This is a genomic window from Parabacteroides sp. merdae-related_45_40 (genome assembly GCF_001915675.1).
Genome location: NZ_MNQY01000038.1, coordinates 1 through 43,652, shown reverse-complemented (window position 1 = coordinate 43,652; position 43,652 = coordinate 1). Strand labels below are relative to the sequence as shown.

Below are 43,652 nucleotides of genomic sequence, written 5' to 3'. Positions count from 1 at the left end.
ATTTTAGGATTAAGAAAGGATTGTCTGTTTTTTTACATTTATAGACAACCTATAACAGGATTTTTTTAATACACAGTCAACCAAAATCAGGACGAGACATTCAGAAAACCGGTGATACATAAGTGATAGACAAATATGGCATCTATCACTCCTACGCACCATGATTATCAAAACCCGCATGGTAAAGTGTGATAGAGTGACAGAGGATTCCGCAAAAACAAGTTCTACAACCAAGCCCTGTCCCTCTTATTCTCCTACCTTTATTTCCACGATTGCATCCGGCAGACCTTCCGCCGTAGCTTTCAACCGGATGGTTCCTGCCTTGCCCGTGTTTTGTACGACCGCCATTGCTTTTCCGTAGAAAGCGTGGCGTTCCGGTTTCTTAAGGCTGACGGGATCATTCTGATCTCCGTTATCTGTCCCGGCGATAAAGCCGTCCCCCTCAACCGTAAAACGAAGCAGGTTGTCGGCATCCGGCACCAGGTTTCCGTCTTTGTCCTGTATTTCCACGGTCACGAATGAAAGATCCGTGCCATCGGCGTGCAAGGCGGAACGATCGGGAATCAGCATGATCCGGGCAGGTTCGCCGGCCGTACGGATCTCACGTGTAAGCACTTCCTTGCCGTCCCTACGGGAAACGGCTTTCAACGTACCCGGCGTAAAAGGAACCCGCCAGCAGACATGGAAAGCATCGTCCGGCTTGCTCTTGACACCCAGGCTCTCGCCGTTCAGGAAAAGCTCCACTTCGTCCGCCTGGTTATAGTAGGCCCAGACATCGACAGTCTCTCCCTTTTTCCAGTTCCAGTGCGGGAAAAGGTGAAGAACCGGCGTGTCGGTCCATTCGCTCTGATACATATAATAGATATCTTTCGGAATACCTGCCAAGTCGACAATACCGAAGAAACTGCTACGGCTCGGCCACCAGTAAGGTGTCGGTTCACCCAGATAGTCAAAGCCCGTCCAGATAAACATACCTGAAACATAAGGCAACCGTTTGACTTCCCGCCAAGTCACCTCGTGGGTCGAGCCCCAAGGCACATGGCAGTTGTCATAAGCCGAGCAAAGGTGTTCGGGACGATCGAACCGTTCCCGCCAGGTGTTCGGCCAGACATACATCGAATCGGACGGCATCTGGTAGTAGCCGCGTGTCATCAGGGCGGAAGTAGACTCGCTTACAATTAACGTCTTGCCCGGAAAATTCTGCGGAAACGGCTCGTAATTCTTTTCGTGATAGTTGAATCCCAATACATCCAATGCATTCGAACGGAAGATCAGGTTACCCGGTGTCGCCTCGTTGTTGGCTGCAGTGACAGGGCGCGTCTTATCCAGGCGCTTGACGATCGCCGCCAGCGAATGGGCGATCAATCCCTGTACGCTCATGGCGGTATCGGACAAGATCTTGTCATCCACCGGATGGCCTGCATTGAGGATCAAGTTGGCGGCTTCGAGACTGAGCGTGTCGGCATCGGCATGTTGCCATTGCTCCAGTACTTCGTTTCCAATGCTCCACATAAAGACGGACGGATGGTTACGGTCGCGCAGGACCTGGTCTGTCAAGTCTTTTTCATGCCATTCGTCAAAATATCGGGCATAGTCGTACGGTGATTTCCGTTTCCGCCACATGTCGAAAGCCTCGTCCTGTACCAGCAATCCGATCCGGTCACAGATGTCGAGCAGTTCGGGTGCCGGCGGGTTATGGCTGGTGCGGACGGCATTGGCCCCCATGTCTTTCATCATTTGCAGTTGACGTTCGAGTGCCCTCGGATTGATCGCGCTACCGAGACACCCCAGGTCATGATGCAGGCAGACGCCCAATATTTTGGTCGGTTCTCCGTTCAAGGAGAATCCCGTATGCTCGTCCCAATCGAATTTGCGTATGCCGAATGTGGTTCGATAGCGATCCGTCAGTTTATTGCCGACTCTCACCTCGGTTATGGCGGTGTACAGATAAGGATTCCGGACGCTCCATAGTTCAGGATAGAACATTTCTATCGTGTGTGTAACGGTTTTCTTTCCTCCTACGGCTATCTCGACCGGGGAGGATATCCGGTAGAGGGTCTTTCCTTCCTTGTCTTGTATCAGGGTAGAAACTTCCACGGTCACATCGGATGCCTCGTTTTTCAAAGTCGTTTCAATCTCGACCGTACTCTTGTCCGCATTCATGACCGGAGTAGTGATGTTTGTCCCCCAATTGTCCACATGGACTTGTCCGGTTTTCACCAACCATACATTCCGGTAAATGCCGGACCCTGAATACCAACGGGAATTAGGCTGGTCGCTGTTATCGGCCTGGACAACCAAGACATTCTCCTCCTTTCCATAATTCAGATACGGTGTCAGATCATAACGGAACGAAACATATCCGTTGGGACGAAAACCTAGCAAATGTCCGTTCAGCCAGACTCTACTGTTCTGGTAAACGCCGTCGAAATCAATATAGATCACTTTTCCCTTGTCGCTTTCAGGCAGTTTGAAGTGTTTCCGGTACCACCCCATTCCACCGGGCAGCGCACCGCCTCCGGGAGTTGCCGGGTTATCGAGAGAAAAATCCGCCTCGATGCTCCAGTCGTGAGGCAAGTTCAGGACTCGCCAATTGCTGTCATCCGTATCGGGAGCGGACGCATTGGCTTGTTTTTCAGTCAGGGCAAAGCGCCATTCTTGGTTGAAAGAGATTCTTTCACGCCCTTTTTCCCGTGTGGCACATGCAGTAAGGAACAGACAGACCAAGGCAAATACGGATAGTCTCATACGTGTACAGTTAACTCGTTTATATTATACAAAGGTAATACAAAAGAGACTAAAAAATGAGGGATGAACACACAAAATAAAGGGGTATATCGTTATAATATCATACATTTGTAGGGATGAACCCGGTTTGTTCATCTTCAAAAAAGAAAGATAAAACTATGGCAGCAAAGAAAGACAGAGTGCTTTGGGCAGACGATGAGATAGATTTGTTAAAGCCCCACATCCTTTTCCTGCAGGACAAGGGATATGAAGTGATTCCGGTAATCAGCGGGCAGGACGCCATCGAATGCTGTAAGGAAGAATCGTTCGACATTATTTTTCTGGACGAGAATATGCCGGGGCTTACCGGATTGGAAACATTGGCGCAGATCAAGGCGATCAATCCCGATGTCCCTGTCGTCATGGTGACCAAGAGCGAGGAAGAAAGCATCATGAACCAGGCTATCGGTAACAAGATCGCTGATTACCTGATCAAACCGGTCAATCCGAACCAGCTGCTCTTGTCTATCAAAAAGAATGTCCACAAGAACGTAATCATATCCGAAACAACGACTGTCGGCTATCAGCAGGAGTTCGGGCGTATCGGCATGCAGATCAACGACTCACTGACAACCGATGACTGGATGGAGGTATACAAGAAGCTCGTCTATTGGGAAATCGAATTGGAAAACAGCCAAGTTCCGATGACCGACATGCTGCGCATGCAGAAACAGGAAGCAAACAACGCATTCGGTAAATTTGTCAAAAAGAATTACGTGGACTGGATTCAGCATCCTGAAATCCGTCCGCTGATGAGCCCGGATTTGTTTAAAAAGAAAGTATTCCCGATGCTCGACAACGGGGATAAGGTATTCTTCATCCTGATCGATAATTTCCGTCTCGACCAGTGGCGCGAAGTAAAAGATCTGCTTGCCGAATACTATACGTTCGACGAAAGCCTGTACTACAGCATCCTTCCGACCGCCACACAGTATGCCCGCAACTCGATCTTCTCCGGGCTGATGCCCTTGCAGATCGAAAAGATGTTTCCGGAACTTTGGGTGGACGAGGACAGCGAGGAAGGGAAAAACCTGAATGAAGCACCGCTTATCCAAACGCAGATCGAGCGGTTCCGTAAGAAATATACGTTCTCCTACCATAAGGTACATGATTCGCAGTATAACGACAAATTGCTGAATATCGTCCCTTCCCTCCTTCATAACCAACTGAATGTGGTGGTACTGAACTTTGTCGATATGCTGTCCCACGCCCGTACCGAAAACAAGATGATCCGCGAACTGGCCCAGAGCGAAGCGGCCTATCGCAGCCTGACACGCTCCTGGTTCCAGCATTCGGGCACGCTGGAACTTTTCAAGCGTATCGCCGGAAAAGGGTATAAAGTGATCGTTACGACCGACCACGGTACTATCCGCGTCGATAATCCGGAGAAAGTGATAGGTGATAAGAATACAAATACCAACCTGCGCTATAAGGTGGGCAAGAACTTGAATTATAATCCGAAGGACGTGTTTGACATTCGCTTTCCCGACAAAGCGGGGTTACCTTCCCCAAACCTGAGCAGCAAATATATCTTTGCGATGAACAACGATTTTTTCGCTTATCCGAACAACTATAACTATTACGTTTCTTATTATAAGAATACATTCCAGCACGGTGGTATTTCAATGGAGGAAATGCTGATTCCTTTCATCACGATGACGGTAAAATGATTGACAACTGCAAAATAATTGGCAATTGGCAATTGTTAATTGCCAATTGTTTTAACTTTGCAACCATAAACACCAATTGCCGATTGCCAATTCTCTTTCTCTCTGAATTGTCAATTGTCAATTGCCAATTATCAAAGCTATGCGTACAATTAAAATCGAAAGTTTAGATACGATCCGCCAAGCAGCCAAAGAGTTTATTGCCGGGATGGATGACCGCACTGTTTTCGCATTCCGAGGGAATATGGGAGCAGGGAAAACGACTTTCATCAAGGCTATCTGTGAAGAGTTAGGCGTGGAGGATGTCATCAACAGCCCGACGTTCGCCATTATCAACGAATATCGCAGTAGCGAAACCGGTGAGCTGATCTATCATTTTGACTTCTACCGCATCAACAAACCTAGCGAAGCGGAAGATATAGGCACGGAAGATTATTTCTATAGCGGTGCCCTCTGCTTTATCGAATGGCCGGAAAAGATCGAAGATTTATTGCCGGGTGACGTTGTGGAAGTTGCCATCACAGAGAACCCTGACGGTTCCCGCACCGTAGAAGTGAAATAAGATGGAACCTACCGAATATTTTATCCTGATACTCTTTATCGCATTAGGGATATTCTCGGTTATCGCTGCGATCCTGAATCTCGACTGGTATTTCCAGACCAGCGGAGCCATGACATTCGTCAGGTGGCTAGGACGCAAAGGCGCCCGTATTTTCTATGCTCTTTTGGGATTAGGATTGATTGCTTGTGGAGTGGCAGGACTTATCTTCTGGAATTGATAACGGGCAATTGACCAGTGACAATTAGAAATGTAACGAACCGGCCAAAGGTCGAACAAAATTGTCAATGGTCAATTGTTCAGACCAATGCAAAGTCCAGCTGTTTCCTTTCCAGGTTAGCTTGTGCTACTTTTACAGTGATGGCATCTCCTAACCGGTAAATGCGCTTTGTTCTACGACCGAGCAGACAATAGTTCTTGTCGTCAAACTCGTAATAGTCGTCATCGAGGTCACGGATCGGGACAAGCCCTTCACATTTGTTCTCATTCAGCTCCACATACAATCCCCATTCGGTGACACCGGATACGACACCATCGAACACCTGTCCCAATTTATCTTTCATAAACTCGACCTGCTTGTACTTGATGGACGAACGTTCGGCATTTGAAGCCACCATTTCCATCTCGGAGCAATGTTTACAATACTCTTCATATTTGTTCTTTATCACACTACGGCCACCTGCCAGATAGCGTTCTAGCAAACGGTGCACCATCATATCCGGATAACGGCGAATAGGAGAAGTGAAGTGTGTATAATAATCCATTGCCAACCCGTAGTGACCGATATTATCCGTCGTATAGTGGGCTTTCTGCATGGAACGGATAGCCAAAGTCTCCACCAGATTTTCTTCCGGTTTACCCTGTACACTATCCAACAATTTATTGATCCCTTTGGATATATCCGTTTTCGTCCCTTCCGTACGCATTTTGTAACCGAAACGGCTAATGAATGCGGAAAAATCTCTTAGTTTCTCAGGGTCCGGCTGTTCATGGATACGATAGACAAACGTTTTCTTTGTCTTATTCTTACTCTTTCCAATAAACTCGGCTACCGTACGGTTTGCCAATAACATGAATTCTTCGATCAGTTTATTGGCTTCCTTCGATTCTTTAATGTAAGTTCCCAACGGCTTACCGTTCTCATCTATATCGAATTTGACTTCGTAACGGTCGAAAGCAATTGCTCCGTCCTTGAAGCGGCGGTCGCGCAATTTTTGTGCCAGGCCGTTAAGTGCCAGGATTTCTTCTTTATATTCACCCTCCCCGGTTTCGATGACAGCCTGAGCCTCTTCATAAGTGAAGCGGCGGTCGCTCTTGATAATGGTACGGGTGATATGAGACTGTTGGATTTCGGCATTCTTATTCAGCTCGAAAATCACGGAAAAACAAAGTTTCTCTTCATTCGGGCGGAGCGAACAGATCTGGTTGCACAAGCGTTCCGGCAACATCGGAATGGTACGGTCCACAAGATAAACAGATGTCGCACGGCTGAAAGCTTCCCGGTCTATCAGGCTTTCCGGTTTAACGTAGTAGGTCACGTCGGCGATATGAACGCCAACTTCCCAATTGCCATTATCCAGCTTACGGGCGGAAAGGGCATCATCGAAATCCTTAGCGTCTTTCGGGTCGATCGTGAAAGTCGTGACGCCACGGAAATCCTCACGCTTGGCAATTTCCTCTTCCGGGATTGCATCCGATATCTTTTCTGCCGCCTTCTCAACGTTAGCCGGATATTTATATGGCAGGTCGAACTCAGCCAAGATAGCATTCATCTCCGCATTGTTGTCACCGGCCGTCCCCAGGATATCGACCACCTCACCCAACGGGTTCTTAGCCTCTTCCGGCCATTCGGTGATACGGACGATCGCTTTGTCGCCGGTCTTGCCGCCTTTCAGTTTGTCTTTCGGAATAAAGATGTCGTTTGCAAGCGTCTTGTCTTCCGTAATAAGGAAAGCAAAACCTTTGGTCACCTGTAGTTTACCAGTGATCAAGCGTCGCTGGCTTTCCAGTATCTCGATAACCTCGCCTTCCGGGTCAGCCCCTTTCCTCTTGGCATGAAGTTGTATTTTCACCTTATCACCGTTAAGCGCATGTGCGGAATTTCGCTCTGCCACAAAAATCGGTGTCCCGCCATCTTCGGGGATAAAAGAGTTCTTACCATTCTGACGACGCATAAAGGTTCCGACAGCAGTCGTTCCCCAATCATTGTAACGGTAGCGTCCCCTGTCTATTTCAGAAATGAAGTTGTCGGAAGAAAGATCATACAGGATATCCACTACCTGCAACTTCTGCACTTGATTGGTAACTCCTATCATACTGCTGATTTGCCGATAGTTAAAAGGTTCTTTGGGAGAAGACTTGAAAACGTTGATGATGGCATTGATCATAGCCTCTTTCTTCATCCGTTTGTTTTCGCCTTTGGAGCTGCTTTTCTTCTTCCCCGGTTTATTACTTTTCTTTTCAGATTTATTCTTAGTCATATTTTCTTTTCCTATGTTTTACAAAGTAAACAATAAATTTTAAGAAGCTGTTTACATTTGTGATAAATAATATTCGGGAGATTTATTCTCCGAAACAGTTGGCCCTTATTCCTTTAACCCCCGGTTTACAGCAAAACACACTGCCGCTTAACGGGTATTCCCGGAGCTGCTCTTCGGACAAGCCAGCACGGGCTGTCGTGATGTAAAGCGTATCCATTTTCTTACCACCGAAAGCGCAGGAAGCGACATTCGGCGCCGGGACCTCTACTTTTGCCAGCAATTCTCCCGTGTAGGGATTGTAGCAATAAACGCCATAACCACCCCATTGGGCTACCCAAAGATGGTCGTCGCTATCGATCGCCATACCATCGGGCACTCCCGTTCCACCAGGCAAGGTAACGGCTATACCGTCGAACAGGATATCCCCGTTGTCGGCATCGTAGCGATAACAGGCTATTTTGCCGGTAGGTGTATCGTTGTAATACATGAATTTCTTGTTGGACGACCAGACGATCCCGTTTGAGATCGTGACCTTTTTCAATTTCGTAGTGACGGTTCCGGCAGGCGAAACAGTGTACAAAGTTCCGGCACCTTTAGGCGCACCGAACCCCATCGTTCCGACCCATAAATGTCCGGCCGGATCGCATTTACCGTCATTGCAGCGCACTTTACCGTTTTCGTCAGGTATCGGAGCAACGGAAGTGGTATGTCCGTCATGCAGGTTTACCCGTACAATTTCGTTTTGCAAGGCAATGATGACCGTGCTGTCTGTTTCGGGAACCACCGTCGATACCATACGGTCGAATTTCCAGGAACTGCATTCTTTTGTATCGGGATGATATTCGTATAATGTTTGCCCTTCAATATCCACCCAGAATAAGGTGTGACGTTCGGGGTGCCAGATAGAACCTTCTCCGGTAGTCGCTTCAGCCTGATAAGCTAACTCTGCTGGAATCATTTCGACCTTTGGTGAACAGGATGTCGTCATAATTGAAATTGATAATAAAATAAATGCATTAATAAGAAAATGTTTCATGGTATAAAAAGACTGTTCTTGCCAGTTATGGATAAGTTTTATGCAAACATACTAAATAAATCCGATATTTCTTTTAAATTAGGCCCCGAATTTATATAATCGGCTCTGATTGCCATTAATGAACAGATTTTAAATAAATAGTAAAATGAAAGAGTTGAATGAAAAAACTGCCGGTAAAATGCTGCATCCGGAACGGGTCATCCAGTTCGGAGAAGGCAATTTCCTCCGGGCATTCGTGGATTGGATTATCCAGAAAATGAACGAGAATGTAAATTTTAACAGCAGTGTCGTGGTGGTCCAGCCCATCGACCGGGGAATGGTCGACATGTTGAACGCACAGGATTGCTTGTATCATGTCAATCTTCAAGGGTTGGACAAAGGTGAAAAAGTCAACAGCCTTACCCGGATCGATGTGATAAGCCGCGCATTGAATCCTTATGCGGACTTTTCCGCTTTTATGAAACTGGCAGAACAGCCGGAGATACGTTTCGTCATTTCAAATACGACGGAAGCAGGAATAACATTCGATCCGGCTTGCAAGTTGGAGGACGCGCCTGCCTCTTCCTATCCGGGCAAGCTGACGCAATTGCTTTATCACCGCTACAAGACATTTAACGGAGAAAAAGACAAAGGTTTGATTATCTTTCCGTGCGAGTTGATCTTCCTGAACGGGCATAAACTGAAAGAAACCATATACCAGTACATCGATTTATGGCAATTAGGAGAAGATTTCAAAACCTGGTTTACGGAATGCTGCGGTGTATATGCGACACTGGTCGACCGTATTGTCCCAGGATTTCCACGTAAAGAGATCGATTCAATTAAAGAGGAACTGCAATATAACGACAATCTAGTCGTACAGGCGGAAATATTCCATTTATGGGTAATCGAAGCGCCCGAATCGGTCGCCAAAGAGTTCCCGGCAGACAAAGCAGGCTTGAATGTGCTGTTTGTTCCGAGCGAGGAACCTTACCACCAGCGGAAGGTAACCCTTTTGAACGGCCCTCATACAGTTTTAGCACCTGTCTCTTGGCTTTCCGGAGTGAATATCGTGCGGGATGCCTGCCAGCACGAGGTACTGGAGAAATATATCCACAAGGTAATGTTCGAGGAATTGTTGGAAACGCTGAATCTGCCGAAAGAAGAACTGGTGAAGTTCGGCAATGACGTCATGGAACGTTTTAACAACCCGTTCGTCGACCATTCGGTCGTCTCCATCATGTTGAACTCATTTCCTAAATATGAAACACGCGACCTGCCAGGCTTGAAAGTCTATCTGGAACGGAAAGGCGAGTTGCCCAAAGGACTGGTGTTAGGTCTGGCTGCCATTATTACCTATTATAAGGGATACGTCCGTACCGATGGAACAAAATCCGAACCGAATGATTCCGCCGAAATTCTTCAACTGTTGCAGAATCTTTGGGCTACCGGCTCGACCAGGCAGGTCGCCGAAGGCGTATTAGCGGCAACTTCCATTTGGGGAGAAGACCTGAACCGCATTCCGGGATTGACCAATATGGTAAAAGGTTTCCTGGATGCCATTGAAGAAAAAGGAATGCTTAATGTCGTTAAAGAAATTTGCTGATGCGGACTTATATACAAATAAATCCGGCAGACAACGTCGTGGTCGCCGTAAAGGATTTACAGACCGGCGTATCTTTGGATATCAACGGCAGAACAATCGTTGTCCTGCAGGATATCCCTGCAGGGCACAAAGTAGCCTTACAGGATTTTAAAGAAGGAGACCATGTCATCAAATATGGTGCTCCCATCGGACATGCACGTGAAGTGATAACTACCGGAAGCTGGGTGAATGAAAAAAATATCAAGACCAACCTGGAAGGGTTACGGGAATATGAATTCAATCCGCAACCTATTCCGGAACAGCCATCCGGAAAGTCACTTTCTTTTAAAGGATATCGCCGCAAAAATGGAGAAGTGGGAATCCGGAACGAGATATGGGTGATTCCGACTGTCGGTTGCGTCAACGGCATCACGCATCGGTTGGCAGATCGGTTACGACAGGAGACACAAGGCACCGGAGTCGATGCGATCGTCGCATTCCCTCATAATTACGGCTGTTCCCAACTGGGAGACGACCATGAGAATACCCGGAAGATTTTACGGGACATGGTTCTGCATCCGAATGCCGGTGCAGTTCTCGTCGTCGGGTTAGGCTGCGAAAACAACCAAGTCGGTGCTTTCCGGGAAATGCTTGGCAATTACGATACCGAACGCATCCGCTTTATGGAAACGCAAAAAGTGGATGATGAACTGGAAACGGGAATGGAACTGTTGCGTAAACTCTATGCGATCGCTTCACAGGATAAACGGACGGATATTCCTTTAAGTGAGTTGCGCGTAGGATTGAAATGCGGAGGATCGGATGGATTCTCCGGTATTACGGCCAATCCGCTGTTGGGTGTCTTTTCCGACTTTCTGGTAGCACAGGGAGGAACAACTGTCCTGACGGAAGTCCCGGAGATGTTCGGCGCCGAGACGATCCTGATGAACCGGAGCGAATCGAAGGCTGTCTTTGAAAAGACTGTTCATCTGATAAATGACTTTAAATCCTATTTCATAGAGAACAAACAGCCGATTTACGAAAACCCTTCTCCCGGCAATAAGGCGGGAGGTATTTCCACCCTGGAAGAAAAATCGCTAGGCTGTACGCAAAAAGCCGGAACTTCAGCTGTTCGGGATGTTATGCTTTATGGTGAACGGCTAAAGACAAAGGGACTGAATTTATTGAGTGCCCCCGGAAACGATCTCGTGGCCAGTACGGCTCTTGCTTCCTCCGGCTGTCATCTGGTTTTGTTTACAACCGGAAGAGGGACTCCGTTCGGAACGTTTGTTCCAACAGTCAAAGTTTCGACCAACAGTAATCTAAATGCCCGCAAGCCAAACTGGATTGACTTCAATGCCGGTTCTCTTTTAGAGGGCGAAAGCATGGAGGAACTTCGTGAACGCTTTATACGGTTCATCATTGGTATCGCAAGTGGTAACCCGACAAACAATGAAAAGAATGATTACAGAGAGATTGCAATCTTCAAATCCGGAGTAACACTTTGATTCATGGAGATATCAAAATTCCTTTATCATGATCTTTTAGGCACGGATTTCACGGATTTACACGGATAAATTTATTTTCTTTCCGTGTAATCCGTGCCTAAATTATATCTCTTGCAAGCAGGATTTTGTTTCGACACTCCTTACTATTAAATCTTCTTCTCAATAACCGCCTGTACTACATTCAGTACATAATCGCCTAACTTTTCGGCCTCACCGATGATGTCCATGTAGTAGACACCGTCCTGGTACTGGTATTTCTTGTTGTTGATGTCTTCCACATTATGGATCTTCAACTGATTGCGATAATTGTTTATTTCATTTTCGATATTGTAAGATGGGTTGACATCGTCGCGTACAAGTTCCGATTTCTTCAGTATCTCGATCATGCGATGCAAAGCCTTCTCCGTAAGTGCCAACATCTGGTCCACATTATGGTTCTGCTCGTCTGTGAATATCGATTTAAACTCGTTGCGGCGTTTGATGCTTCGCGCCATATTATTGCAGGAATCTGCTATACTTTCGATCTCCGATACGGCACGCAGCATGATACGGATTTCTTCCTTCCCTTCCGAACTCAAGCGGCCTTCAGCCACGCAAGTCAAATAATTGGCAATCTCGATCTCCATCCGGTCGCTGATACTTTCGTATTTCTCGACACGGCTATATGTTTTCAGGAAAGCATCCTCGTTCTTCTCATAGAACAGAGCTTTCACCATATCCAGCATACGGCCCGTACGCTCGGCAAACAGCGTGATCTCCTTACGTGCTTGCAAGATCGAAAGTTCGGCAGTCGACAGCATCCCCCCCGTAATATAACGTAAACGATATTCCTCATCCTCATCTTTCTTTCCTTTGATAAGGAAGCAAACCGTCTTCTCTATCAACCCGACAAACCAGATCATAACAAATGTATTACTGATATTGAAAGCCGTATGGAAAGCGGCCAGTTTGAAGGATACTGCTACCGAGGGATCGGAAATGCGCATTACATTCGTGACGAACCAAGAAACGGCATTGGTGAACGGATAGAACAAAATCAACACCCAGATCACACCGAATATATTAAAGGCAAGATGTGCCAAAGCCGCCCGTCTGGCTTGCGTATTACCGGTCAAAGCCGCCAGGTTGGCCGTAATCGTTGTTCCTATATTTTCACCCAATACGAGTGCCACACCCAATTGGTAGTCGATCCAGCCGTTGGCACACATAATCAACGTAATGGCCATCGTTGCAGCTGAAGCCTGCACGATCATGGTCAGGATAGCCCCGATAAACAAGAACAGGATGATAGAGAAAAATCCCATATCGGCATAATTCTGCACGAAGGCAAGCATCTCCGGATTGGCTCCGAGATCCGGAGCATTGGCTTTCAGGGCCTGAAGCCCCATAAAAAGGAAAGAGAAACCGAAAATGAACTCCCCGACCGACTTACGTGAGCTTTTGCCGGAAAAGAGGAGTGGAATGCCGAATGCGAGTAGAGGAAGGGAGAAAGCCGCGATGTCGACTTTGAATCCGAGAGCCGAGATCAACCACGCGGTAACGGTCGTACCGATATTGGCTCCCATTATGACACCGATGGATTGGGTAAGAGTGAGCAGACCAGCGTTTACGAAACTGACCACCATGACTGTAGTGGCGGATGATGATTGGATCAGGGCGGTAATTAAAACTCCGGTAAGAACTCCGGTAACCCTGTTGGTCGTCATGGCCGTCAGAATCCTGCGCAAACTGTCCCCCGCAAATTTCTGCAGACCTTCGCTCATGATCTTCATACCGTACAGGAACAAACCCAAGGAACCTATAAGGCGTAGAAAATCAAAAAATGAATAGTCCATTTAAAATACGTTTAAGTGGATGTATATCCGATTAATATTCCTAACTTTAGGGGACAAAAATATAAATAATAACTGAGATACCATGTCTGAAACTATTACAATTTATTGCAAAAATAACAATACTTACAAAGAAGTTCCCATTGGTTCTTCGCTGTTGGACATCTATTCACTGGTTGGTGCTCCCCTCCGGTTACGACCGATGAATGCACAGGTAAATAATAAAACAGAGGGGCTTACCTTCCGTTGTTGGCATCCGAAAGATGTTGAATATGTCGACTATACGCAACTTTCGGGAATGCGGACATATGTCCGTTCCCTCTGTCATATTTTCTCGAAAGCAGTGAACGACGTGCTCCCTTCAGCGACTCTGAACCTGGAGCATCCCATCTCGAAAGGCTATTATTGCGTTATTCACAACGGTAAAGACATAGACGAGGAGACGATCGGCAAGATCAAGAAACGGATGCGTGAAATCATCGACGCAGACCTTCCTTTCCATTTGAAAACGATTCGCACGATCGATGCCGCAGTCTTGTTCCGTGAAAGGGGCATGAACGACAAAGCCCGTCTGATCGAAAGCGCCGGTATGCCTTATACGTCTTATTACGAATTGGATGGCTACATCAATTATTTCTATGGCTGCCTGACTCCTTCCACCGGCTACATCCAGGTTTTTGACCTGGTTCCCTATTTCGACGGCGTGTTGTTGCGTGTGCCTCAAAGGACGAATCCGACGGAATTGGAACCGGTCATCCGCCAAGATAAAATGTTTCAGGTTTATAAGGAGCATCTGACCCTGCAACGCACGGTCGGATTGGACAACGTCGGCGACCTGAACCGGGCGATAGAGAAAGGCATGACATCCGAGGTCGTCATGGTCTCCGAAGCCATGCAGGAAAAGCAGGTAGCCAAGATCGCAGAGGAGATTGCCGCCCGCTACGATAACGGCGTCCGCATCGTGTTGATTTCCGGACCGTCTTCTTCGGGGAAAACGACTTTCTGCAAACGGTTGCAGGTTCAGTTGATTACAAACCTGATCCATCCGGTCGGACTTTCATTGGACGATTATTTCCTGAACCGTGAAGATACGCCGAAGGACGAATCCGGCGAATATGACTTCGAATCGTTGTATGCGCTCGACCTGCCTTATTTCAACAGCGAATTGCAGAAACTCCTTTCAGGTGAAGAGATCGAAGTGCCGAGCTTTAATTTCGAGACAGGTCGCCGCGTTTTCAAAGGAAAGAAACTGAAGATGCAGAAAAACTCCGTCCTGGTGATAGAAGGCATTCACGCCCTGAACCCCGAACTGACTTCCATGATCGAAGACTGCTATAAATACCGGATCTATGTATCCGTGCTGACTTCCATCTCGTTGGACAACCATAACTGGATTCCGACAACGGACAACCGTCTCTTACGCCGCATCATCCGCGATTACCGGTTCCGCGGATATTCCGCCCGTGACACGATCGCACGCTGGCCCAGCGTACGCCGAGGTGAGGACAAATGGATATTCCCGTATCAGGAGAATGCGGATGCGATGTTCAACAGCGCCATGTTATATGAACTGGCCGCCCTGCGCAAGGAAGCCGAACCGATCTTGGGCGAAGTGCGCGAATGCGATCCGGAGAATGCCGAGGCGTACCGTTTGCTCCGTTTCCTCCGTTACTTTAATTACATCCCCGATGTCGGGCTTCCGGGCACTTCCCTTTTGCGTGAGTTCCTCGGAGGCGGCAGTTTCCGATATTGATCTGCAACAACGGAATGCTTTCGTTGGGAGGAATAAAAGTTACATACCTATGAAAATACTGTTTCCCACCTATGAAAATTTATTTTCTCTTGCGGGAAAATAAATTTTCATAGGTGGGAAACAGGTGTCCGCATTCATAGTTACAACCTGGAACCGGTTTGCAATATTACCCTGGCCATGCTCTTTTTCGGCGAAGCGAAAGGGTTGAACCCTGCTTTCCATGCCGGATTAGGGTTGCACCTCCTTTCCGTCCTACGAGAAACGCAGGAAGCTATCCGTTGTAAGGGAGCGTAAACCAGAACCGCGCACCTTCTCCCGGCCTCGAATCGACACCGATTGTCCCATTGAGAGCTTCGATGATGGTTTTGCAGATTGTCAAGCCCAAACCGGTTCCTTGCTTAAACGAGTTGACTTTCACGAAACGGTCGAAGATTGCCTGTTGGTGCTGGGGTGATATTCCGATACCTGTATCGATTACTTCCACCAATACATATTTTTCTACGATACGGTAGGAAAACCTGATGCTTCCCACCTCTGTAAATTTGACCGCGTTCGAGATCAAATTCGAAAGCACCTGCGTGACTCGTTTCGGATCGGTATGAACGAAGATGTCCGGCAGAGCATCGAAGTCACAGATCAAAGAAACCTTTTCAGGCATTTTCATCGCATGTACCTGAAACTGTTCATGGAAGATATCTTTCAGGCTGGTATCGGAAAGCGAGTAATCCAAAACGCCCGATTCTATTTTGGAAAAATCAAGTATATCAGTAATCAAACGAAGGAGCAAATCGCTATTCTTATTGATTATTTTGACAAACTCTTCTTTTTCTTCTTTATCGTCAGTCTCGGCAAGGATATTGGAAAATCCGATTATGGCGTTGAGCGGCGTCCGAATCTCATGGCTCATATTGGCAAGGAAGGCTGATTTCAGTTTGTCCGCCTCACGCACCTTCTGTATCTCCAGTTCCGACTGCCGGGTTTCATATTCCGCATGGTGCAGTTTCTCTTCCAACAGTTTTTCTTCCGTGATGTTAGTAATATGGCAGATCATTTTGTTCTGCCGCTTGCTTCCTTTCGTCTTATAAGCCTGCGCATTGATGCGGATCCAGATCGTTTCGTTTTCAATAGCGGTACGACATTCGAAGCTGCAATGATCCTGCTTCCCTTCTATCACCTGGAAAAGCAGGTTGACATTATCGGCCGAACGAACAATCTGCTGTACACCTCCAATCGTCATGTACTTATTACTTCTCAAGTAGTTGAAGAGCTTGTTATCTTCCGGTGTTTCGTTCAGGAGTGGATTGACAAACAATTCTTTCTTTCCGATATCATATTCGACAATAAGGGAATGACCGGACAAGAGAACTGCTTTTAGGATCGCCAAATTGTTTTGCGTCTGCTCCTCTTTGACCCGTTTTTCTGTCTCGTCGGAGATAATCAGCAAATAGCCGATATGACCGAACTCCCGGTCGTTCAACCCAATTCCTTTCACCATCAGATATTTGGTTTCATCAGAAATGCTGGAATTATAGTAACGGGCATCCCGGATACAATTGAAATCGTATGCAAGTGGAAAACTGAATGCCTTCTTCTTCTTGATCTGATTAAGGATTCTCTCTGGGACAGCCGGATTCTTGAACAGGTTGACTCCCAATAAGTATTCCCGGGAACTGCCAAAGATTCTAGTGTCGGCATCGTTTATATCGATCAGATAACCTTCTGCATCATATAATTCCACCCCGATCGGCAGATTATTGAAAAACTGCTGAAACTTTGTACTCAGCTTGGAGATACGTTTTCTCGATTCTTCCAGGTTGTAATTGGTTTGCCAGCGTTCGATTATTATGGAGAAAATACCAGCAATGATATGCATGTCTTCCACTTCCGAAGCAGTCCAGAAACGGCTCGTCCGGATCGAATCGAAACCGATGAACCCCTGTACTTTATTATGGAAGGTAAGCGGGACGATCAGCATGGACTTCAGCTGTTGTTTAGTCAACAGGATTTTGTCGATATCCGCTTCGGCAGGTAGGCCGGCAATATCTCCCAGCACGATATCGTGTCCGGCTTTAACAGTGTCAATAATCCACGGGATTGTATCGCATGTCAACTTATTCCGATCATCCTTAGGGATCTTTACCCACGAACTCATTACTTCACATGTGAAATTGGCCGAAAAACCGTCTTCTTCAAAGATGGCAACATAGCCCCAATCAGCATTGAAATAGTCCAGTAACAAATTCATTGCTTTTTCGATAGGCTTGTTTTCTTCGTTGAAAAGGATCGCCAAGACTTCAGAAATAATACGTTTGATTGTCGGCGTTTCCGAAGATATATAAATCTCGGCATTGTCAGGTTCATTATCTCTGGCTTCCAGTAATCGTATTAATTCTTCCCGGGTCAACTGATCGTATAGTGATGCTTTAAGAGTCATATAAGATTCTTTATCTGATCGCAAAAGTAGAAAATAGTTTTGATTTTTAATACTTTTCGGCAATAATAATAATTTAATCTATCCTCCTTTAGAACTATTATATTTTGAATGTCGAGATCATTCCGTGTAAAAAGTTATATTTGCATGTTCTAACATTGGACGGTCTGGTGATTGTCCTTTCATTATTGAATTTGATTATGTTGAAGCAACAGTTACAACAAAAGTTACAGCAAAAACTCTCTCCGCAGCAGATTCAGTTGATCCGGCTTCTGGAACTCCCCGCCATAGAGCTGGAAGAACGCATAAAGCATGAACTGGAAGACAATCCCGCTTTGGAAGAAGGAAAGGAAATTGCGGATGACTTTGACCGTACTGACGAAGGTGGTGAGGAGTTGGCAGCTAACGAGATGGAAGGAGAAAGCGAGACAGATACCGACCTTTCACTCGGTGACTACATGAGTGAGGACGACATACCCGATTACAAACTTCGTGAACTGAACGAGCGGGCGGAAAAGAAAGAGGACGTTCCTTTCTCGGTCAGCGAATCCTTGAACGAATATCTGCTCCAACAACTCGGACTGCGGGATCTGCCGGAGAAGCAGGTGAAGATCGCTGAATATATCATCGGAAATATAGATGATGACGGTTATCTACGCCGTGACCTGTCCGCCATAGCCGATGACTTGGTGTTTCAGGCAGGACAGGATGTGACGGAAAAAGAAATAGAGACAGTTCTTGCAATCATACAGGACTTTGATCCGGCAGGAGTCAGTGCCCGTAATCTTCAGGAATGCCTTCTGCTCCAGTTGGCCCGCCGGGAAAAAACATCTGAGACGAGGTTGGCCACCTTGATGTTAACCGATTTTTTTGAAGAGTTCACCCGCAAGCATTACGACAAGATCATAAAAGGACTGGATATCGACGAAACCGCCCTAAAAAGGGCCATCCGTGAAATCACAACCCTCGACCCTAAACCCTGCGCCAGTTGGGGAGGTTCTATGGAAACAGCTTTGAGCCAGATCATTCCCGATTTTGTGGTGGAAGCAGTCAACGGCGAACTGATCCTAAGCATGAACAACCGGGGAATTCCCGACATGCGCATCAACCGTGAATATGCGGAAATGTTTCAGGATTATGCCGGCAACAAAGCGAACCAGACGACCCAGATGAAGGAGGCCGTCCAGTTTGTGAAGCAGAAACTCGATTCCGCCCAATGGTTCATCGATGCCATCAAGCAGCGTCAAGAGACTTTGCAGCGTACGATGGAAACAATCATCCTTTTGCAGCGCGACTTCTTCCTCACCGGTGATGAAGCGACTTTACGGCCTATGATCCTTAAAGATGTAGCGGAACGGGCCGGATATGACATATCGACGATCTCACGTGTGAGCAACAGCAAGTACGTACAGACAAATTTCGGTATTTATCCGCTCAAATACTTCTTCTCCGAATCGATGCAAACCGACAGCGGTGAAGAAATTTCCACCCGAGAGGTGAAAAAGATCATGAAAGAACATATCGACGGCGAAGACAAGCGCAAACCACTTACCGATGAAGAACTGGCCTCCATCCTAAAAGAAAAAGGATATATCATCGCACGCCGTACGGTAGCCAAATACCGCGAACAATTGGGTATTCCGGTTGCACGTCTCAGAAAAGAAATATAAATTTGAAGCGCTATGAGGTTATTTTCAAATATCATATCCGGCATGTTCCATCCGTTGCTGATGGTGACGTATGGAGTTGTGCTGGCTCTCACCTTCACATATCTGGCAATTTATCCGCCAGCAATGAAACTGTTGCTCGCAGGCGGAGCATTCCTGTCTACGGCGGTTATCCCCGGAGCATTTATCTTTATGATGGTAAAAAACGGGGCGGCGGTCGATATGGAGCTATCGGACAGACATGAACGCGTGGTTCCGTATCTGATCTTTATCACATCAATCATGGTCTGCGCTTTCTATATGTATAAAATGATGCTGCCGTTCTGGTTCATCTCCTTGTTACTGGGCGCCTGCGTGGCGTTAATCCTGGCACTACTTATCAACTTTTTCTGGAAGATCAGTGCCCATGCGATCGGGACAGGTGGATTGCTAGGTGGTATTATGGGAGTAGCCCGAATCCATTTGATAAACCCTTACTGGGCCTTTATCATCGTAATCCTAATAGCAGGATTGGTCGGTACTTCGCGTATCTTTCTGAAAAGACATACTCCTATGCAGGTATATGCCGGGTTTTGTCTCGGATTTATATGTACCTTTGTAGCCTCATTCTTGAGTTATATCTATTTATTCATCTAATAAAAACACTAAAATTATGAATTTCCCTGCAGATTTAAAGTACACAAAGGATCACGAATGGATCCGTGTAGATGGCGATGTCGCTTACGTTGGTATTACAGATTATGCTCAGGGCGAACTGGGTGAAATCGTTTTCGTTGACATCACGACAGAAGGCGAAGTTGTTGCCAAAGAAGAAGTTTTTGGTACAATCGAAGCAGTAAAGACCGTTTCAGACCTATTCATGCCGGTAAGTGGTGAAGTGATCGAAGCGAATGCCGAGTTGGATGACAAACCTGAACTGGTGAATGAAGATGTATATGGCAACGGATGGTTAATCAAGATATCTGTTTCAGATCCCTCTGAACTGGATGAACTGATGTCTGCCGCCGAATACGAACAAATGATTGCGAAATGACACCTGTAGTCAGTATTATCATGGGCAGTACTTCGGATCTGCCCGTAATGGAAAAAGCGGCCAAACTGCTTGACGAAATGGAGATTCCATTCGAAATGCATGCCCTGTCTGCCCATCGTACACCAGCCGAAGTGGAAGCATTCGCCAAAGGAGCCAAAGGGCGCGGTATCAAAGTGATTATTGCGGCTGCCGGCATGGCTGCCCATCTGTGTGGAGTGATCGCTTCAATGACAACAGTCCCTGTGATTGGAGTGCCTATCAATTCGACGCTCGACGGTATGGATGCCTTGCTAGCCATCGTACAGATGCCTCCGGGAATCCCGGTTGCCACCGTCGGTATCAACGGTGCTTTGAATGCCGGTATACTGGCAGTCCAAATGCTCGCCGTCGGAGACGAACAACTCCAGGATAAGCTTGCCGCTTATAAGGAAGACCTTAAAAAGAAAATCGTAAAAGCGAATGAAGAACTGGCTAAGGTTTCTTTCAAATATAAAATGAATTAGTTGAAAGGTGAGAGTTGAAAGTCAACAAAAATGCAAAGTATTCGATACCGCTTGCCTCCCTTGTTGACTCTCACCTTTCAACTCTCACCTTTCAACTTTCACCTTTCAACTAAAAAAGATGGAAGATTTTTTTAACTATCGTCGTCGCAAATCGTCTATTGTCAACATAGGAAATACTCCGTTAGGGGGCGATAATCCGATTCGCATCCAGTCGATGGCAAACGTCTCCACTATGGATACTGATGCGGCTGTCTGCCAGGCGATCCGAATGATCGAAGCCGGTGCAGAATATGTACGTTTCACCGCCCAAGGAGAACGTGAAGCCCGTAATTTAGGTGTAATCCGTAAACAACTTAGCGAAGCCGGATATACGACTCCGTTAGTCGCCGACATCCATTTTAACCCACGCGCGGCCGATGCTGCTGCCGAAGAGGTGGAAAAAGTACGTATCAACCCCGGAAATTATGTGGACAAGGTAAAGACGTTCGATCTGCAGGAATACACCGACGAGGAATATGCCGCAGAGTTACAGAAGATACGCGACCGCTTCATACCATTCCTTAACATCTGCAAAGCACACGGAACCGCCATTCGTATTGGCGTAAACCACGGTTCGCTGTCCGACCGAATTATGAGCCGGTACGGCGACACTCCAGAAGGCATGGTTGCCTCATGCATGGAATTCCTGCGTATTTGCCGGGATGAGAATTTTCCCGACGTCGTAATCTCCATTAAAGCCTCGAACACGGTTGTAATGGTGAAAACCGTCCGCCTATTAGTCCGAACAATGGAAGCCGAAGATATGTACTACCCGTTGCATCTCGGTGTGACGGAAGCTGGCGATGGCGAAGATGGACGCATCAAAAGCGCTGTCGGAATCGGGGCCCTATTGTCCGATGGCATCGGCGACACGATCCGCGTCTCTTTGAGCGAAGATCCGGAAGCTGAAATCCCTGTTGCCCGTAAGCTGGTTGACTACATACTCGAACGCGAAGGACATGAACCTGTAGAGGCCTCACCTGCCCCCGGTTATGATCCGGTTACAGCCGATCGTCGTCACAGCCGGGTGGCGGAAAGAATCGGGGGAAATTTCCCGCCGGTTGTCATTTCTGATCGTAGCAACGGTGATTTTGAGTTTGATCATGCGTCACAGCCGGACTATATATACATAGGCAAGGAAGATCCGGAGAACCTGCCGGACAACTTTCGTCTTTTGGTAGACGCCCACTTCTGGAAAGAACGTCCGAACGCCTATCCTTTTTTTATCGCATCGGAAATAGACGAGTTAAAAGACTATTCCGTTCCCTTGAAATTTATCCGCCTTACCTACCGAGATCTGACCGACCGCGTGATCGAAGTGCTGAAGCAGGATAAGTCCGTAATTGTCATCCTGAGCACACATCACCGGAACGGTATCGCTGCCGAACGTGCCGCCATGCATCACTTGCTGGCAGCCGGTTGTGATGTGCCGGTCATCCTGCATCGCGACTATAGAGAGACAGATATTGAAGCGTTGCAACTGAAAGCGGCCGTCGACTTCGGAACTTTGCTGTTAGATGGCTTCGGCGACGGGATCATGCTGCACAACGAAGGGTGCGAAACGATGGTAACGGACAGTTGTATGTTCGGCATCCTGCAAGCAACCCGTACCCGCATCAGCAAGACGGAATATATCTCCTGCCCAAGTTGCGGACGTACCTTATACGACTTGCAAACAACAATCGCCCGTATCAAGAAAGCCACTTCTCATCTGAAAGGCTTGAAAATAGGTATCATGGGGTGTATCGTGAACGGTCCCGGCGAAATGGCAGATGCTGATTATGGCTATGTCGGCGCCGGAAAGAACCGGATCAGCCTATATAAAGGTAAAGAATGCGTCCTGAAAAATATCCCCGAAGAAGAAGCTGTAGAACGATTAGTCCAGTTGATAAAGGAAAGTGGAGATTGGACGGATCATTGAGTATAATTGAAAAGGAGTGTGTCAGATACAAATTACATTGAAATCAATATGTCCGTATCTTACACACCCCTTAATCCTTTTTTAATCTTGCCTATACGTTTTTATTCCTCAGACCTTATATCTTTCTCCTCATCAAACCCTCCGTCGAACCGGTTATCCTTGATCTCGACATTAACAACGCGCTGGAAGAAGAAACGATGGTTGTTCCAATGGAAAGCCGGATAATCATGATTTTGTCTAATCACATTATTGCGGAAGACTAGGCCGTCCACAGATTTTGCATACAGGATCGGCATATCAAAGGTTTCGAACTCGTTGTCCTCGATCACGATTCCGCTATGAAAATATCTCTTCTGACTTTTCAAATCAGGTATCTCCGGATATATAGAAATAACGGCGTTCGTAAATTGGAACTGATTTGTCAAAGCATTGATAAACTTGTTATTCCGGATCTGTACGTCATGGCAGGCACCCGTCTCGAACCACCCGTTGCAGTCGCCGCACAGTAGGATTGCCGTACCGGATGTGTGATCAAAAACGTTCTTCTCGACCACAGTCTTCTTCGGAGTACTGAACAGGGAACCACGGGCACGGTTATTACGGATCACATTATCGGCAAAATAAACCTCCGGCGTCCATTCCAGATTCTCGATACCGTAAGTACCAACCTCACTAATGGCGGGATCGACAGGTTTCTCAAACGTAATGCGGAACTGTTTTACACCATGGCCGTCAGGCTTGTCGGCTGTTTCAATCGCAGCCACCTTGTTCTGTTCACCTAAAACCTCCATCGTTTTGGACTCGATGAACTGGACGGCATCGCCCGGACGCCCCCATTCGAAACCGTAGGACTGCCCGTGCATATATTCGCCAACCAACGTCTTGTCGTCTATTCGCTTTTGCACCTTCAGATAGGTTCCATGCACATTGATGGCATCATCCATCATACCTTCATACAGACCACCGACCGAACGGATCAATCCCTTACAGCCGGAGAAATGAGTCGCATCGGCCTGTGTCGTGAAATAACGTGGATCGTCCTTGCCACGCAGGCAGACCGAGAATTTATCCAACGTGATATTTTCACTCATCTGGGCCAGCAGCCCCATTCCTTCAGCATAATGAACCTGTATATTTTCGAGTGTCGTATTCGTATCATGATACATAAATACACCCGGAGTCGGACGACCGTATCCACGGAACACAACGACCGTTCCCGGTATCAGTTTCTTGTTCTTCCAAGGCGCAAGAATCTTGCGGGAAGCAATCTCTGCGACATGCTTGCTGCCCACACTAATATCGCTGGTGGTATAGACCAGTCGCTTTGTATCTCCTTCAAAAGCGATGCCCCAGGCAGGGACATGTTCCCAACCTTCCCCTTTAGCGACAAAGTTGCTATCGCGTATTTCGTACTCCACCCAGGGAGCGACCTCGTAGGTGATCAAGCCTCCGACCGTGTCGTTCTCCAACACTTTCACTTGGCTGATATGTGGATTCGCAAAATCGATACTAAAGTTCTTCAATGTACAGTTCTCCGAACCGACCAAAGAAACCGGAAGCATCCGCCCATGGAAAACAAGTTCGGAACCTTGTCCGTCAAATATCACATTCTTCATATTTTCAAAAGCCAGTCCCACCAGTTTCGGATTATCCTGGTCATGGTTGGAAATGAAGTATTCACGTTTGGAAGCACCTTCGGGATAGAAATCATAACGTCCCTTCGGCAACAGTATCCGGACCGTATCGAAGTTCACTTCCGCCGCAATCTCTTGAAGAGCTTTCGCAATCAACGGAGAAGCATTTTCCCCGGTATCCGGTTTCAGACCATATCCGGACAGGTCATACGCGCCGCCTTTACATGCCGTAAACAAAGCGATAAATAAAAGTGTCAAAACAGAATTTAGTTTCATGGCTTACATCTTTCGTTGATTATATTTTCAATTATTTAGGGGCAAACTTACTCAAAATTATCCGATTTTATTGTAAGTTTGCCCCTCTTAAATATAAATAGATATGGAACATCCAATAAGCATTTATAACACACTCACAAGAAAAAAGGAACAGTTCATCCCACTGCACGAACCGCATGTGGGTATGTACGTTTGCGGTCCTACGGTTTACGGTGACGCCCACCTGGGCCACGCACGGCCGGCTATCACTTTCGACCTGCTGTTCCGTTATTTGACTCATATAGGATACAAGGTACGCTATGTACGCAACATAACAGATGTCGGCCACCTGGAACATGATGCTGACGATGGTGAAGACAAGATTGCCAAGAAAGCCCGTCTCGAACAACTCGAGCCGATGGAAGTGGTGCAGTATTACCTGAACCGTTACCATCACGCTATGGAAGCGCTCAACGTTCTACCGCCCAGCATCGAACCGCATGCGTCCGGCCATATCATCGAGCAGATCGAACTGGTAAAGAAAATACTGGATAACGGATATGCTTACGAAAGCGAAGGTTCCGTTTACTTCGACGTGGAGAAATACAACAAGGATCATAATTACGGTGTTCTTTCCGGACGCAACATCGACGATATGCTGAATACTACCCGCGCACTGGACGGACAGGATGAAAAACGTAATCCGATCGACTTCGCTCTCTGGAAATGCGCGCAACCGGAACATATCATGCGCTGGCCTTCTCCGTGGAGCGACGGTTTCCCCGGATGGCACTGCGAATGTACGGCTATGGGTAAAAAGTATCTGGGCGAACATTTCGATATCCACGGTGGCGGCATGGATCTGATCTTCCCACATCACGAATGCGAGATTGCACAGGCTGTTGCTTCACAGGGAGAAGATATGGTTCACTACTGGATGCACAACAATATGATTACCATTAACGGGCAGAAGATGGGCAAGTCATTGGGCAACTTCATCACGCTGGAGGAATTTTTTACTGGTGACAACAAGGTGCTGAGCCAGGCATATTCGCCTATGACCATCCGCTTCTTCATCCTCCAAGCTCACTACCGCAGCACGGTAGACTTCAGCAACGAAGCCCTGCAAGCAGCTGAAAAGGGGTTGGAACGTCTGATGGACGCTTATAATCATTTGATGAAGCTGAAAGCCTCCGACGTTTCAACTGTAGATGTGAAGGATTTGCGCCGCAAATGCTACGATGCGATGAACGACGACCTGAACTCGCCGATTGTAATCGCCCATCTGTTTGACGCAGCCCGCGCGATCAACTCCGTAAAGGATGGCAAGGCTACGATCTCGGCCGAAGACCTGAAAGAGCTACAGGATGTATTCCATACCTTCGTTTTCGATATTCTCGGAATAAAAGATGAAGCAGCTTCGGGCGGAAGCAACAACAACGAGGCATTCGGCAAAGCAATGGATTTGCTGCTGACCATCCGCCAACAGGCAAAAGCCAATAAAGACTGGGCTACATCGGACAAGATCCGAAACGAACTGACAGCCATCGGCTTCGATATCAAAGATACGAAAGACGGAGCCGAATGGAAGTTAAGCAAGTAAGACGAGCGTTCGATATTTGACAGAAAGGAAGCATAAATGATGATTTACTGCTTCACTCATTCTTATCATTGGCACATTATTTTTTATAATCATGACAATAAACGAATTTCTTCAAGGCGACAAGTTCGCCTTATTGGCTGGTGTCGAACTTTTGGAAACGGGCAACGGTTATGCCAAAGCCCGTATGGAAATAAAGCCGGAACACCTCAACGGCGGTGGCGTATGCCAAGGCGGCGCTATCTTCACTTTAGCTGATCTGGCTTTTGCAGCAGCAACAAACAGTCATGCACGCCTGACACTTTCTATTACATCCAGCATTAACTTCTTCAAAGCCGAAAGCAAAGGGTTCCTTTATGCCGAAGCTCGTGAAGCATTCAGCCACAAGCGGCTCGCCAACTGTGAAGTGCGGATCACCAATGAAACCGGCGACCTGATCGCCACCTTCAACGGAACAGGCTACAGAAAAGATACGGAACTGCCGTTTGCCCCAATAGAATGATTTATCTAAACCTATCGAACAACCGCTGCAGATTTTGTCCACGGCCCCAAAGTAAAGCTACTTTGATGCAATTGTCCTTGATATAATAATAAATTAAATGTACGCTATCGCCGTCAGATGAGTAAATAGCGTACATTTGTATTTTATTCGTAACGCAAAGACCGGGCCGGTTTGCTAAAGATGGTTTTGGCGGTTTGCCAACCGATGGTCAGCAAGGAGATCACACACAATAAAACGACCGGAACGAGGAAGAACCACGCTTTCCAGTCCGTGCGGAACGAATAATGATTCAGCCAATCCCCCATGATCCAGCCCGAAAGCGGAAGGGCGATGACAACAGCAATAGCAATCAACAGGAAGAACTCTCGCCCCAATTCAAAGAAAAGCTGCCTCCGGGAAGCTCCCAGAACCTTCCGGATTCCCATCTCCCGGATACGAGTCGAACAAGAAAACATAACCAGAACAGCCAATCCCATACAAGAGATAAAGATCGCCAATATCGCAAAAAGCGCCACAATCAACCCAAACACTTCATCCTGTCGGTATTGCTGATCAAAAAACTGGTCGAGAAAGAAATAATCATAGCTGGAATCCGGGAAATAACGTTCCCACGCTCCTTCGACCTGTTTCACGAGATCACGCGGGTTACCGTTCTCCATAACGACAGAGATATAACGTTGTTTCATCCAGCTCAATTTCTCATGCAGGGCAAACAAGATCGGCGTAAAATCTTTGTTAAGCGATTGTTGATGATAATCCTTCACGACCCCGATAATCTGCATCGGCTGATCGACGGTTTCGACAGACAAGCGTTGCCCCAAAGCGGCATCGGACGATTCGAATCCCAACGTACGGACAGCCGATTCGTTCAGGACGATCTTATAAACATCTCCCCCGTAATCTTCGGAAAAACCACGGCCGGAAACGAACTTCAGATCATAAGCTTCCAGAAAAAACTCATCGCAGTTCAACATCTCCAACAGGCGCGTCTGCTTCGTCACATCACTTTCGCGGACGATGGACAGGAAATCGGTTACCTCCGTTCCGGGAACTGCACCAGAAACCGTCACCGCCCTGACGGAGGGCAATAACGCCACCTCTTTCTTAAATGCCTCCAACTTCATAGCCAGTTCCTCGCATTGCGCCGGGAACTTAAGAACCAGCGTCTGGTCCACCCGTACCCCCAAAGAAGCATTCCGCATATATTGAAGTTGCGCATACACGATCAACGTCCCGCAAAGCAACACCAGAGAAGCCGTGTATTGCAACACCACCAAAACCTTGCGGGTGACCGTCGCCCCATGCGTATGGGTAAACTTTCCTTTCAACATCCGGATCGGCTTGATGCCGGACAAAACCGTCGCCGGGTAAAAGCCGGACAGAAACACACCGACAGCAAAGATCAGCAACAGATACCACCCCAGTGAAGTCGTAAACCAGACGGAAAAACTCAGATCCCGTCCCGTCTGGTTATTGAAAGAAGGCATCAACGCCTCCATCAGCCCGATAGCCAGGATAAAAGCAATACTATTCGTCACCAACGATTCGAAAAGGAACTGTGAAATAACCTGCCTCCGGCTTGCCCCCGAAGCCCGACGTATACCGATCTCTTTGGCTCGTTCCATCGAACGGGCTACCGTCATATTGATATAATTGATCCAAGCAATACAAAGGATAGCAAGTGCCGTACAGATCAACACCCAGATAGAAGAACGATTCCCCTTCACCTCCGGCTCATAAGCTTTCTGCGGATTCAGATGGATATCGCGGAGGTTCGTCAACTGGATCGCCCAAGTTTTATTCTTCAATGCCTCTTCCGTCTTATACTTCTCCGCCATTACTGGAAAATCCTCTTCCACCTGCGTTTTCAGGTTCGCCGACTTCAGCAAGACATACGAATAGACTTCGTGGCGATACCAATATTCATCCATCCACTTCGGGAGCGTCTTGTAGGAGATCAGCAGATTATAGCGAATATGCGTATTGATCGGCATATCTTCCATTATACCCGTCACTTCGCAAGCTTCCTCTCCTATATTGCTTCGGAAGATCAGGATTTTCCCGATCGGGTCCGCTCCCTTGAAATATTTCCGGGCAATACGTTCGGTGATAACTACCTTGTTCGGTCCGTCCAGACAACTTTCTTTATTTCCCTTCAAGAGTTTGAAGTCAAAGAAATCGAAAAAGTTAGCTTCCGCATAGCCTATACCTGTCTCCCGATATAGCAGTTCGTTGTATTTCACGACCTGCTCCGGATAATACTGGCTTCCAACACGTGTATAAGCCTCGACAGCACTCATGTTTTGCTTCATAGCCGTAGCATAGCCGGCAGACGAACTGGCCCAATCATCCGTCAGCTCCCCGTTCTCATAAAACCGGGCTTCAACCCTGAAGATACGATCCTGCCGGCTGTGCATATCGTCGTAGCTGTATTCGAAAGCCACATAGGTCAGGATCAGCAAGGCTGCCGCCATGCCGATCGCCAGACCGACTATATTGACGACACTGAAACCTTTCTTTTTAGTAAGGCTGCGCCACGCACAGTTCCAATAGTTTGTTACTATCATTATGATGAAGATTTTCAAAGATGAATATTCAGGAAACGACCCGGCCGTCCAAAAGATGGATAATCCGGTGTGCGAAGCTGGCATCCCGTTCCGAGTGCGTGACCATGACGATCGTCGTCCCCTGCCCGTTCAGTTCTCGAAGTAATTCCATCACCTCCGCCCCGTTTGTCGAATCCAGGTTTCCCGTCGGTTCGTCGGCAAGGATCAGCGGACAATCCGTCACCACGGCGCGCGCTATCGCCACACGTTGCTGTTGTCCGCCGGATAGCTGCTGCGGAAAATGTCCGGCACGATGGGCGATATTCATCCGGTCGAGGACTTCCATCACCTTCCGCTTGCGTTCGGACTTCCGGCAGCCAAGATAAACCAACGGCAGTTCCACATTCTCGAAGACTGTCAGCTCGTCTATCAGGTTGAAACTCTGGAATACGAAACCGATATTCCCTTTACGGAAAGCCGTCAACTGGCTCTCTCCCATATTGTCTATCTCCTTGCCGTTAAAGAAATATTTGCCGGAAGTCGGCGAATCAAGCGTTCCCAAGATATTCAATAAGGTCGACTTGCCACAGCCAGAAGGCCCCATAATGGCCACAAACTCACCCTGTTTGACCTCGATGTTCACCTCGTTCAATGCTTTCGTCTGCACCTCCTCGGTGGTGAAGACCATAGACAGATTCTCTGTTTTAATCATATTATATTTATTTAAATCATTCGTTCCTGAGAATACGCATCGGCTTCAACCGAACCACACGCCACACCTGTCTGACTACCGTCAAGAAAGCGATACACATCAACAACACAAATGCGACTCCGTACACCCACCAAGGCAACACGATATGAAAAGCATAACTCTCCAGCCATCCGTTCATCAAAACCACAGAAACAGGAAGTCCCAATACAGTGGCCAGCACCGTAAGAAGTAGCAGTTCACGTGTCAAAACAACAAAAAGACTTATTTTACCGGCTCCCAAAACCTTCCGTATCCCAACCTCTTTCACTCGTGCCAGAGTAGAAAAAAGCGTCACGACCCATAATCCCAAACAGGCCACAAAGACTGCCAATAATGACGCACTGGCAAAAATCCAACCGAAATTGCGATCCGACTTATACAAGCTATCCTGATAATCATCGAGATAGAAATAAGAAAAAAGGGCGGACGGAAAATAAGTCCGGTACATTTGTTCCACTTCAGCCAAGCGGTCAGAATTGACCGAGCCATCCATCTTGACGGATATATAAGGAGTCGCAATAAACGGGACCCGCTCTTTCAGGAAAAAGAGGATCGGCTTATACGGTTCCGCAAGCGACTGCTGATGATAATTTTTCACAACCCCGACAACTTCGAGTGGATCTTCCAGCACTTCCATCTCCAACTGCTTTCCTAACGCCTCTTCCGGAGAAGGATAACCAAGCAGACGCACCGCCTCTTCGTTCAGGACGACCTTATTCCGTTCATTGCCGTATGCTTCCGAGAAACCACGTCCACAAAGCATTTCCGGCGAATAAAGCGCCAGATAATCATAATCGACAGCAAACATCTGTATCAGCTTCACTTCGGATGGATCGCTGCCGTAAGGACGATTGGTAAAGTAGTTCGCCACCTCAACGCCCGGCACAGCACCGGAAATAGAGACACGGACAACATAAGGTATCTGTCCCAACCGTTTCTTGAAACTCTCCATTTTGACGGACATATCATCGGTAAAAGCCGGATATTTCACCACCAGTACCCGGTTCGAAGAAGCGGAAGAAGTCTCCTGCTGCATATAACGAACCTGTCCGATCACCACCAACGTACCGGAAACCAGAACGAAAGAAGCAAGAAACTGAGCCACAATCAACATCTTCCGCATCCGGTTTCCCTTACGGCCATGCAGTAATTTTCCTCGCATGATATCCGCTGGACGGATGCGTGTCAGCAGGAATGAAGGATACAGTCCGGTAAACAAAGTTCCCCCTATAAAACACGCTGCCGCCATACTCCAGAATTCCGGCAAACGGAACGCGCCGACAGCAAAATCCAATCCTACCCAACGGCAGACAAAAGGCAACAGTACCTCGACCCACCCGAGAGCCAAGATCAAAGCCGACAAGTTCAACAACCCTGCTTCCAGCAATCCTTGCAGGATCACCTGCCGGCGGGAAGCCCCGAACGCCTTGCGAATACCAAACTCCCTGCCACGTTCCAGATAACGGGCAACCGTCAGGTTCAGCGCGTTCACCCAGCCGATCAGTAAAAGGGCGACTACCATCACCGAAAGGATACGTACAGCCATACGACTACCTTTCGCCTCTTTCTCATAAGACTTACGGGGAGTCAGATGAATATCCCGCAAACGAACCAGTTCAACCCTCCAGTCCTTATGTTTCAATGCCGCCGTCTTATATTTTTCAGAGATGGAATGGAAAGCCGCTTCAATATCGCCCGGTTTCTTTCCCGGTTCAAGCCGGACATACGTATAGACACCGTGGATATACCAAATATCGCGCCTTGCCTCCGGAATAGTCGAATAAGACAACAGGAAGTCATAATGCAGATGCGAATTATAAGGCATATCGGCAATCACGCCCGTCACCTCGAAATGCTGTTCGGACGAAGATGTACGGAAAGTCAGCACTTTGCCGATAGGATCACCACCGGCAAAATAACGACGTGCAGCACTTTCGGTAATCACCATCGTATTCGGACGGACCAACTGTCCACCCTTCTCCCCCTTGAGGATCGGGAAATTGAAGAGATCGAAAAAAGCCGGTTCGGTATAACAGTACTGTTCTTCGATAAACTGCCGGTCACCGAACGTCACCTCTTGTCCGCGATCTTGTGCCGTCACACGTACATACTGCTCTATGCCCGGAATCTCGCGATACATGGCGGGAGCATGCCCGAAAGAAGTCGTCGCCCAATTATCCGTCAAGGTTGCCCCTTCATAAAGACGGCTCTCCACACGGTAGATGCGATCCCCGTCGTGGAACGAATCGAAACTCAATTCGAACCGTACATAGAGCATAATCAGCAGCGCCGCGCCAACACAAACGGAAAGACCGAACACATTCAGGGTGGAAAGAGACTTCCGCGCCCGTTGGCTTTTGATTACTTGAGACCAATATTCCATCAGCGTAAAATTAATCGTTCATTCTCACCAAACAAGTCATATCCGGAAATAATCACCTTCTCTCCCGGTTGCAACCCTTCCACAACCTCGTAATACTGCGGGTTCTGACGGCCGATACGGACAGGGCGGCGGCGAGCTGTCTTTCCTTCTTCATCCACCACATACATGTACTCGCCGCCGCTTGCTTGGTAGAAGCTACCACGTGGGACGATCACCGCCTGCACGGGATCGCCCAGTTGCAGGTTCAGGTGGTAGGTTTGCCCGGCACGGATATTCTCCGGCCGGCCGGAGACAAAATGCAGGTCGGTGCGAAACTGTCCTTCCCGCACTTCGGGATAGACTTTCGTCACCTCCATATCGTACTTCTTTCCTTCACGTTCGAAGCTCGCAGGGAGACCGGGCATGACACGTTCCACATAGTGCTCGTCGATCTTGGCTTCCACCTTCAGTTCGGGCGTGATCACCTGGCCGATACGTTCGCCCTGGGCGATGGACTGGCCGATCTGGGCCTCCAGGTTTCCTAACTGCCCGTCGACGGGAGCCTTCACTTTCAGGTTTTCCAGCCGCCCGCGAACCAAGGCAAGGCTCTTCTTCATATTCCGGATGTTCTCATCCAGGCTCTGTAGCTGGCTGCTGCGGAACAGGTCGTCCTGCTCGATCCGTTCGTCCACAACGGCCAACTGTCCGAGAGCAGCCTCATAATCTTCCTCAGCCTGCAAGTAATCTTCGCAGGCCAGCAGGTTCTTCTTATACAGGCGTTCGTATTGCCTGAAACGGCGTTCCTTCTGCACCAATTCCTTACTCAGGCCGATACGGTCCTGTTTCAGCCGGAGATGTTCCTGCTCCATGTTGAGACGGGTGTTGCGAAGTTCGTTTTCCTGATAGGCCAAGTCGGCTTCGCTTTGCAGGATGCCGATGTTCAGGAGCGGGTTACTGAGGCGGAGGATCACGTCGCCCGCCCGCACCTGCGCCCCTTCCTCGATCAGGCGTTCTTCGACGCGCCCACCCTCGATGGCGTCAAGATAGATGATACGATCCGGCAGTACCTGCCCGATAACCCGGATGTAGTCGTTGAACTCTCCTTTCTGCACGGTAGCGATCGTAATGCGTTCTTTCTCCACTTTCAGGGAAGAGGAAGTATCACGAAAAAGAAGCCAAAGCAGGCAAAGCAGCCCGACGGCAATTCCTATCAAGGAATAGATGTGTTTCTTCTTAAACCGGGACTTCCGCTCAATACGGGTGTCCATGCTATTGATTGCCATTCTTGTTGTATTTATTCGGTTCCTAAAAATGAGCCTGTGCGGTAGAAGTCTACCGTGCGGCTTTTCAACTCATACTGCAAACGGGTGCGCGACAGTTCTGCCTTGGCCAGTATATAGAGGTTCCGCTTCTCCATCAGTTCGAACACGGAGATCATCCCCTCCTCCCATTTCTCCTCGCTCTCTTTCAGCGTGACGGTGGAAGTGCGAAGTTGTTCGACCGCCTGACGGTGTTCCTCGGCGGCAGCCCGGAGTGAAAGGCAGGCGTCGTCTATTTCCTTGTAGAGGCTGAGGCGTTGCTGCTCGTTCTCGTTCCGTATCCTTTGCAGGCGGAAACGTTCCTTCCGGACATCTGTCAGGCGGGAAAGTCCGCTGAACAGAGGCAGCGAGACGCTCACGCCGATATATTTGTTCATGTTATTCTTCAACTGGTCTTTGATCGGGATGATCTCGCCCAGGTCATCCCGTTCCGTGTCGTAGTAACCGGAATAGAGGCTGAATTCCGCCCTGATGGAAGGAGAAAAAGCCCCGGACGCTATTGCCAGTGACTTGCGGGAAGCTTTCTCCCTCAGTTCCATAGCCCGGAATTCCGGCAGGGATGTTTCGGAGGCGGCATAGATCTCGTTGGATTCCAGTACAGGAAGCACGGGAAGTTCGCCCTCCCCGCCGGGAGAGATCGCCAGCGTATCGGTATCCTGCATATTCAGCAATTCCTTCAGGGCAAGTAATGAGAGGCGGCAACCGTTCGCCTTCACCGTCTCCTGGTAAATATCAGATTGCAGGCGCGCCTTCACCTCCTGCAAATCAGAAGGGGAACGCATGCCAAGATCCACATATTCGAGCATCTGCTCGTGATAGCGTTCGCTCAACTTCCGCTGCTCGACAGCAAGCTCGTACATCTTCTTATCGAAGCAGAGGCGATAGAAAGCATCCATCACCTCGAAGGCAATCCGGTTCTCCTCGATCTGCTCCGTGAGGCCGCCGATCTGCTTGTTCAGTTTGCGGAACTGCAACCGGTTGACGCGCGTAAAGCCGTCGAACACCGGAAGCGAGACATTCAGCCCCATCGTGCTCTCTAAAAAGGAAGAGGAAGTATAGAGGTTCGTTTTCGAGTCCACCGAACGCCCCAAACGTTTGCCCAATGCGCCGGTAGCACTTACTGAGGGCAGGAAATCACCATAGGCGGCAGCAAGGTCTTCCCCGGCAATCCGTGTATCCAGGCGACTGTTCCGCACGCGGTAGTTCTGTTCGACGGCATAGCGCATGCAGTCGTCCACCGTCCAGCCGGACTGCGCCCGCAGGTTTCCCGGCGAAGCCAGGAAGACGAGAAGAAAAAGAGACAAACCTCGTTTGATCGTTATCTGTGCATTCATCATGACAGAAAGAAAGCAAACGACGTGCCAGAAATGTAACATTCAGACTATCAAAAGCATTTCAAAAACACCTCCCGCCAACCGTCCAATTTTTTGACGCCCAAACGTCCAACTTTTTGACACAGGTGTCCTCCTGTCGCTCATCGAAGCATGACAAGTGCCAAATGCAACACACAAAAACAAGCTTTACCCCTCATCCCTGAGACATAAAGCCTAAACACGTAAATCAGTTATTATAAAAAACGAAGCAGTGTTATTTATTGTGTCTATAAGTATACTCTTTTTATTTTCCGCGGGCAAAGGAAAAGCATACATATTGCAAAGATATGACAAGAGAAAGACAATTTAATTGAAAATAGAGAACCATGGTTTATCTGAAGCAAATCAAACTAATCAATCCGGATATCCATACGAACGGGAGATCATCTCTCCCAAGCATTTAAGATTTCCGCCACATAGACGTTATGCGGATTCCCTGCCATTGCGCTGTACCATTTCTCGTATAAGGCAGGATCAACAAAATGATCCTTATCCATCTTAGTCACGTAAAGGGTTTTGCATTCGAGCGTCAGGCGCGATTCCTCGAAACAAGGATTACCCAGATCGGTAAAATAAGGCGTCAAACCTGTCGCTGCCACCTTGTCGATATCCCGTCCCGATTTCGCCCCGCAAATCTTATGGGCAGTCTTATGCTCTTCTCCTAAAAAGGACAGCGTGAAAGCTCCCTTCGCATCGACAAACTCGCGGGTATAACGTTCCGGACGGATAAAGACGAACACTACCGGCTTGTTCCACAGGAAGCCTACGCCCCCCCAACTCGCCGTCATCATGTTGAACTTGTCCTTGTCGCCGGCGCTTACCAGCATCCACTCTTTTCCGATGATCTCTATAAAATTGTCTTTGACCAGACTCGGTTCTATTGCCTTCATAATTTCACACCTTAGTTAATAATCTTTCAAAGATACGAAAATATTTATTTGTGTGTGCAAAATTTAATATTCTTGTCCATACAGAATATTTTCTTTAGGTTTGCATCTCAATATTCACGTAATTATCAAGACGATAAACTGCCAAATGGAAATACTGAACAACTGGATCAGCGGGATTAACGACCTCCTATGGTCGTATGTTTTAATTATCATGCTGTTAGGATGCGCCTTCCGGTTCACTTTCAAAACCCGTTTCGTCCAGTTCCGTATGTTCCGGGAGATGATACGTGTGCTCGGTGACTCCGCCAACAAAGCCCATGAAGGTGAAAAGCACATCTCATCCTTCCAGGCATTCGCCGTGTCGGGACAGGCAACCTGGCGGGAGTAGCCACAGCCGTCGCCGTAGGAGGTCCGGGAGCAGTGTTCTGGATGTGGATCATCGCCCTGTTAGGTTCGGCCAGCGCTTTCGTCGAATCTACACTCGCACAGCTTTATAAACGGAAAGGAAAAGAATCCTTCATCGGGGGGCCCGCCTACTATATGCGATACGGATTGGGACTGAACTGGATGGGCATACTGTTCGCCATCTTGATCTCCGTCACCTTCGGTTTCGCGTTCAACTCGGTACAAAGCAACACGATTTGCGCCGCCATGCAAGGCTCGTTCGGTTTCGATCCGAGGATCGTAGGCGCGGTACTGACCGTACTGACACTTGCCATTATCTTCGGAGGAATCCAGCGAATAGCCAAAGTCAGCAGCGTGATCGTCCCCGTAATGGCATTGGGATACGTGGCGCTCGCCTCGGGGATCGTACTGTTCAATATAACGGAACTGCCGGCCGTCATCAAACTGATCGTAAGCAGCGCTTTCGGATGGGAACAGGCGGCAGGCGGTACGATCGGCGCCGCTCTGATGCAAGGGATCAAGCGCGGCCTGTTCAGCAACGAGGCAGGTATGGGATCGGCTCCGAACGTAGCGGCCACGGCATCCGTCACACATCCGGTCAAACAGGGATTGATCCAGACTCTGGGTGTTTTCACCGACACCCTGCTGATCTGTACCTGCACGGCTTTTATCATCCTGTTCAGCGGGGCGCCGTTGGACGGTTCGGTAAACGGGGTACAACTGACACAGCATGCCCTGACGCTCGAAGTGGGAAAAGCCGGAGGGATATTCGTTGCCGTAGCGATCTTCCTGTTCGCTTTCAGCAGCATTATCGGGAACTACTATTACGGGGAAGCGAACATTCGTTTCATCACACCGAAAAAAAGCGTGCTCTATATCTACCGTCTGGCGGTCGGCGGTATGGTGATGTTCGGGGCGCTAGCAAGTCTGGAACTCGCCTGGAGCCTGGCGGATATCACGATGGCTTTCATGACGATCTGCAACCTGTTCGCCATCTCGTTGCTGAGCAAACAGGCCTTCCTGCTGCTGCACGATTACATTGCTCAAAAACGTAGCGGGATCAAGAGCCCTGTGTTCGACAAGAACAAGCTGCCGGAACTGAAGGACAAGGCGGAATGCTGGTAAACGCTTCTTATTGGTAGATCAGACTGAACAACCGTTCAGGTGCAAAAATCTCGTTGGCGACCTCTCGTATCTCTCCGGCGGTCAGCTTCTCCACCTTGGCGAAGACTTCCGGCAGGGTGTCGTAGCGGTTATAATGGAGAAAGCTCTTACCCAGCCCCAAAAACAAGCCTTCCCGATTATCGCCGGAGACGCCCAATTGTCCGATCACCTGCTTCTTGGCCGCCGCCAACTGGGTCGCGGTCAGCTTCACCTCACGCAGCTTCGCCAGTTCCTTGTAAACAAGCCTGATCGCCTTCTCCTTGTTCTTCGGATCAGTCCCGAAGTAGATGCTTGCCAGCCCCGTATCGGTATAAGAAGTCACGTTCGATTCGACGTTATAGACAAGCCCGTTCTTTTCCCGGAGAGAGACATTCAAACGGTTGTTCATGCCCGGCCCTCCCAAGAGGTTATTCAGCAAGAACAACGGCAGGCGTTTCTCATCGTGCATGCTGTATGCCCGTCCCCCGATCAGCACATGCGCCTGATGGGTATCCTTGTGTATCTGGCGGCTGACGGGAAGGAGCTCGCCGGGTGCCGTCCGGTTACGTGCCGCCATCGGGAAAGCGATATCCGACAGGGTGCTTTCCGCCATCTGCACGATCTTCTTGAACGGAATCCGGCCCATCGAGAAGAACACCATATTTTCGGGGGCATAGAACCGCCTCATAAACGACTTGCCGGACTCGCTGCCGAAACCGAGCAGCGACTGCTCGTCCCCCAAGATGTTATGTCCCAACGCATGTCCGTCGAACAGCAAATTCTCGAATTCATCGAAGATCAGTTCCGAAGGGCTGTCCTCGTATGAATTGATTTCGTCCAGGATCACATCCACCTCCTTCTCGATCTCCTGCTCCGGGAACTGCGAATGGAACACCAGGTCGGACAGCAGTTCGAAAGCCCTCCGGAAATGCTCTTCCATAAAAATAGAATAGACGAAAGTCTCCTCCTTTGTGGTATAGGCGTTCAGCTCCCCTCCCACATTCTCCATCCGATTCAGGATATGCCAGGACTTACGCTTTTCCGTCCCCTTGAATATCATGTGTTCGACAAAGTGAGCCAAGCCAAATTCATCCATTTCCTCATCCCGTGTCCCGGCATTCACGGCAAACCCGCAATACGACACCGGGGATGCAGAAGGAAGATGTACGATACGCAAACCGTTCGGTAAAATATGTGAGAAGTAATCTTTTTCCATGATCCATTCATTAGGAGGCACAAAAGTACAAAAATATAGGTCATTCCATGTGCAGGTATCATTAAAATAGATACTTTTGCACTTTGTTAAGTTCATAACACCATATAGAATCATTTTAAAGGCTATGATAAACGAAGCAATCTCATCCATTCTGCAACAGGAAGCTGAAGCAGTACGCAATATTCCGATAACCGACGGCTATGAAGAGGCTGTGACACTCATTGTGAAACATGTACACGAACTCGGAGGGAATCTGATCACCAGCGGTATGGGAAAAGCAGGACAGATCGCCATGAACATCGCGACCACCTTCTGTTCGACCGGCACGCCCGCCTACTTCCTGCATCCCAGCGAAGCACAACACGGCGACCTCGGCATCGTCCGCAAGAACGATGTTATGCTGCTCATCTCCAACTCCGGCAAGACACGCGAACTGCTCGAACTGGTGGAGCTGACACGCGGTCTCGTACCGGAGATGCAGTTTATCGTTATCACCGGCAACCCCGACAGCCCGCTGGCAGCCGAAGCGACGATCTGCCTGCCGACCGGTGCGCCGAAAGAAGTGTGTCCTTTAGGCCTCACCCCCACCACATCGACCACGGTCATGACGGTGATAGGCGACCTGTTGGTAGTCGGCACCATGAAACGCATCAACTTCGGCTATCCCGACTATGCCAAACGGCATCACGGCGGTTACCTGGGTTCGAAAAGCCGCGAACAGTGTAAAACCGTAAACAAATAAAGAGCATGAGGAAGGTAATCGGCATCGGGGAAACCATTCTCGACATCATCTTCAGGAACAACCGACCCCATACGGCAGTGCCCGGCGGATCGACCTTCAACGGCCTCATCTCGTTAGGACGCCTGGGTGTACCTGTCTCTTTCATCAGCGAAGTGGGAAACGACCATGTCGGCGACATCATACGCGACTTCATGAAGGAAAACAACCTTTCCACCCGCTACGTCGACCGTTTCCCGGATGGCAAAAGCCCGATTTCGCTCGCGTTCCTGGACAACGACAGCAATGCCGACTACACTTTCTACAAGGATTATCCGAAGCAACGCCTCGACGTGCCCCTGCCGGAGATCAACGAAGACGACATCTTCATCTACGGCTCCTATTACTCACTGAACCCGGCGCTTAGGGAACGGATGGTGGAATTTCTCGACTATGCACGCCAGCGCAAGGCGATCCTCTACTACGACCCGAATTTCCGCAAGGCGCACGCCCATGAAGCGATACACCTCGCCCCGACATTGCTCGAAAACTTCGAATATGCCGATATCATACGCGGCTCGGACGAGGACTTCCTCAATATCTTCGGGGAGGCCGACAGTGAAAAAGTCTACACTGACCATATCCGTTTCTACTGCGACCGTTTCATCACCACTCACGGAGCCGGAGGCGTGAACCTCTACCACGGCGACCTGCGCCTTCATTTCGACTCGCCCTCCATCCGCCCGGTCAGTACGATCGGAGCCGGCGACAACTTCAATGCTGGCATCCTCTACGGTCTGTTAAAAAATAATGTCCGTCACCGTGACCTCGCCACCCTCCCGAAAGAGACATGGGCGAATATCATCCGGTGCGGGATCGATCTGGCAACCGAGGTTTGCCGCAGCTACGACAATTACATTTCTAAAGAATTCGCAACCTCCTACCTCTCCCAGTCTTAAATATCATTAACCGGGAAGATAAAGGGGTATAAAGACACGTGTTTTTCACTATCTTTGCTTTGCATGAGTAGTAGAAGTATGATATTGAAACGGATTCTTTTCTTGTTCACCAGTGTGGCCTTATTGGCAGGATGCAGCTCCGGCAGAGCACCTGAAATTCGTGCCATATGCCTGCGTGACGACATCGGCAACTATATTATCAAATGGGAAACAGACCCCCATACCGACGGGACGATGAAACTTTATGTATCCGACACCCCCAACTCCTTCGACATGTCGCGACCGTGCAGCTATGCCGACATCAATGACGGGAGAGTGACCTACATCACGAACGACAACATCACCCGCAAATATTTCCTACTGTCTTTCAACGACAAATATTACCGCACTGTCGGCGCCCGCTCGGTACAGATGGACAGCGTCCAGAACCTGCGCGACATAGGAGGCTACTTCAGCGAACACGGGAACCGTATGACCGGCTGGGGCAAGATATTCCGCTCAGGCGAGCTCAAGGCACTTAGCCGCAACGACACGATCCGGCTGGATAACCTGAAGATCAAAACTGTCATCGACCTACGGGGAGAAGACGAAATAGCCCTCGCTCCGGAAAAATATGCAGGGGCGAACATCATCTCCATCCCGATCCCGGTAAAAGGCAAAGAACAGATCACCCGACGCCTGGAAGAAGGACGCATACGCAAAGGCGACGGGCTCGTGTATATGCAGGACACCTATATCAGCTATGTGACGGACAACAGCGAACAATTCGGCAAAGCCCTGAAAGTCTTTCTCGACAAGGACAACTACCCGATCCTCGTGAACTGCTCGATGGGAAAAGACCGTGCCGGCTTCCTGACGGCCATGCTGCTGACAGCCCTCGATGTGCCGGAAGAAACGATCATGAAAGACTATATGGCTTCCAACAACCACATAGACCTGCGCAGCCTTGCCTATATGGCACGCAACCTCAATACGGACGCCCAGGAAACCATCACCGTGCTGCTCGGTGCAAACGAGACATGGCTGGATCTGGCCTTCCATAAAATAAAGAAAGAATATGGTTCGACCGACAAATATCTGTCGAAAGGATTGCATCTCACGGAAAAAGAGCGCGATACATTAAAAGATATCATACTAAACTAACCGGTATCCAAATTATTTGCGTACCTTTGTCCCCACTCTGAATTTATTATATATACATATATCACATTTTGAAAACATTTGAAGAATTAGGAGTTGCCGCACCAATACTGAAGGCAATTCAAGAAATGGGCTACGAATCGCCCATGCCGGTACAGGAGGAAGTGATTCCTTTCCTACTGGGAGATGACAACGACGTAATTGCATTAGCACAAACAGGTACGGGAAAGACAGCCGCTTTCGGCCTTCCGATCCTGCAAAAAATCGATGTGACTACATACCACCCCCAAGCACTCGTACTCTGTCCCACTCGTGAGCTATGTTTACAGATCGCCGACGACCTGAACGACTACTCCAAGTATATCGACAACCTGAAGGTTCTCCCGGTGTACGGAGGTTCCAGCATCGAGAGCCAGATCAAGACGCTGAAGCGTGGCGTGCACGTGGTCGTAGCCACTCCGGGACGCCTCCTGGACCTGATGAACCGCAAGACGGTAGACCTCAGCCTGGTGAAGAACGTCATCATGGACGAGGCGGACGAGATGCTGAACATGGGGTTCACCGACAGCATCAACGCCATCCTCGCCGAAGTGCCGGAGAACCGCAACATGCTGCTCTTCTCGGCCACCATGCCGAAAGAGATCGCCAACATCACGAAGAAGTACATGAAGAATCCGAAGGAGATCGTGATCGGCAACAAGAACGAAGGAAACAAGAACATCCGCGATATCTATTATATGGTACAGGCACGCGACAAGTACCTGGCTCTGAAACGCATCGCCGACTTCTACCCGAACATCTACGGCATCGTCTTCTGCCGTACCCGCAAAGAGACGCAGGAGATCGCCGACAAACTGATACAGGACGGCTACAACGCCGACTCGCTGCACGGCGAACTGAGCCAGGCGCAGCGCGACTACGTGATGCAGAAGTTCCGCGTCAAAAACATCCAACTCTTAGTTGCTACCGATGTGGCTGCCCGCGGCCTGGATGTGGACGATCTGACACACGTGATCAACTACGGCCTGCCCGATGAAGTGGAATCCTACACGCACCGCCGTGGCCGTACGGGCCGTGCGGGAAAGACGGGTATCTCCATCTCCATCTGCCACGTGAAGGAGAAAGGCAAAATCCGCGAGATCGAAAGGATCATCAACAAAAAATTCGAGAAAGGCGAAATGCCTACCGGACATGCTATCTGCGAAAAGCAGCTTTTCAACCTCGTCGACCAGATCGAAAAGGTGAAGGTGAACGAGGAGGAGATCGCCTCCCTGATGCCCCAAATCTACCGCAAGTTGGAATGGCTGGACAAGGAAGACATCATCAAACGTGTCGTTTCGCTCGAATTCAACCGTATGATCGATTACTACAAGGATGCCGACGAGATCCAGCAGGTAGACGAACGTTCCTCTCGCAGCGAACGGGGCGAACGCCGTGCACATGCGGCCGAAGAGGGCTATTCGCGTTTCTTCCTCAACTTCGGCAAGGCCGACGGCCTCTATCCGAACCAGCTGATCGAACTGGTCAACAAATGTGTGCCGGGCAAGGTGCGCATCGGCAAGATCGACCTGCGCGAAAACTTCTCTTTCTTCGAAGTGGAAGAGGGTGAAGCCCAGCGCGTGATGGACAGCATGAACGGGTTCGAAGTAGACGGACGGCGCATCTCCGTCGAACCTGCACAGGGCAAAAAAGAAGAAGGCGGACGCGGTGGCAAACGCAGTTACGGCGGACGGCGCAGCGATGACGGCTACAAAGGCAAACGGGGTTCCAAAGACAGTGGACGCCGAGGTGGAGACCGTTCGGACCGCACCTTCCGCAAAGACGAACGCGACAGCGACCGCCCATGGAAACGGACTGCCGCCGCACGCGACGCTCGTAAGAAAAGACGTTTCTAATCCTCCTCCCTCACGCTAACAGAAACAGGAGACCGCAGCATACATCAGCAACCCCCAGCCGGCAACGACGGGGAGTTGCTGTTTTTGTTTCCGCTTCCCGTCATGTCTCTCTCCGTATCCCCGTACCCCGAGAGTGTCAACAGGGCTCCCAAACACCCCAACAC

The 43,652-nt window shown here is 48.7% G+C and carries 30 protein-coding genes and 1 pseudogene; 18 read left to right on the top strand and 13 right to left on the bottom strand.

Annotation, left to right across the window (positions count from 1 at the left end; translation table 11 throughout):
• Positions 1-246: 246 nt before the first annotated feature.
• Positions 247-2,748: a glycoside hydrolase family 2 TIM barrel-domain containing protein gene (locus tag BHV83_RS03620; protein ID WP_122205639.1), complete on the bottom strand. Its 2,502-nt coding sequence runs from the start codon at positions 2,746-2,748 to the stop codon at positions 247-249.
• A gap of 158 nt (positions 2,749-2,906) precedes the next feature.
• Here BHV83_RS03620 and porX point away from each other — a divergent pair, with 158 nt between their 5' ends.
• The 3 genes from porX to BHV83_RS03605 all read left to right on the top strand — a co-directional run bounded on the left by porX (position 2,907) and on the right by BHV83_RS03605 (position 5,233).
• Positions 2,907-4,457 (top strand): T9SS response regulator signal transducer PorX, encoded by a 1,551-nt coding sequence (gene porX / locus BHV83_RS03615; RefSeq protein ID WP_005649684.1) that lies wholly within the window; start codon positions 2,907-2,909, stop codon positions 4,455-4,457.
• A 139-nt stretch (positions 4,458-4,596) separates the two neighbouring features.
• Positions 4,597-5,016, top strand: coding sequence for a tRNA (adenosine(37)-N6)-threonylcarbamoyltransferase complex ATPase subunit type 1 TsaE (gene tsaE / locus BHV83_RS03610; RefSeq protein WP_005633530.1), 420 nt, complete (start codon positions 4,597-4,599; stop codon positions 5,014-5,016).
• 1 nt (position 5,017) lies between these two features.
• Positions 5,018-5,233 (top strand): immunity 17 family protein, encoded by a 216-nt coding sequence (locus BHV83_RS03605; protein WP_005633532.1) that lies wholly within the window; start codon positions 5,018-5,020, stop codon positions 5,231-5,233.
• Positions 5,234-5,312: 79 nt separating this feature from the next.
• On the opposite strand, the gene rnr is transcribed toward BHV83_RS03605, so the two are convergent.
• Together rnr and BHV83_RS03595 are read right to left on the bottom strand one after the other, a co-directional pair.
• Positions 5,313-7,493: a ribonuclease R gene (rnr, locus tag BHV83_RS03600; protein WP_046451708.1), complete on the bottom strand. Its 2,181-nt coding sequence runs from the start codon at positions 7,491-7,493 to the stop codon at positions 5,313-5,315.
• Between the two features lie 82 nt (positions 7,494-7,575).
• Entirely contained in the window at positions 7,576-8,481 is a 906-nt protein-coding gene (locus tag BHV83_RS03595) for an SMP-30/gluconolactonase/LRE family protein (RefSeq protein ID WP_286756324.1), read from the bottom strand.
• A 193-nt stretch (positions 8,482-8,674) separates the two neighbouring features.
• Between BHV83_RS03595 and BHV83_RS03590 the strand changes: the two genes are divergently transcribed.
• Both BHV83_RS03590 and BHV83_RS03585 read left to right on the top strand, forming a co-directional pair.
• Positions 8,675-10,114 carry a tagaturonate reductase gene (locus BHV83_RS03590; RefSeq protein WP_122205640.1) on the top strand — a complete coding sequence of 480 codons (1,440 nt, stop codon included), beginning with the start codon at positions 8,675-8,677 and terminating at the stop codon, positions 10,112-10,114.
• Positions 10,114-11,601: a UxaA family hydrolase gene (locus BHV83_RS03585; RefSeq protein WP_122205641.1), complete on the top strand. Its 1,488-nt coding sequence runs from the start codon at positions 10,114-10,116 to the stop codon at positions 11,599-11,601. The genes BHV83_RS03590 and BHV83_RS03585 overlap by 1 nt, the downstream gene beginning before the upstream one ends.
• A 146-nt stretch (positions 11,602-11,747) precedes the next feature.
• Here the strand turns inward: BHV83_RS03585 and BHV83_RS03580 are convergent, their stop codons facing one another.
• The gene (locus tag BHV83_RS03580; protein WP_005633543.1) at positions 11,748-13,436 is read right to left on the bottom strand and encodes a Na/Pi cotransporter family protein; all 1,689 of its coding nucleotides are present in this window, start codon (positions 13,434-13,436) and stop codon (positions 11,748-11,750) included.
• An 82-nt stretch (positions 13,437-13,518) separates the two neighbouring features.
• Between BHV83_RS03580 and BHV83_RS03575 the strand changes: the two genes are divergently transcribed.
• Positions 13,519-15,186: a nucleoside kinase gene (locus BHV83_RS03575; protein WP_046451707.1), complete on the top strand. Its 1,668-nt coding sequence runs from the start codon at positions 13,519-13,521 to the stop codon at positions 15,184-15,186.
• A gap of 271 nt (positions 15,187-15,457) precedes the next feature.
• On the opposite strand, the gene BHV83_RS03570 is transcribed toward BHV83_RS03575, so the two are convergent.
• On the bottom strand, positions 15,458-17,620 hold the full coding sequence (locus BHV83_RS03570; protein ID WP_122205642.1) for a sensor histidine kinase: 2,163 nt from the start codon (positions 17,618-17,620) through the stop codon (positions 15,458-15,460).
• Positions 17,621-17,817: 197 nt separating this feature from the next.
• Between BHV83_RS03570 and rpoN the strand changes: the two genes are divergently transcribed.
• The 5 genes from rpoN to BHV83_RS03545 all read left to right on the top strand — a co-directional run bounded on the left by rpoN (position 17,818) and on the right by BHV83_RS03545 (position 22,780).
• Positions 17,818-19,287 carry an RNA polymerase factor sigma-54 gene (rpoN, locus tag BHV83_RS03565; RefSeq protein ID WP_122205685.1) on the top strand — a complete coding sequence of 490 codons (1,470 nt, stop codon included), beginning with the start codon at positions 17,818-17,820 and terminating at the stop codon, positions 19,285-19,287.
• Between the two features lie 12 nt (positions 19,288-19,299).
• Positions 19,300-19,920 (top strand): phosphatase PAP2 family protein, encoded by a 621-nt coding sequence (locus BHV83_RS03560; RefSeq protein ID WP_022322855.1) that lies wholly within the window; start codon positions 19,300-19,302, stop codon positions 19,918-19,920.
• Between the two features lie 16 nt (positions 19,921-19,936).
• Positions 19,937-20,317, top strand: a complete 381-nt coding sequence (gene gcvH / locus BHV83_RS03555; protein ID WP_005633553.1) for a glycine cleavage system protein GcvH — start codon at positions 19,937-19,939, stop codon at positions 20,315-20,317.
• Complete coding sequence (gene purE, locus BHV83_RS03550) at positions 20,314-20,820, top strand: 5-(carboxyamino)imidazole ribonucleotide mutase (RefSeq protein ID WP_005633555.1); 507 nt, start codon at positions 20,314-20,316, stop codon at positions 20,818-20,820. Before gcvH ends, purE begins: the two co-directional genes overlap by 4 nt.
• Before the next feature lie 118 nt (positions 20,821-20,938).
• The gene (locus BHV83_RS03545) at positions 20,939-22,780 is read left to right on the top strand and encodes a 4-hydroxy-3-methylbut-2-en-1-yl diphosphate synthase (RefSeq protein ID WP_005633558.1); all 1,842 of its coding nucleotides are present in this window, start codon (positions 20,939-20,941) and stop codon (positions 22,778-22,780) included.
• A gap of 101 nt (positions 22,781-22,881) precedes the next feature.
• On the opposite strand, the gene BHV83_RS03540 is transcribed toward BHV83_RS03545, so the two are convergent.
• Complete coding sequence (locus BHV83_RS03540) at positions 22,882-24,690, bottom strand: alpha-1,3-galactosidase-related protein (protein ID WP_122205643.1); 1,809 nt, start codon at positions 24,688-24,690, stop codon at positions 22,882-22,884.
• A gap of 103 nt (positions 24,691-24,793) precedes the next feature.
• Here BHV83_RS03540 and cysS point away from each other — a divergent pair, with 103 nt between their 5' ends.
• The gene (cysS, locus tag BHV83_RS03535; RefSeq protein ID WP_005633562.1) at positions 24,794-26,272 is read left to right on the top strand and encodes a cysteine--tRNA ligase; all 1,479 of its coding nucleotides are present in this window, start codon (positions 24,794-24,796) and stop codon (positions 26,270-26,272) included.
• A 91-nt stretch (positions 26,273-26,363) separates the two neighbouring features.
• The gene (locus BHV83_RS03530; RefSeq protein WP_005633563.1) at positions 26,364-26,771 is read left to right on the top strand and encodes a PaaI family thioesterase; all 408 of its coding nucleotides are present in this window, start codon (positions 26,364-26,366) and stop codon (positions 26,769-26,771) included.
• A gap of 143 nt (positions 26,772-26,914) precedes the next feature.
• Here the strand turns inward: BHV83_RS03530 and BHV83_RS03525 are convergent, their stop codons facing one another.
• The 6 genes from BHV83_RS03525 to BHV83_RS03500 all read right to left on the bottom strand — a co-directional run bounded on the left by BHV83_RS03525 (position 26,915) and on the right by BHV83_RS03500 (position 36,012).
• A complete protein-coding gene (locus tag BHV83_RS03525) occupies positions 26,915-29,338 on the bottom strand; it encodes an ABC transporter permease (RefSeq protein ID WP_286756312.1) in 2,424 nt (807 codons plus the stop codon).
• Positions 29,339-29,366: 28 nt separating this feature from the next.
• Positions 29,367-30,029, bottom strand: a complete 663-nt coding sequence (locus tag BHV83_RS03520) for an ABC transporter ATP-binding protein (RefSeq protein ID WP_122204063.1) — start codon at positions 30,027-30,029, stop codon at positions 29,367-29,369.
• A gap of 16 nt (positions 30,030-30,045) precedes the next feature.
• Positions 30,046-32,451: an ABC transporter permease gene (locus tag BHV83_RS03515; RefSeq protein ID WP_122205645.1), complete on the bottom strand. Its 2,406-nt coding sequence runs from the start codon at positions 32,449-32,451 to the stop codon at positions 30,046-30,048.
• On the bottom strand, positions 32,451-33,698 hold the full coding sequence (locus BHV83_RS03510) for an efflux RND transporter periplasmic adaptor subunit (RefSeq protein WP_182387874.1): 1,248 nt from the start codon (positions 33,696-33,698) through the stop codon (positions 32,451-32,453). Before BHV83_RS03510 ends, BHV83_RS03515 begins: the two co-directional genes overlap by 1 nt.
• 26 nt (positions 33,699-33,724) lie before the next feature.
• On the bottom strand, positions 33,725-35,083 hold the full coding sequence (locus BHV83_RS03505; RefSeq protein ID WP_286756309.1) for a TolC family protein: 1,359 nt from the start codon (positions 35,081-35,083) through the stop codon (positions 33,725-33,727).
• 422 nt (positions 35,084-35,505) lie between these two features.
• Positions 35,506-36,012, bottom strand: coding sequence for a flavin reductase family protein (locus BHV83_RS03500; protein WP_005633574.1), 507 nt, complete (start codon positions 36,010-36,012; stop codon positions 35,506-35,508).
• A 145-nt stretch (positions 36,013-36,157) separates the two neighbouring features.
• Between BHV83_RS03500 and BHV83_RS03495 the strand changes: the two are divergent.
• Positions 36,158-37,542, top strand: a pseudogene (locus tag BHV83_RS03495) (alanine/glycine:cation symporter family protein).
• 7 nt (positions 37,543-37,549) lie between these two features.
• Here BHV83_RS03495 and BHV83_RS03490 read toward each other — a convergent pair.
• The gene (locus BHV83_RS03490) at positions 37,550-38,776 is read right to left on the bottom strand and encodes a M16 family metallopeptidase (protein ID WP_036658216.1); all 1,227 of its coding nucleotides are present in this window, start codon (positions 38,774-38,776) and stop codon (positions 37,550-37,552) included.
• Between the two features lie 124 nt (positions 38,777-38,900).
• Between BHV83_RS03490 and BHV83_RS03485 the strand changes: the two genes are divergently transcribed.
• The 4 genes from BHV83_RS03485 (at position 38,901) to BHV83_RS03470 (ending at position 43,488) form a co-directional block, all read left to right on the top strand.
• A complete protein-coding gene (locus BHV83_RS03485) occupies positions 38,901-39,518 on the top strand; it encodes an SIS domain-containing protein (protein WP_005633581.1) in 618 nt (205 codons plus the stop codon).
• 5 nt (positions 39,519-39,523) lie between these two features.
• Complete coding sequence (locus BHV83_RS03480; RefSeq protein WP_005645023.1) at positions 39,524-40,453, top strand: carbohydrate kinase family protein; 930 nt, start codon at positions 39,524-39,526, stop codon at positions 40,451-40,453.
• A 78-nt stretch (positions 40,454-40,531) separates the two neighbouring features.
• Positions 40,532-41,596, top strand: a complete 1,065-nt coding sequence (locus BHV83_RS03475) for a tyrosine-protein phosphatase (RefSeq protein WP_005645025.1) — start codon at positions 40,532-40,534, stop codon at positions 41,594-41,596.
• Between the two features lie 125 nt (positions 41,597-41,721).
• Positions 41,722-43,488 (top strand): DEAD/DEAH box helicase, encoded by a 1,767-nt coding sequence (locus BHV83_RS03470; protein WP_005645027.1) that lies wholly within the window; start codon positions 41,722-41,724, stop codon positions 43,486-43,488.
• Positions 43,489-43,652 lie beyond the last annotated feature (164 nt).

Coding starts and splice junctions, on each gene's coding strand:
- BHV83_RS03620 (WP_122205639.1), bottom strand. CDS start 2,748: ATGAGACTATCCGTATTTGCCTTGGTCTGTCTGTTCCTTACTGCATGT.
- porX (WP_005649684.1), top strand. CDS start 2,907: ATGGCAGCAAAGAAAGACAGAGTGCTTTGGGCAGACGATGAGATAGAT.
- tsaE (WP_005633530.1), top strand. CDS start 4,597: ATGCGTACAATTAAAATCGAAAGTTTAGATACGATCCGCCAAGCAGCC.
- BHV83_RS03605 (WP_005633532.1), top strand. CDS start 5,018: ATGGAACCTACCGAATATTTTATCCTGATACTCTTTATCGCATTAGGG.
- rnr (WP_046451708.1), bottom strand. CDS start 7,493: ATGACTAAGAATAAATCTGAAAAGAAAAGTAATAAACCGGGGAAGAAG.
- BHV83_RS03595 (WP_286756324.1), bottom strand. CDS start 8,481: ATGACGACATCCTGTTCACCAAAGGTCGAAATGATTCCAGCAGAGTTA.
- BHV83_RS03590 (WP_122205640.1), top strand. CDS start 8,675: ATGAAAGAGTTGAATGAAAAAACTGCCGGTAAAATGCTGCATCCGGAA.
- BHV83_RS03585 (WP_122205641.1), top strand. CDS start 10,114: ATGCGGACTTATATACAAATAAATCCGGCAGACAACGTCGTGGTCGCC.
- BHV83_RS03580 (WP_005633543.1), bottom strand. CDS start 13,436: ATGGACTATTCATTTTTTGATTTTCTACGCCTTATAGGTTCCTTGGGT.
- BHV83_RS03575 (WP_046451707.1), top strand. CDS start 13,519: ATGTCTGAAACTATTACAATTTATTGCAAAAATAACAATACTTACAAA.
- BHV83_RS03570 (WP_122205642.1), bottom strand. CDS start 17,620: ATGACTCTTAAAGCATCACTATACGATCAGTTGACCCGGGAAGAATTA.
- rpoN (WP_122205685.1), top strand. CDS start 17,818: ATGTTGAAGCAACAGTTACAACAAAAGTTACAGCAAAAACTCTCTCCG.
- BHV83_RS03560 (WP_022322855.1), top strand. CDS start 19,300: ATGAGGTTATTTTCAAATATCATATCCGGCATGTTCCATCCGTTGCTG.
- gcvH (WP_005633553.1), top strand. CDS start 19,937: ATGAATTTCCCTGCAGATTTAAAGTACACAAAGGATCACGAATGGATC.
- purE (WP_005633555.1), top strand. CDS start 20,314: ATGACACCTGTAGTCAGTATTATCATGGGCAGTACTTCGGATCTGCCC.
- BHV83_RS03545 (WP_005633558.1), top strand. CDS start 20,939: ATGGAAGATTTTTTTAACTATCGTCGTCGCAAATCGTCTATTGTCAAC.
- BHV83_RS03540 (WP_122205643.1), bottom strand. CDS start 24,690: ATGAAACTAAATTCTGTTTTGACACTTTTATTTATCGCTTTGTTTACG.
- cysS (WP_005633562.1), top strand. CDS start 24,794: ATGGAACATCCAATAAGCATTTATAACACACTCACAAGAAAAAAGGAA.
- BHV83_RS03530 (WP_005633563.1), top strand. CDS start 26,364: ATGACAATAAACGAATTTCTTCAAGGCGACAAGTTCGCCTTATTGGCT.
- BHV83_RS03525 (WP_286756312.1), bottom strand. CDS start 29,338: ATGATAGTAACAAACTATTGGAACTGTGCGTGGCGCAGCCTTACTAAA.
- BHV83_RS03520 (WP_122204063.1), bottom strand. CDS start 30,029: ATGATTAAAACAGAGAATCTGTCTATGGTCTTCACCACCGAGGAGGTG.
- BHV83_RS03515 (WP_122205645.1), bottom strand. CDS start 32,451: ATGGAATATTGGTCTCAAGTAATCAAAAGCCAACGGGCGCGGAAGTCT.
- BHV83_RS03510 (WP_182387874.1), bottom strand. CDS start 33,698: ATGGACACCCGTATTGAGCGGAAGTCCCGGTTTAAGAAGAAACACATC.
- BHV83_RS03505 (WP_286756309.1), bottom strand. CDS start 35,083: ATGAATGCACAGATAACGATCAAACGAGGTTTGTCTCTTTTTCTTCTC.
- BHV83_RS03500 (WP_005633574.1), bottom strand. CDS start 36,012: ATGAAGGCAATAGAACCGAGTCTGGTCAAAGACAATTTTATAGAGATC.
- BHV83_RS03490 (WP_036658216.1), bottom strand. CDS start 38,776: ATGGAAAAAGATTACTTCTCACATATTTTACCGAACGGTTTGCGTATC.
- BHV83_RS03485 (WP_005633581.1), top strand. CDS start 38,901: ATGATAAACGAAGCAATCTCATCCATTCTGCAACAGGAAGCTGAAGCA.
- BHV83_RS03480 (WP_005645023.1), top strand. CDS start 39,524: ATGAGGAAGGTAATCGGCATCGGGGAAACCATTCTCGACATCATCTTC.
- BHV83_RS03475 (WP_005645025.1), top strand. CDS start 40,532: ATGATATTGAAACGGATTCTTTTCTTGTTCACCAGTGTGGCCTTATTG.
- BHV83_RS03470 (WP_005645027.1), top strand. CDS start 41,722: ATGGGCTACGAATCGCCCATGCCGGTACAGGAGGAAGTGATTCCTTTC.